This window comes from Streptomyces capparidis, from assembly GCF_054782095.1.
Genome location: NZ_BAAGTD010000044.1, coordinates 1 through 56,438, shown reverse-complemented (window position 1 = coordinate 56,438; position 56,438 = coordinate 1). Strand labels below are relative to the sequence as shown.

The following is a 56,438-nucleotide window of genomic DNA, read 5'->3' as shown; positions in this document are numbered from 1 at the left end:
CGGTGGAGAACAGGTCGGAGGTGAAGACGGCCATCGGCAGGGAGCGGCCCAGGGCCCGGGTGTGCGCCGACCTCAGCGTCTCCTTCGCCCCTTCGAAGACGAGCACGGGCTGCCGGAACATCGGCAGGTAGTCCGTGCCGTCCGCGTCCGAGTAGGGCTCGCCGATCACCTCGGGACGCACCGTGCCGAGCCCGCTGACCAGGAACGCGGTGACGTTGAGGCGCTGCCAGGCGGGCAGGTCGTCGCGGAGGAGCACCGCGATCTTGGTGTCGAAGCGGACGGCGGTGCCGCCCTGTCCGGCGGCGTTGTCATGCTGCGTGTCCATGGCGAGCAGCCTCCCGCGCCGGGCGCGGCGCGGTCTTGTACGTTCTTTGCATGGTCGAGGTCCACGCCTGGCGCCCGCCCGTCAGCGGGGTCGCCGAGGTCTTCCACGCGCGCTTCACCGACCACGCCTACCCGATGCACGTGCACGGCACCTGGACGCTGATGATCGTGGACGACGGCATGGTCCGCTACGACCTGGACCGGCACGAGCACGGCGCGCCCAGCGACGTCGTCACCCTGCTCCCGCCGCACGTGCCGCACAACGGGACGGCCGCCACCGCGCGCGGCTTCCGCAAACGCGTCGTCTACCTGGAGGGGACGCAGTTGGCGCCGGACCTGATCGGCACGGCGGTGGACCGGCCCGACCTGCACGACCCGCCGCTGCGCCGCCGCGTGCACCAGTTGCACACGGCGCTGACGCTGCGCGGCGAGGAGCTGGAGGCGGAGAGCAGGCTGGCGCTGATCAAGGAGCGGCTGGAGCGGCATCTGCGCCGGGCCGCCGCCGCGGCGCCGCTGCCGCGGGACCCGGGGCTCGCCGGCCGACTGCGGGACCTGCTGGACGCCCGGGTCCGGACGGGCGTCACGCTCGCCGAGGCGGCACAACTGCTGCACGCGCACCCCTCGCACCTGGTGCGGGCCTTCGGCCGCGAGTTCGGCATGCCGCCGCACCGGTACCTGACCACGCGCCGGGTCGATCTGGCGCGCAGGCTGCTGCTCGAGGGCCTGCCCGCGCCTGAGGTGGCCGCCGCCGCCGGGTTCTGCGACCAGTCCCACCTCACCCGCCACTTCCGGCGGGTCGTCGGGGTCGGCCCCGGGCGGTACGCGCGGCAGGGGCGCCCGCGGCCGGTTCACCCCGGTGCGTGACCGCCGTCCGCGGCGGCGGGACCGGCGCCGGGACCGGCACCCGCGTCCGCCGCGGCCCCGCGGGCGATGTCCAGCAGCGCCCGCACCGCGGCGCTCGGCCCGCGGTCGGACGGGGTCACCGCGCAGACGGTGAAGGTGGGCGGATCCCCGGCGAACGGGATCGCCCTGAGCGCCGGGTCGGGCCGCACGAAGCTCGCGGGCATGATCGTCACGCCGAGCCCGGCCCGGACGAAGCCGGACAGCGACTCGATGCCGGTGATCTCCACGGCGACCCGGCGGGCGACGCCGAGCGCGGCGAAGGCGCGGTCGGTGAGGTCGCGGGTCGCGTAGCCGCCGGGGAAGTCCACGAACGCCTCGCCGGCGAGGTCCGCCAGGCGCAGCCGGCCGCGGTCCGCCAGGGGGTGGCCGGCCGGGACCAGGGCCACCATCGGCGTGGAGGTCAGGTTGCGGGCGGTCAGCCCGGCCGGGGGCGGGCCCGCGAAGGAGGCGAAGGCGATGTCCAGCTCGCCCTCCAGCAGCCAGGCGGCCAGACCCCGCGAACCGGCGGGGGACACCCTCACCCGCATGGTGATGCCGGGGTGGCGGCGGTGGAAGGTGCCCAGCACGGAGGCGAGGTCGATCCGGCCCAGGGAGAGCATGGTGCCGATGCCGATCGACCCGCGCAGACCGGAGGTGACCTCGTCCACCGCGTCCCGCGCCGCCTGCACCGCGTCCAGCGCGTTGCGGGCCTGCGGCAGCAGCGCCAGGCCGGCCGGGGTGAGCCGCACCGGCCGGGAGGACCGCTCCAGCAGGGTCGCGCCGAGGTCGCGCTCCAGGGCCCTGATGCCGGCGGACACCGCGGACTGGACCATGTGCAGCCGCCGTGCGGCCCGGGTGAAGTTCCGCTCCTCCGCGACGGTGACGAAATACCGCAAATGCCGCAGTTCCACCCGTCAACCATCGCACGAGGCGATCGAGGCGATCAATTCTCGTCGTTGGACGCGATGGCCCGTGTCGCCCAGGCTCGGGAGCATGGCCCGCTGGACCGCACCCGCCCGCGGGGGCGCCGGCCGCCCCTCGGCCGCGGCCCCCACCCGCCTCCCCGCCCCCGGTCCCCGCCGCCCGCGCACCCCGGGCCGCGGCAGCGCGCCGCCCGGTGCGGGCTTCTGGGTGATCACCTTCGCCTTCACCACGGCGATGGCCTTCTCCACCGTCCCCACGCCGCTGTACCCGCTGTACGCCCAGCGGAACGGCTTCGGCTCCCTCACCGTCACCGTGGTGTTCGCCGTCTACGCGGTGGGCGTGCTGACCAGCCTGTTCCTGGCCGGGCACCTGTCGGACCAGCTCGGCCGCCGCAAGGTCCTCGTCACCGCGCTGCTGGTCGAGTCGGCGGCGGCCGCGGTGTTCGTGGCCTGGCAGGCCCTGCCCGCGCTGATCGCCGCCCGGCTCCTCACCGGCCTCGGCGTCGGCATGGTCACCGCGACGGCGACCGCGCACATCGGGGAGCTGAACGCCGCGGCCCGCCCCGGCGCCGGGCGGCGGCGCGCCGATCTGACCAGCACGGCCGCGAACATCGGCGGCCTCTCCTTCGGGCCGCTCGTCGCCGGCGCGCTGGCGCAGTGGGCGCCCGCGCCGCTGCGCACCCCGTACCTGGTGTTCGCCGTCCTGCTGCTGCTCGCCGCCGCGGCCGCCGTGCCGGTCCCGGAGACCGTCGCCCCCGGGCGCAGGCCCTACCGGCCCCAGCGGGTGTCGGTCCCGTCCGCCGTCCGCGGGCAGTACTTCGCCGTGAGCACGGCCGCGGCCGTGGTGTTCGCCGTCTTCGGCATGTTCACCTCGCTGGCGCCGTCGTTCGTCGCCGTCACCATGCACCACCCGTCCCGGGCCCTGGCCGGCCTGGTCGCGTTCTCGGTGTTCGCCGCCGCCGCCACCGCGCAACTGACGCTGGCCGCCCTGCGGCCGTCCGCGCAACTGCGCCTCGGCCTGGCCGTGACGGTGGCGGGCCTGCCGCTGCTGGTCGCGGCCGTCTGGACACCCAGCCTGCCGCTGTTCCTCGCCGGCGCCGTCGTCGCGGGGGCCGGCGGCGGGGTGCTGTTCAAGGGGGCGGTCTCCACGGTCGTCGGCCTGGCCCCGCCCGCCACCCGCGGCGAGGCGCTCGCGGGCTTCTTCCTGGGCGCCTACCTCGGCCTGACGGTCCCCGTCCTCGCCCTGGGCGTCGCCACCCGGTACCTGTCCAGCCGGGCGGCCCTGACGTGGTTCATCGCCGCCCTGGCCCTGGCCATCGCCGTCACCGCCCCCGGCATCGTCCGGCGGCGGCACGTCCCGCCGGGCCGCTTACCCCCGCCCGCCCCGCCGTCGGGCGGCGGCCGGGAACGATCGCCCGGCCGCCGCCGCTGTGGCACGCTGGCCCCATGGTCGCGCTTCCCCCTGTCGGTGTACTGATCCTGGCCGCGGAGAAGGACCTGCCGGGGCTTGCCGCCTGCGTGCGAGGGGTGCTCGCCCACTGCCGGAACCCGGTGGCGCTGGTGCAGGTGGTGGCCCAGCGCGTCCCGGAGACGCCGTTCCCCGTGCGGGACGAGCGGATCGTCTGGGCGGACGAACGCGTGTGCTTCCCCGGCACCGCGGACATCACCGCCCACCTGCGCGCCCGCGGCAGGCAGCCGTCGAACGCCTCGTGGTACTTCCAGCAGTTGGTCAAGCTGCACTGCTTCGACGTACTGCCGCCGGACGCCCCGCGGCACACCCTGGTCGTGGACGCCGACTTCGTCTTCCTGCGCGACACCGTGTTCGTGGACGCCGACGGGCGGTCCCTGCTGCCGTACGGGTACCCGCTGTCGTGGCGCCTGGGCACCCGCGCGCACCGGCGGCCCGCGCGGCACTCGGCCGTGGAGGCCGCCCGGCGCCTGGTGCCCGGCTGGCGGCCGGTCGGCGCCTACAGCGGCATGCAGCACCACATGGTGTTCGACCGCACGGTGCTGGCGGGGCTCGCGGAACGGGTCCGCGAGGCGCACGGCGCCCCGCTGTGGCGGGCGTTCCTGGACACCGCCGCGCCCGCCAAGTGGACCGGCGCGTCGGAGTACGTGCTCTACGGGCACTTCGCCGCCCGGTTCTTCCCCGACCGGGTCCGCCGGCGCCACGTCGGGGCGGTGGACGTCATCCAGGGGGACGGCCCGGGCGGGTTCGAGCTGGCCGAGGTGACGGCCGCGGCGCGGGGCTCGGCGCTCGAGGCCGTGGGCTGCCACCGCTTCCTGCACTACGCGGAGCGGCTGGCCACCATGGACTACGTCCCCGGGCACCTGCGCACCGCCCTGTCCGCCCGGCCCGGCCCGCTCCGGCTGCACCTGGACCGCGGCCTGCTGACGATCACACCGGCGACGCGCCCGCTGGCGCTGGGCTGACGGCCGGGCCCGCCGCACCGGACCGGGCCCGGCCCGGCCCCGGTCCGTCACCAGCCCATGTCCCCGGCCACTTCCTCCTGGGCGGCGGCGATCTCCTCGGACGTGGAGGCCGCCAGGTCCGTGTCGACGTCCCACTCCAGCCGGCACAGCAGATCGGCCAGGGCCTGCTTCTGCGCGGGGTGCGTCACCGGGACGGAGTCCAGGTCCGTGGTCGTCAGCCAGTCGAACAGGACGACGGCGGCGGCGTGCCCCAGACGCAGGGTCACCGACGAGCGCTCGGCCTCGCCCAATGGGTTTCCCCTCCCCCCTGACGCCTGCCCGGACCGGCCGTCACCGGCCCCCGGCCGACTTCGCCGGCGGACGGGTCCGCGCGGGCGCGATCGGCCTCCAGTGAACCCCGCCGCCCCTCCGTCCGACCACCCCTCAGACCCGGGAACGAGCCGCTGGCATGTTCCCGGGCCCCGCGGGCAGGAGCACAGGTGTGGAGCCTCCAACGACACCTGCGCCGGCCGACCGGGTGCGGCACTGCCTGCGCGCGGCCGGTTTCCACCTGGTCGGCGACGCGGGCGAGGTCCTCCCCGGCCTGCGGGTGACCGACGTGGGCGGCGGGGTGGCGGCCGTGCGGTGGACCCCCTCGGACGACTTCGCGGCCCTGGCCGGCAGGCAGTGGGCGGACCACGCCCCGGGCGGCGGCCCCGCCACCGGTGAGACCATGCACCACTTGGTGCGCACCGCCGTGGTGGGCGTGCTCGCCGAGCAGGGCCACACCGTCGTCGACGACGCGGGCCTGGACATACTGGTCGTGGCCGGGCGGCCCGCCGACCGGGCGCGGCAGCCCCGCTTCTCCTGAGACCCGGCGCGCGGCCCCTCAGTCGGCTATCAGACGGTGGGTCCGCTGCCAGCTCCGCGCACCCGGGTCGCGCTCCCGCTGGCGGCGGACCACATAGGTGCCGGCGGCGATGCCGGTGCCGCCGTGCTCCGGGTGGATGAGGTGGACCGTGGCCGTGGCCGCCAGCACACCGAGCGCCAGGCCCTGCGGGTCGCGGGCCACCGCGGTCCAGCGGCAGGTGCCGGGGCCGGCGACGAGGGTGTGCGGGTTGCCCCCGGCGGCGCTGCGGAGCAGCTCGACACCGGACGGCGGCACGTCCCGCCAGTGGGCGTGGTCGGGGACCATGACGTTCGGGACCATCCCGTGCGGGATGACGATGAGGTCCCCTTGGGCCTGGAGGCCGTCGACGACGGGGATGGTCACCTCGCGTTCCAGGTGGCCGAGGACGTCAAGGCCGGTGCGGGAGGTGAGGTCGGCCAGGGTGAGGGGCGTGGGTGCGCGCATGGTGGTCACCTTCGGGGTCGTGGTGCGGGAACGGACGGGGAGAGCGGGCGCGCCGGTCGGGTGCGCCGGAGTCAGGTGCGTCGGGGTCAGGTGCGCCGGGCCAGGCGGGCGTACTGGGCGCCGGAGAGCCCGTACGACCAGCCCGCCGCGGCGACCGGGTCGTTCACGGTGTCGGGCACGCTCAGCCCGTAGCGGCGGTGCCGCCCGTCGGGCTCGGCGGAGCCGTTGACGACGAGCAGGACCCGCGCGGGAGCGCCCCACACCTGGCGGGGCAGGTGGTACAGCCGCAGGTCGGCGCCCGGGTTGCCCGGGTCGGGGGCCTCCGCGACGAGCTGGAGGCCGGCCTGCTCGATGTAGGCGTCCCAGCCGATGCGTTCGATGGCGGACCGGCGGACCTCGATGTTCGTCTCGGCGTGGATGCGCTCGACGGTCGGGTCGCCGATCACCCAGGCGGGGACGTGGGTGCCGTGCAGGACGTGCATCTCGGTGCCGTCACCGAAGCGGACGGCGGGGCGGTCGGGGTGGTGGAGGCGCACCTCGCCGTGCCGGGCGCCAGGCTGCGGCTCGGTGTGCAGCGCGGTGGGGCGCTCGGCCATGACGCAGACGCGCTCGTGCGGCCACCACCAGCCCGCGGACCGGGCCAGCTCCGCCCACAGGGCCAGCCCGCGGGCGTCGTCGCGGCCGTACCTGGCCGTGCCGGCGCGGGCGTTGATGTCGTACCAGCCGACCCAGTGGGCGTCGTGCTGCCCGTACCAGGTCAGACCGGGGGAGTCGGCGGGTTCGTCGGTGGCCGACAGCGCCGTGCGGAGCGGGGCCCGGACGGCGTCGCCCAGGGAGGCGGTGAGCGGGTCGCGGACGGCGGCCTCGAGGACGGTGGGAAGCGGGACGCCGATGCCGAGGGCGTCGTCCGGGGACAGGGTCCTGGCCTCGAACATGCCCGGGGCGCGCCAGGAGAACAGCGGCAACGGGCGCCCGATCCCGGCGTCCAGGCGGGACCGCAGGTCGGAGGCGTGCGAGGCGAGCCGGGCGGCGAGAGGCCAATCGGCGCCGCGCACGGGGGACGAGGCGGCCCTCAGCCGCGCGGGCCGGAGCGCAGGGACGGGGACCAGCTCGCGCAGCACGGCGGGCGCGGCGGCCGGCGAGGGCACCCAGACGAACTCGGGCGGCTCGGCCCCGAGCAGCGCGTACAGCGCGGTGACGGCGGCCTCGGCCCTGGGCCGGTCGGCGGGGGCGGTGGACAGACCGTGCGCCAGCCAGTCGTCGCGCAGTGCGCAGGCCAGGGCGAGACGGTCCTCGGGGGACGGCCCCTGACGGGGCGTCGGCGCGGCGCTCACCGGACGGTGGCGGTGGCCGCCTTTCCACAGGAAGTCATGGGCAGGATGGTGACAGGGGTCCAGGAGGACCGCAACGGGTTTCCGGTGCGGGCGGGACCACCCTCCCCCCGCTCTCCCGCCGCGAGAACTCCCCTGCTCCGGGCACCGGGTGGGCAGTAGCATCCCCGGAATGCGAGACATCGAGGAGCTGGTGCCGGAGGCCGGGCGGGCCGACACCGACGGCCTGCGGGCGCACGACCCGGACGAACTCGCGCGCTGCGCCGCCGACCCCGCGCAGCCGTGGTGGCGCCGCACCGCCTGCGCGGCGGCGCTGGCCGGGCGGGTACCGGAGCGGCGGGCCGCGGAGCTGGTCGCCCGGGTGCGGGACCCCGCGGACTCGGCCTCGGTGCGCATCGCCCTGCTGGACCTCCTCGCGGACCGGGCTGAGCTCCTGCCCTGGCTGCGGCACCAGGACCGGCGGGAGGACCGCGCGTTCGGCCTGCCGGAGGCGGTCCTCAAGGCGCGCGGCACGGCGGGCGACCTGACCGCGGCACCCGAGCTGGCGACGCTCGCCGCCGACCCCTGGCGGCACCGGCGGAAGACGGGCGAGGCCGGCCTCGACGCGCTGGTCGACCGGCACGGCACCGAGGCGGTCCTGGCCCGCCTCGGCGACGCCCGGCCCGAGGACCGCGCCTTCCGCGTCCGCCTGCGGCACCGCGCCGGCCAGGACGTCACCGACGCGCTCGCCGACCCCGACCGGGCGGTCGCGCACCTCGCCCAGTCCCTCCTCACCGACCCGGACCGCATCCGCCGCTACCTGCGCCGCGCCCCCACCACCGAGGCGAAGCTCTGGGCCGCGTACGCGCTGCACCGCCTCACCGAGGACACCGCCGAGACCCGGGCCGTCCACGACGCGCTGGGCCGCCCCCGGGTCGAGGTCGCCGGGCTGGACGACGAGCTGCGCGGCGCGATCCTGCACGAGTACGCGCCCAACTGCCAGCCGCGCAGCGACCCGCGGTGGCGCGTCGAGGCCCTGTGCACCGACCCGCCCACCCGCCCCGACCAGGACGCGCAACTGCGCCGCGCGACAGCCGCCCTCACCGCGGCGGGCCTCGACCCACGGCCCCCGGTCTCCTGCCGCGAGGACCACCAGCAGGGCCACGGCACCTACCACGTGATCAGATACGGCGACAGCACACTGCTCATCAGCACCCTCGGCCCCTTCGCCACCGCACACGACACCGCCCCCACCGCCCGCCGGGCCCTGGAATCGGCCGGCTTCCGCTGGATCGACGACACCACCGGCGCCATCCGGGTCACCGGCCTGTGCGTGTACCACTTCGGCAGCCGCGAGCCCCTCACCGTCGACACGCTGCTGTTCTACTGGCAGGACTAGTCTCGAGGCGGTGGAGTCGGGCAACAGGTGGCCGATGCCACGGCTTCAGCGACAACCCCACGCTCCGAGAGGGAACGACATGCCCGAACTGCGCCAGGCGCGCGTCACCGACCACGGCACGATGGTCGGGCATGTGCAGCGGTGGTGGGGGGACTCGCGTACCCCCGCGCAGGCCCGCGAGCTTTCACTGCTGCTCCCCAAGCTGTTCTTGCAGTTCTTCTCCAGTACGAGCCTCGTCCTGGAGGACGAAGCCGGCATCAGGGCGTTCCTCGTCGGTTTTCACGCCGCCGACAACGACGAAGAGGCGTACATCCACTTCGTCGGGGTGGATCCGGAACTTCGTGGGCAGGGGACGGCTCGCCGTCTGTACACGGCCTTCTTCCAGCGTGCCGCCGAGGCGGGCCGCACAGAAGTGCGTGCGATCACGTCGCCGGGAAACGCCGGGTCCATCGCCTTTCACCGCGCCATGGGATTCACCCTCGAAATGGGCGACCGAGTGGTCGACGGTCTGCCCGTGCACAGCGACTACGACGGCCCTGGGCAGCACCGGGTGTGCTTCCACAAGAAGCTCGCCCCCTGACTCGCATCGACCACCGGCCACCTCACCGCCACCGTCCGCGCCTGCTCCTAGGGGCACGAACCGCGCACCGGCCCGAACCGGCGTGACTCGAGCCCTCGCGGTGCTGTGCCGATCTCGCCGGGGACCTGTGGGCACCGGATCCGGTGGCTAGGGTGTCGGCGTGTCTATGACCATGGATCGTGACGACGTCGCCGCGCGACTGGAACCCTTCCGCCCCGAGCTGACGGCCTTCTGCTACCGCATGCTCGGCTCGGCGTTCGAGGCCGAGGACGCCGTCCAGGAGACCCTCATCCGGGCGTGGTCGAAGTTCGACCGCTTCGAGGGCCGCTCCAAGCTGCGGACCTGGCTGTACCGGATCGCCGCCAACGTCTGCCTCGACATGGCCCCGGCCGCCCAGCGCCGGGCGCGACCGATGGACCTGTCCTCGCCCGGCTCGGCCACCGCGCCGAACCTCGCCCAGCTCGAGGAGAACGTCTGGGTGGGGCCGGTCCCCGACGAGCGGGTGCTCTCCGGGGATCCCGCCGAGGTCGCGGTGGGCCGGGAGACGATCCGGCTGGCCTTCGTCTCGGCGTTGCAGAAGCTCCCGGCCCGCCAGCGCGCGGTGCTGATCCTGCGCGAGGTGCTGGCCTGGTCGGCGGCCGAGACCGCCGAACTGCTCGAATCCTCCGTGGCCTCGGTGAACAGCGCCCTGCAACGGGCGCGGGCCACCCTCGCCGCGGGCGGCGGCGTGCCGGACACCGACACCTACAAGCCGCTGGACGAGACCCAGCGGGCCCTGCTGGCCAGGTATGTCGAGGCGTTCGAGGCGTTCGACATCGACGGGCTGAAGAGACTGCTGCACGAGGACGCGGTCCTGAACATGCCGCCCTACCAGATGTGGGTGCGGGGAGTGGTGGAGCTGGGGGAGTGGTGGCTCGGCGCGGGGTGCGGCTGCCGGGGATCGCGGCTGCTGCCCGTGCGGGCGAACGGCACACCCGCGTTCGCCCAGTACCGTCCGGCCGAGGACGGCGACGGCTGGACCCCGTGGGGCATCACACTGCTGGAGATCAGGGACGGCCGGATCAGCACCATGACCAACCACATGGACACCGAGCGGCTGTTCCCGCTGTGGGGGCTGCCGATGCGGCTCACCGCCGACACCGGGGCGAGCTGACGGCGGGCGGGAGGCCGCGGTGCGGGCCCGCGGCCGCGGGGCGGCGGGTGCCTTCGTATGATCACGTCATGACTGCCGAGGCACCGCTCACCAGGGACGCGTTCCGCCGTCTCGAGCCGATCAGCAGGCCCAGGGTGCTGCCCCGGCTGCCGGACCGCCTCTGGAGCGACGAGGACTGGGAGCGGATCCGGCTCGGCTGCCGGGCCGGGAGCATGGACGAGAAGTGGAACGTCTTCGCCGAGGGCGACGTCGTCTTCACGCATCGCAGTTGGACCGGGCACGGAATCCACGAGGCGACGTTCGCGCCCCTGCCCGGCGGGGGCAGGCGCATCGCGTCCGCCGTGGTGGAGGGCGACAGCGGGCGCTACCGCAGCAAGGGCGACGAGTACGACTGCCTGATGCTGGAGCTCGTCCTCAGCGCGATCGTCCTCGGTGAGCCCGCCGCCGAACTCCGGGCCCGCCTCGTGGAGCTGACGGCCCGGGCCGCGGGCCGCAGCGATCTCCCGGCGGGGGCCGTGCAGCACAGCGCCCTGGGACTGCGCCCCCGCTCGTAGGCCGCCGGGCGCGGGCCCTCTCGACGGGGGCGCGGCAGGCCGGCCCCGGCCGCCGCTACCGCGGCCGGGACAGCGGCAGGGCGGCGAGGTCGTCAGCCGGGAGCAGGGGGATGCCGTCGGGGCGGTCCAGGGCCCGTCCGAGGGCCTCGGACGCGGGGTCGCCGCCGTCCGCGTGCTCGTCGTAGTACTCGCCGAGGAAGGCCCGCAGCGGCGCCGGGTCGACCGTGTCGGGGCGGGGGCCCGCGGCGTCCGGGGTGAGGGTGAGGACGGTCAGCAGCATGCCGTAGACCCGCTGGGAGTCGGGGCGCAGCGGCGGCTGGAAGTAGGGGATGTCCAGCACCCGGGCCCCGCGTCTGGCGTAGAAGCGCAGGCGGGCGGCGGGGTCGCCGTAGGCGTCGCTCGCGGTGTGCGCCCACGGGTGCTCGACCTCCGCGAGCGTCAGCCGGGGCCGCAGCCGGGCCTGCCAGGGGCCGGTGACCCGGTCCAGCAGCCGTCCGCCGGTCCCGGCCGCCCGCCCGCCGGACCGCACCGCCAGATACGCCAGCAGCAGGGTGCGCGCCCCGGGCGACCACTGGCCGACGGCGGCTCCCGCGGGCGCGCCCGACTCGTCGAGCGCGGCGGCGACCAGCACCGTGCCATCGGCGACACCGCCGGTCAGCCAGTCCCGGGTCTCCAGCTCGTCCGGGGGGAACGACACGGCGAGGATGTCCGCGTGGACGGCGTCGAGCAGCGGATCGCCGGCCGCCAGGTCCGCGATGCGCATGAGCACCTCCGTGTCGCCGTGCCGGGCCGAGTGGTGCCACGAGCCTACGCCCGGCGCCGTCGGTCAGCCGCCGCCCGGCCCGCCCCGCGGGGGGTCGTCGCCCGAGCGCCAGATGAACACCCCGACCACCACGGCCAGCACCACGATCCCGGCCACCAGCTCCAAGGCGTGGACGCCCTCGATGCCGTAGCCGCCCTGGACGATCTGGCCGAGCCCGGACACCCCGATGGCGGCGATCACCGCCAGGATGGTGTCCAGCTTGGCCCGCTGACGGCGCTGCGTCCGCGCCTCCTCGGCGCGTTCCTGCTCCAGACGCTGGTGGGCGAGCTTCTCGATGCTCATCGCGAGCCGCTCGTCCAGCACCTGCTCCACCGTCGCCTCCAGCTCCGCCACCCGCTGCCCGAAGTCGGACCACTCCAGCAGCAGGCACATCATCGACGCGGCCACCGGCGACGACACCAGCGAGGGCGAGCGGATCAGACCGACGGTGGACCGGGTCTCCAGGGCGAAGTCGTGCAGCCGGATCTTCTCCCGCTCCAGGTCGTCGGCGAGGCCGCGCAGCTCGCCCGTCGTCATCCGCCCGGTCTCCCCGATGTCGGGCAGGCGCTCCTGGAGCCGCTGCGCGCTGCGGTAGTGCCCGGCGAGCTCGCTGGACCACCCGGCGAAGAGCCCCTCGAGGGAGGCGGCGAACTCGGCGACGGACATCTTGGTGCCGACGGTCCACAGCGGCGCGCCCAGGCCCGCGACCAGCGTGGTGTTGCTGGTGCACACCACCCACTCGTCCGCCAGCAGCCGCACCTGCCGGGCCAGCCCGTGGTCGGGCGAGTAGCGGATCCAGTCGGCCATGGACACCACCATGAACGCGACCGGGTTGGTGAGCACCGCCCCGCCGACGACCCCGGCCAGCTCGCCCGCGGAGCGCAGCTCCCGCACCTCGCTCCGCCCGCCGCGACGGCGCACCACCGACGCCGCGTTCACCGAGACGACCAGCCGGAACATGCCCGGCCTGGTGATGACGTGGACGCCCTCGTCGGGTCCGCCGAGCCGCTCGCACACGTCCTCGGCGAGCCGGACGGCGAGGTCGGGCAGGCGGGGCCAGGAGTCGGGGGCGGCGCCGGGCGCGGCCATGGCCTCGAACGCCAGTTGCTCCGAGCCGGACTCCGGGGCCGCGCGCAGCGTCAGCGCGTACACCTCGGCGGGCGACGCCCCCGCCAGGTCGGCCTCGAATCTGACGTAGTGGTTCCCCAGCAGCGAGAGGCGGAGCTGCGCCCGCAGCGAGTGGAGCCGCCTGCCGCCGTGCCGCACCGCCACATCGGGCAGGCCGACGAACGTGCCGTCGTAGCGGCGGCCGAGCGAGTCCGAGCCGTCCCACACGTCGTCGAGGTCGAGGGTGCCGTGCACCTCGACGGGCCGCACCCCGCCGAGCAGCCAGCCCTCCGCCTCCCGGGCGGCGGCCGACACCACCTCCGGGCCGGTCCTGCCGCGGACCGCGAACGGGTACACGTACGCGATCCGGCCGCGGTCCACCCGCAGCCAGCCGTCGCCCGCCGCGTCGGCCAGGGCGCACAGGCTGAACCGGTGCGCCTGGAGGCAACTGCGCGCGCGGGGCCGGTCGGCGAGGCGCGCGTCGCCCTCGGCCGCGGCGAGCGCGGCGATCGCCGGGTGGAGGTCGCCGCCGTCGGCGAGGAAGCCGGCGAGGGCCCGGGCGGCGACCGCGACCGCGCCCTCGAAGACCTGGTCGGCCCGCGCCAGCGCGATGACGTGGGCGGCGAACTCCGGCATCGACCCGGCCAGCAGAGCCGCGAGCCGCGCCGCCTCCCCGGCCCGGTCCGCGGCCCGGTGCGCCGCCTCGGCGAGCGCGTCGGGGACGGCGCAGGTCATCGCGTTCTCCGCGCGTATCCGCGCGTCCAGGGACTCCAGCAGCGCCAGCGCGGAGCGCACGGCGACACCCTCGTCGCCGTCGGGCGGCGGGTGGGCCGCGAAGTGGTCGCCCGCCCCGGCGATGGCGTCCCACAGCAGGCTGAAGTGGTAGGAGATCTCCCAGGTCTCGGCGATCTCGTGGTGCAGGTAGAGCAGCAGGTGGGCGGCGGCGCCCGGGGTGCGCAGCGCCCGCGGGACCTGGCGGGCCAGCTCCGCCGCCGCCTGCTCCCGCCTGCTGCCGCGCCTGCGCATCGACGGCGCCGGGGCCTGCTCGTCCCCGGCGTTCCACCGCGGCAGCCGCCACAGCGCCTCCGGCTCGACCCCGCACTCGGCGAGCCAGTCCCGTAACGGCCGCACGTCCCCGTCGCTCAACGCCCCAAGCAGATCCCCCACCACCCCCCCAACGTAACCGCCCCCGCCCTCCCGACCGCCCCTTTCCCCCCAACCGCTCACTTCCCCCCAAAACCAACCACCCCAGCCCATCGATGGCACGGGTCCGCTCACCGAGGCGGACCGGCTCGGTGCGGTACGGCTCGGCCGCGGGGCGGGCACGGCCCAGTGGAGAGGGACTCGAACGCGGCGGCGGAGTATAGGCCATCTCTTCCGGCGCACGATCGAAGTCGCGGGCCGTCTCTCCGCCCATGTGCGTAATGTGGAGAACCTGAGGAGGGACCGCCCCTGGATGGAGCGGTCCCGTGTGCCGGACCTGCCGGACCGGGGCTTACCGGGTCAGCCACATGGCCACCTCCAGCGCACACTGGAGCGCCGTGAGCACGACGGCCCAGAAAGCCCAGTCCGGCGGTTCGCATTCGGGCATTGCCTCACCTCCCTCCACGCGTGAGGGGGAGGTGTGGCCCGAGGCGGACCTGCCCAAAGTCTCGAAGATGCCGACGCGCGTGAGCCAGTTCCCTCGTCACCTAAAGCGGCGTGACATCTTCCTGGCGAATGGTGAGCCCTTCATGCCCCTCGGCCGGACATTCCGCGCATTGTGCGGGTCGGGGACGGGCGGGGGAGCGGGTCGCTGCCCGGCGCCGTGGGTGCCCCGGTGGGCGGTGGTGGTGAGTTGCGCGCCGTCCCCCGCGCCGCCCCGGGGGGCTCACGCCTTTTCGGGGTGTCCCAGGTGGGTGGCGAAGAAGGTTTCTATGCGGTGCCAGGCGTCGGCGGCCGCTTCCGGGTGGGGGCCCATTCCGTTGATGCGCATCAGGGGGCGCAGCGGGCGGGGGCCGGTTTCGGTTTCGTTCAGGAAGCAGTGGCCCGCCTGGGGGTACTCCTTCACGTCGTGGACGACGCCGAGGCGCTCCAGGGCCGCGTCCAGTTTCGCGGCGGTGCCCTTCAGGAGGCGGTCCCGCCCGCCGTAGCTGGCGACGACCGGGCAGGCGCCCGCGAGCGCCGCGTCCAGGTCCTTGGGCAGCACCCCGTAGTTGGCGCAGGCCGCGTCGAAGCTGCCGCGTCCGGCGGCCACCAGGGCGAAGGCGCCGCCCATGCAGAAGCCGATGACGCCCACCGCGCCGGTGCAGTCGTCCCGGTCGACCAGGTACGACCTGGCCGCCGCGATGTCCCGGTACGCGCGGCCCCGGCCGGACAGCGCCGCCCGCATGGTCGGGACCAGGCAGCGGCGGGCGCCCCCTTCCGTGAACAGGTCCGGCATCACGGCCAGGTATCCGGCTTCGGCGAGTCGCTCCGTCTGCCGCAGCATCACGTCCTCGACGCCGAACGCCTCGTGCACGACGACCACCCCCGGCCAGGGCCCCTGCCCCTCGGGCCTGGCCAGGTGCCCGGTGAGCCGCCGGGACCCTCCGGAGGGGGCGCTGATGCTGCTCAGGTCGACGGTTGCGGGAGCGGGCACGTGTTCCTCCGGCGTGGTCGGGTTCTCGGACGACCGTGCACCGCCGGTGCCCGGCAGCGCTGGGTCCCTCCGAGGGTACGGAGGCCCTGGCGGGTCTTCCGGTCGAGCAGGACTCGAAGCGGGCCGGCGCGGGCCGGCGCCCCGCCGACGCGGCGGACCCCGGCGTCCCGGCGGTGGTCGGTGGAGTCGGCCTCGGTCCACGCGACGTGACCGCGGTGCTCGTCCACGGTGAACGCCGTTCCCCGGTCGTCGGCCGCGCCGGTGGCGGGTACCGGCGCGAGCCGGGGCGGCACCCAGGCGGTGCCGTCACCGTGCCCGCACGCGTCATGACGGGTTCTCCGATCATGACGGCGGGGTGCCCGGGAGGTGTTGACGATCCGCGCCAGGGTGTTGCCGATCAGTGCCGCCCGGGTTCCGGCCAGTCCTCGTGGCGCGTCGCGCGGGGTTCCGGGTCGCGTCGGGGGGTGCGGAGGTGGATGCGCTCGCCCTGTCGGCCGAAGAGGCTGAGGAGTTCGACGCTGCCGCGTCCGGCGGCGCCGAACCAGTGCGGGATCTGGCAGTCGAACTCGGCGGCCTCACCGGCTCCCATGGTGAAGTCCTGGTTGCCCAGTCGCACCCGGAGCTGTCCGCGCAGCACGTAGAGCCACTCGTAGCCGGTGTGGGTGCGCAGGTGCGGCTCCTCGTCGTGCGCCGGGATGATCATCTTGTATGCGCGTGGTTCCCCCTGTTGCCGTGACAGCGGGATCAGCACTCGGCCGTCCTTCCTGGTGGGGTGCTGCGGCACCCGGGGGTCGACGATCCGGGGCGCGGCGACGATCTCGTCCAGGGGGACGCCGAGCGCCGCGGTGATCGGCAGCAGGAGTTCGAGGCTCGGCTTGCGCTGGGCCGACTCCAGCCGGGACAGCGTGCTGGTCGAGATGCCGGTGGCGCGCGCCAGATCGGCCAGGCTGAGGTCCTTCTTCTCGCGGGCGCGCCGCAGCCGGGGGGCGATCTGCTCGATCACGGCATCGACGCTGGGTTGCTGGTCCATGGGCGCAGTCAACCGAATGTGTCCCGGAAACGGCAATGGAGTTTGTTGAAACCGCCCGGTCGTCGTGATCCTCCCGGTGGAGGTGATCCGGATGGACACATACCCGCGGACAGCGAGCGGATCGGCGGCGGGGCCGCGGTGGGACGCGGTCGTCGTCGGCGGTGGGGCCGCCGGCCTCTCGGCCGGAGTGGTGCTCGCGAGGGCGCGGTACGCGACCCTCGTCATCGACGGCGGCGAGCCCCGGAACGGGCCCGCCGAGCACATGCACGGGTACCTGACCCGAGACGGCATGGCGCCGAGGGACTTCCTGGCCATGGGGCGGGAGGAGCCGGCCCGCTACGGAGGGACGCCCCTGCCGGGTTCGGTGGCCGCCGCGCGCCGCGCGCCGGACGGCACGTTCGAGCTGCGGCTCGGCGACGGCCGTGCCCTGCGCGCCAGGTCGGTGCTGGTCGCCACCGGGCTGACCGACGAACTGCCCGACATCCCGGGGCTGTCCGCGCTGTGGGCGTCCCGGGTGCACCACTGCCCCCACTGCCACGGCTACGAGGTGCGGGGGCGCGCCATCGCCGTGATCGGCGGCGCGATGGGGGCGGTCTCGCGGCACCTGGCCGCGCTGCTGCGCGGCCACAGCCCGTCGGTGACGTTCTGCGTCAACGGCACCGAGGTCGGCGCCGCCGACCGGCGGCGCCTCACCGCGTACGGCGTGCGACTGGTGGACGCGCGGGTCACCCGGGTGGCCGAGGGCGACGGCACCGCGGGCGGGGAGCAGGTCGCGATCGAGCTCGACAACGGCGAGACCCTCGCGTGCGAGGCCGTCTTCGTGGCGCCCCGCCCCGTGCCCCACGACGCGGTCCTCACCGCGCTGGGCGCGGGCCGGGACCCGGTGGGCGGACTCGTCGCCGTCGACGGGCAGGGCGCCACGGACGTCCCCGGGGTCTGGGCGGCCGGGAACGCGGTCGATCCGCGCGCCCAGGTCGTCGCCGCCGCGGGCGCGGGCGCGACCGCCGCCATCGGCATGGCCGGCCGGCTGCTCGAACAGGAGCTGTGCGCGGCGGTTTCGGACCGGCGACCCGGCGTCGGGGGTGGGAGCTGATGGCCGGCGCCACCGTCACGACGTCCCGCGGCGGTGCCGCCGGCCGGCTGCCCGCCGGGGTGTACCTGCTCGGGTTCAGCCTGTTCGCGATGGGCACCGCGGAGTTCCTGCTGGCCGGTGTGCTGCCGGAGGTGGCCGCGGACCTGGACGTCTCGCTCTCCTCCGCCGGGTTCCTGATCACCGCGTTCGCGTTGGGCGTCGTGGTCGGCGGGCCGCCGTGCGCCGTGCTCAGCCTGCGCTGGCCCCGCCGCACCACGCTGGTGGTGACCCAGGGCGTCTTCGCCGCCGGGATCGTCGCGGGACTGCTGGGCGACTACCAGGTGCTGTTGCTGACCAGGGTGGTCTCCGGTGTCGCCTACGCGGGCTTCTTCGCCGTCGCGTCGGTGACCGCGATCGGCCTGGTGACGCCGGACCGCAACGCCCGCGCCTCCGGAGTCGTGGTCAGCGGGCTCAGCGTGGCCATGGTCGCCGGCGGCCCCGCGGGCACGCTGCTCAGCCACTTCACCCAGTGGCGCGTCGGCTTCTGGGCCGTGGTGGCCCTGACCGCCGCCGGGATCGCCGGCTGCCTCCTGGGACTGCCCGCGGCCGACCCGGGCGGCGACCGGCTCCCCGGGCCGAGTGTGTCCCGGGAGCTCGCCACCATGCGCGATCCGCTGCTGTGGGGCCTGTTCGCGGTCACGATCCTGACCACCGCGGCCTACATGATCACGTTCAACTACCTGGCCGCCATGCTCGCCGACATCACCGGCGTCCCCGAGGTCTGGATCCCGGCGGTGCTCGCGCTGTTCGGGGTGGGCGCCTTCGTCGGTCTTTCCGTCGGCGGCCGCGTCTCCGACCGGCGCCCGCACCTCGCGCTGCTCACCGGCGCGGCGGCGATCGTGGTCCTGTCGGTCCTGATGGTCGCCGCGATCGAACGGGTCTGGGCGGTGGTGCCCACGGTCTTCCTGATCGGCGTCGCCGCGTTCGTGCTCAACCCCGCCGTCTACGGACGCGTCTTCGCCATCGCGGCCGACGCGCCGACCCTCGCCGGCGCCACCACCGTGTCGGCGTTCCAACTGGGCATCAGCGTCACCCCGGTCCTGGCGGCCGCCCCACTCACCCGAGGGGCCGCGCTCACCTCGGTCTGCCTGATCGGGGCCGCGCTCGCCGCCGCGGCCGTGCCGCTCATCCTCCTCGACCGGGGGCGGGCCCGCCCGGGCGCCCCGTCTTGCCGGACCGGCAAGAAAACTCGCCGCCTCCCCGCCGCCCCCGCATGATCGGACACCGGTCCCGGCGCGCGGCCGGCCGACAGCAGCGGGAGGAACGGTGTCTCAGCAGACCGCGGACGCAACCCACAGGCTGGTCCCCTCACCGGCGGGCCGCACCCACCTGGTGGAGCAGGGCACCGGGCCGCTGGTGCTGCTCGTGCACGGCTTCCCGGAGACCTGGTACTCCTGGCGCCACCAGTTGCCGGCCCTGGCGGCGGCCGGGTACCGCGCGGTCGCCGTGGACGTCCGCGGCCACGGCCGCTCCTCCGCGCCGGGCGACGTCGAGGCGTACCGGATGGTGGAGCTGGTCGCGGACAGCGCCGCGGTGGTGGACGCCCTGGGCGAGACCTCCGCGGTGATCGTCGGCCACGACTGGGGCGCGGCCATCGCCGCCAACTCCGCCCTGCTCCGGCCGGACGTCTTCCGCGCGGTGGGCCTGCTCGGCGTGCCGTACGCCCCGCGCGGCGGCCCCCGGCCCAGCGAGATCTTCGCGGGGCTCGGCGGCGACGAGGAGTTCTACGTCTCCTACTTCCAGCGGCCCGGCCGCGCGGAGGCCGAGATCGAGCCGGACGTGCGCGGCTGGCTCGCGGGGTGCTACGCCGCGCTGTCCGGCGACACCATGCCCGGCCCCGGCGCGCCGAGCCCGCACTTCGTCCCCCGCGGCGGCACCCTGCGCGACCGCTTCCCCGCCGGGCGACTGCCCGCCTGGCTCACGGAGCGCGACCTGGACGTGTACGCCGCGGAGTGCGAGCGGACCGGCATGGGCGGAGCGCTCAACCGCTACCGGAACATGGACCGCGACTGGGCGGACCTCGCCGACCTCGACGGCGCCCCCCTCACCCAGCCGTCCCTGTTCCTCGGCGGCGGCCTGGACCCCTCCCTCACCTGGATGGCCGACGCGATCGACGCCTTCCCCCGCACCCTGCCCGGCCTGATGTGCTGCCGCGTCCTCGATGGCTGCGGCCACTGGATCCAGCAGGAGCGCCCCGCGGAGGTCAACCGCCTCCTGACGGACTGGCTCGCCCGCCTGCCCGGCTGAGGGCCGGGGCGGACACTCCGTCAGGGCACGTCCGGGCGCACCAGGGCCTTCTCGAACGGCTCGCCGCTGCGCCGTGCGTACGCCATGCGCTCGCGGACCTCGCGCAGCGTGCGCGGCCGGTACCCCGGCCCGCAGCAGCAGCCCTTGTGGAAGCGCACACCCGCGTGCAGCAGCACCGACAACGTCCGCCAGGCGGCGGTGTCCCGCCGCCGCGGCGGGGCGAAGGCCGACCCCACGTGGACCAGCGGCTCCGCGCAGCGCGGGCACCGCCGCTCCCTGCTCGTGTCGTACGGCTGCTTGTACGACGCCCGGCAGGGCAGGCAGACGTAGGAGGTCTTCGCGTGGGCCATGCCATCAAGCGTAGACAGGCGCCCCGCCGCGGCGCGACGGGATTCCTTTCGCGCCAGGGACTGCCGTCGGACCCCGGTCGTCGCGGGGCAGCCGGGGGCCGGGGGCCGCGCCGGCGACCGGCGCCCTCGCGGGAGTCCCCGCCGACGCGGACGCCCTCGGCGCCCGGCTCGGCCCGCACCCGCCGGAACTGTTCGGCAAGGAGTTCTTCGCCTACCTGGCCGAGGACGCCCCCGAATCCGCCGAGCTGTTCGACAAGGCGATGACGCGGTCCAGCTCGTTCACCTCCGCCATGGTCGCCGACGCGCTCGACCTGTCCGGCGTCCGACGCACCTCGACGGCGTGCTGTACAACCTGCTCCCGCACCCGCCCCCGGCGCCGCCGACCGAAGCACACATGAGGGCCCCACCATGGTGTCCCGCGCCTGTCTGGTCACGGGGAGCGACGCCTACCCCGGGGCCGCCGCGGCCGAGGACGAGCTGGACGACATCACCCGCCTGGTGCCCCGCTCGCCCCTCCGCGCCGCCCGAACCGCCTGCTCGACTTCCCCGCCGACCCCACCACCGCCGACGGCTGCCGCGCCTCCTTCGCCACCTGCGCCCCGGCCGCGTTCCCCGCCGCGCCCGGCGGGGGAGCGGCTCCCGCGGCAGCGCGTCGGCGCGGCCCGGGTGACCTGCCGTTTCGCACACAGTCACGGCAGCAACAGGTGCACCGGAGGAGCCGCGCGACGGAGTCGAAAGCCCTCATGCGGGGGTCGGTTTTCGGCCATCCGGCGCCCCGGGCCGGGTGAGCGCAGCTTCCCGGGTGGCATGGCTCTGTGTGTCGCCGCTCCGGCCCGCGACAGCGGTCACCCGCACCAGTGATCCCACCACCGGCAACCCGAATCACCCGGCCCTTCCGGCACGCCGGCACCGACGGGGGACGGACGCGGTCAGCCCTGCGACCCTTCCTGACGGCCGCATTGTCACAACCGGTCTTTCTCCGCCTCGAATTGGGATGTTCTCACGTTCCCGAGAACCGTCTTCTCCTCACCGCTCCATGAGGAATGACGCCGATGCGGAATTATCATCACATCACCTTTTGTAATAGTCGGATGCCTCTGTTCATCGGGCTTGTTTGTGTATTGTTCTCCGAATTTCTGTGACGGAGAGTGGAATCAGTCACTCCGGTTCTCGGAAAAGGGGAAAGCGAATGGTTCACAAGCCGATCGCGAAGTTCCATGGAAGGGTGGACGCCAACCGCGTCCAGGAGGACGGGATCCACTACGAGATCCTGACGCGAGCCGTGGGCAAGCTCGCCGGAAAGCCGGTCCACTCCACCTTCACCCACACCAACCAGCTTCTGCCCGACGGCTCGGAGGTCGCCACCCTGCGCGGTGTCGTCCGGGCGAAGAAGGGGTGCGACTACCTCACCACCCTGGGCGTCGGGGCATTTCGCTGCAACCCCGTCAAGCACTGTGAAGTCCAGTGCTGGCGCGGCTCGTTCGCGCTGGTGAGCAACTCCCCGGCGTTCGCCGAACTCAACGGCCGGGCCGTCGTGTTCGAGATCAGGCTCGAACCCAGGGGTGAGGTCACGCACCGCTGGTGGCTCCTGGAGGACACGTACGACGACTGCGACGACGACTGCGACGACGACTGACCGCCGTCGCGCCCGCGCAGGGAAATTCGCGGCTCGGGGGAAACTCCCCCGAGCCGCGATTCCGCGCGCCGGCCGGGGAAGTGTTCCCCGTTTCGGTACGGCATTCCGGGCAATGGCCACGGAAATGCGGCCCTGATTTCCCCCGGCGCTTTGTGTCCTGCGCTCAGCCGGCGCGCAGCACCCGGGCCGCCATTCCCGGGCGCAGCAGGCTGGTCGGCGGCCGGTCCATCCCGATCACCCGCATCAGGGCCGCCGACACGTCCGGATCGGCGGACGCCGCCCGGGCCACGCGCCGCAGCCACATCCCGCCCAGCCGCACCCCGGGCGGCCCCGATTTCCCCGTGAGCGGGACATCGCCCGTCGAGGCGAACCACCACGCCGGAGCGACGGCCCGCCCGGCGTCCCGGAAGAAGGCGCGCCACAGCCCCGTGCCGCCCGGCCCGCCCCGGCGCAGGCAGTGGTCGAGCACCCGCGCCTGCACCGCGGCGTTGGTCATCCCCGTGCCGTAGACGGGGTTGAGGCTGCACAGGGCGTCCCCGAGGACGAGGAGGCCCTCGGGGAACCGGCGCAGACGGTCGTAGCGGCGGCGGACGCTGGCCGGGAACCGCATCACCTGCACCGGTCCCACCTCCTCGACCCTGGCCAGGGCCTTGGCGACGTCCTCCGGGACCAGCTCCTCCACGGCGGCGGTGAAGCCGTCCGGGTCCGCCGGGGGCCGGTGGGCGCCGTAGCCGTACACGGTCAGGGACCACTGGTCGTTCTCCCGGGCCACCAGCGCCAGGCCCCGCGGCCGGCTCGGCTCGGGCCCGACGGTGACCAGGCGGTCGGTGCCCAGCACATCGGGGGGCAGGCGGCAGATCCGGGTGGCGTAGGTGACGTCGACGCGGAAGCGCTGCTCCGCGGGCTCGGGCAGCCCGAACCCGCGCAGCCACGCCATGGCGCGGCCGGAGCGCCCGGTGGCGTCCACCACCAGGTCGGCGTCGAGCTCCTCCCGCGAGCCCGTCCCGGCCCTGGTGACGGCCACGCCCGACACCCGCTCGCCCGAGCCGAGCAGCCCGGCGGCCTCCCAGCCCCGGCGCACGGTCACGTTCGGCAGGGCGCGCACCCGTTCGGCGATACGATTCTCCAGCAGGGGACGGCTGGCCAGCACGGTCTCCCTGCCGATGGGCGTCTGCCGCAGGAGATGGCCGTACAGGTACACCCGGTGCTGGGTGAGCACGGTGGCGCGCACCGCCCCGTCACCGGCGCACTCCCCAACGACCCCGGGGAAGAACGAGTCGAACAGGTCCGCCGCCTGAAGCAGCAGGCCGTGCGGGTGGTGGCCCTGGGGTATGCCCCGGCGGGGCCCCCGAGTGCCGTCGGTGTCCCGCTCCACCACCGTCACGCGGCGGAAGTGGTCCGCGAGCACCCGGGCGGTGAACAGCCCGCCCATCCCCGCGCCCAGCACCACGGCGTGCTCCCCGGGTCTGTCCATGCGATCCCCTTCCACGTCGGGAACGGCAGGCCGCGCCGACGCCCCCCGCGTTCCGAACCGCACGTCCCGACCGCACGGCGGACACACAGGGCACACCGGCACCACCAGCCACCGGGCGCTCGCCACGGTAAGCGGAATGTGAAGTTCGGGCCTGGGGTTCTCCTCGGGCATGGCTGGAGCATCACTCAACCCCCAGCTCAGACTTGACAACCCGTCAAGCCCTGGCCTCATGTGGTTCCCGCGCAAGCGGCGGCGGGCACTTCCGGGCCACCGGGCGGCCGGAACCACGAACGCCGCACCACCCCCGCCGCGCCCCCGCCGCACCCCCGCGCGTGGGCGCGCCGACGGCCCGGCCCACGGCGGCTACCCCCTGTGGGCCTCCCCCTCGTGGACGGGCGTCCGGTCACCGAGGTAGCCGACCCGCTGCCTTCCGCCGCGCGCCGGGTCAGGTCCCGGGGGGACACCGCCCGGCGCCCCCGCCGTTCAGACCGCGCGCTCCATGCACACCAGGCCGTCCCGCTCGTCCCACGACTCGGTGACGGTGAAGCCGAACCGCTCGTACAGGGCGATCGCGCCCGTACGCCACCGCCACACCGACAGCCGCACCGTGCCGGCGCCGCTGTCCGCGGCCCGGGCGAGCGCCGCGCCGACCAGGCCGGAGGCGACGCCCCGGCCGCGGAACGCCGGAGCCGTCCAGAGCCGCTTCAGCTCGCACCGTCCGCCGGCGGGAGCCGTCACCACCACGCAGCCCACGGCGGTGTCCCCGCTCACCGCCAGCAGCACGGTGTCGCCGGCGAACGCGGCCCGTGGGTCCGCGACCTCCGCCCGGTAGCGGTCCGGCAGCGCCCCCGCGTCCGCGACGGCCTCGCCCTTCTCCGCCTGCGTCGCCAGGTGGTAGGCCGCCAGCAGCGCGCCCGGCCCGCCCCGGCCGCAAGACCCCGGCCAGCGGACGACGGCAACCCCATGTGGATCGTTCACCGCGCCAGTGTCCCTACGCCGACTCCCTGAACACCAGCTCCGTGGGCAGGATCACCGCCGAGGGCTCCGCCCCGCCCACCCGGTCGAGCAGGACCCGCACCATCTCCTCCGCGAGCCGCTCCCACGGCTGCCGCACCGTCGTCAACTGCGGGCGGGCGCTGCGCGCCGCGAGGGAGTCGTCGAACCCGCCCACGGCCACGTCAGCGGGCACCCGGCGGCCCGCCCGCTCCAGCGCGGCCAGCGCGCCCTGCGCCATCAGGTCGGACGCCACGAACACCGCGTCCAGATCCGGGGCCGCCTCCAGCAGCCGGGTCATCGCGGCGTCGCCCCCGGCCCGGCTGTAGTCGCCCTCGGCCACCAGCCGGTCGTCGGCGGGCAGCCCCAGCTCAGCGAGCACCTCCCGGTACCCCGCGAGCCGCTCCACCCCGCCCGGGGTGTCCAGCGGCCCCGCCACCGTGGCGATCCTGCGCCGCCCGCCCTCGTGCAGGTACCGCACCATCCGGCGGGCCCCGTCCCGGTCGTCGGCCGCCACATAGGCCGGCTTCGCGGCGTGCCCCAGCGGCTTCCCGCAGGCCACCAGGGGCACCGCCGCGCGCTCCAGCAGCTCCACCACCGGGTTCCCCGAGTGGCTCGACACCAGCAGTACTCCGTCCACGTGGCCGGCCGTGATGTACCGGGCGGCCCTGCGGCGCTCCGCGTCCGTCGCGGCGACCATCAGCAGCAGGGCGATGTCGTGCCTGGCCAGCGCCTGGGTGCAGCCGCTCAGCAGCACGCTGAAGTTGGGGTCCTCGAACAGTTTCTCCTGCGGCTCGGTCAGCAGGAACGCCACCGAGTCGCTGCGGCCGGTGATCAGGCTGCGGGCGTGCCGGTTGACCACGTACCCGGTGCGCCGGATCGCACCGTTCACCGCCGCGAGCGCCGCGGGGCTGACGTTGCGCCCCCCGTTGAGCACCCGCGAAACCGTGCCTCGCGAGACCCCGGCCTCCCGCGCCACATCGTGGATGGTGGGCCGGCGCCGGGGACCCTTGAGCTGCTTCATGCTGATCCTCCCGCCTGAGGACTCTACGGCTCCGGGGAGCAGGCCGATGCGCCAGTGGGGTCCGGGGGTGGGACTCACGACCTCCGGGGAAGGCGCGCTCCGCTCCTCCGGAGGGTCCGAGGCAGTGGCCCTCGCTGGGACACGGGAGTGATGTGACCTCCGGTCTCCGGTGGGTGCCTGACCCCGTCCCCCGGCGGGGTTCGGGGCGCGGCCCCCGGCGGGGCCGGGGGCGGAGCCCGCAGCGGGGGTCCAGGAGGCGGGGCCCCTGGCCTCCGGAGGACATCCCCCCGCTCGTTCGGCCCCCGCGCGGCCGGAGCGTGCCCTGGGCGGTCCGCGCGTCCTGCCCGAAGCGGATGGGATGCCGCCAGCGCGCGGCGCGCGTTCGGCCACGTCCTTGTGCACGTGCACAAACAGGCAGCGCCCAATGCTTGTCAATAAACAGCAGATTGCGCTTTCCTGAGCCCGTCAGAGGGCGGAGCCGAATCGCAGTGCTGTGCTCGTTCCCAACACCTGGCGCCCCGCTCGCCCCGCACCCGCACCCGCGCCCGCGCCCCCGCCCCGGCTGAGCCCGCACCGTCCGTCCGCCCCATCCCCCCACCCCGGAAGGACGCCACGATGCCCACACCGCGCAGACTCGCCCTGCGCACCACCCTGACGGCCGCCCTGCTCACCCTGGCCGCCGCCACCCTGGCCCCCGCCCCCCACGCCGCGGCCGCCGCCACCCTCGCCAACGCCGGGTTCGAGTCCGGCGCCCAGGCCGTCCCCGCCTCCTGGTCGGAGTCGGGCGACGTGAACGCCTCGTTCACCGAGTCCGGCGGACGCAGCGGCAGCCACCGCCTCACCCACTGGGCGAGCGGCGCCTACCGCACCGAGACCCACCAGACCCTCGACGGCCTCTCCGGCGGCTGGTACACCCTCACCGCCTGGGTCCGCTCCAGCGGCGGCCAGAAGTCCGCCCACATCGCCCTGCGCGACTGCGGCGCCGCCGAGCAGCGCACCGACCTGCCCGTCACTCCCTCCGACGGGGCGTGGCTGCGCCTGGTCACCTCCGTGCAGGTCACCGGAGGACGCTGCACCGTGGTGTTCTCCTCCGACGCCAACGCCGGCAACTGGGCCAACTTCGACGACGTCCGCTTCACCCCGGGCCGCACCGCCGTGGCCGCCAAGGGCGTGGACGTCTCGACGCTGAAGAAGAGCGAGGACCGCGGCGGCGTCCACCGCACCGCCGACGGCACCCAGGCCGACGCCCTCCAGATCCTCACCTCCCACGGCGCCAACTACGGCCGCCTCAAGGTGTGGGTGAACCCGGCCGACGGCTACAACAACAAGACCCAGGTCCTGGCCATGGCCAAGCGGATCAAGGACCGGGGCATGAAGCTGCTGGTCGACTTCCACTACTCCGACACCTGGGCCGACCCCGGCAAGCAGTACAAGCCCGCCGCCTGGGCCTCCCACGGCTACAGCCAACTGCGGACCGACGTCCACAACCACACCCACGACGTGCTGAGCGCCCTGAAGAACCAGGGCACCACCGCCGACATGGTGCAGATCGGCAACGAGATCAACGGCGGCATGCTCTGGCCGGAGGGCTCCACCGACAACTGGTCCCAGCTCGCCGGGCTGCTCACCTCGGGCGCCAACGCCGCCAAGGCGGTCTCGCCGTCCACCAAGGTCGCCCTGCACCTCGCCGAGGGCGGGGACAACGCCGCCACCCGCTGGTGGTTCGACCAGGCCGTGCAGCGCAACGTCCCGTTCGACGTGATCGGCCTGTCCTTCTACGGCTTCTGGCACGGCACCCTCAGCGAACTCCAGGCCAACCTGGACGACGTCGCGGCCCGCTACGGCAAGGATGTCTTCGTCGCCGAGACCGCCTACGTGCACCGCCTGGACAGCGAGGACGGGACGGAGAACATCATCAACCTGAACTCCGAGCTCATCCCCGGCTACCCCGCCACCCCCGCGGGCCAGGCGGCGTGGCTGCGCGACGTGATGAGCGTCGTCGAAGCCGTCCCGAACGGCCGCGGCCTGGGCGTCTTCTACTGGGAGCCGACCTGGACCGCGGTGCGGGGCAACGGCTGGGACCCGGCCGACCCCTCCTCCGGCAACGGCTGGGAGAACCAGGCCCTGTTCGGCTACGACGACCGCGCCCTGCCCGCCCTGCGCTGGCTGGGCCACCGCTGAACCACCCGCCGCACGCGCGCCGGCCGCCTCGGCCGCCGGCGCGCGTGCGCGGCCGGCCGGTCACACCGTCAGCTCCACACGGTGGCCCGCGCGGCGAAGACCTCCGGGTCGCTGTGCACCGGGATCACGCACACCAGATGGCCCCCGGGGGCCCGCAGCACGCGGCACTCCAGCCACCGCGACACCTGCGTCGCGCCGAGGGCCAGCAGGCGCGCCGTCTCCGCCTCGACGTCGTCGGTCTCGATGTCCAGGTGGTAGCGCGGCGCGTCGTCCACCGCCTGCACTGCCGTGACCAGCTCCGGCAGCGCCCCGTGCAGCACGGTGAACTGCTCCTCCGCCGGATCGGTGGCGGGGGAGGCCCCCAGCGCCGCGGCCCAGAACCCGGCCGCCTGCTCGGCCTCCGCCTCGGGGGTGTCGATCAGGACGGCGTAGACGCGGCTTCGATGCATGCGCCCACGGTAGCGGGGGCGGTCAGGGCTTGCGGGCGGTCAGCAGGGCGTAGCCGATCTGGGGCATGGTGGTGACGGCCTCGAAGGTCCGCAGGCTCCGGGCGAACGCCTCCTCGGTCATCCCGATGTCGTGGGCGCGCACGGAGCGGAAGCCGTCGAGCATCTTCTCCAGGGTGCGGTGGGTCTGCGCGGTGACGTCGGTGACGTCCAGCAGCTCGAGGCCCGCGGCGGCCACCAGGTCGGGGTAGGTGTCGATCCGTTCCAGGGAGCGGGCGGTGAGCACGGCGCAGAACGCCTCGACGGTGGCCAGGGCGGCCGGGTCGTGCACGGCTTCGCGCAGCACGATGTCGGCGACGGCCAGGCGGCCCCCGGGCCGCAGCACCCGCGCGGTCTCCTTCAGCACCCGGCCGCGGTCGGGCATGTGCAGCATGGACTCCAGCGCCCACGCCCGGTCGAAGGACGCGTCGGGGTAGGGCAGGTCCATCGCGTCGGCGTACACGAAGCGCACCCGCCCGGCGAGCCCCTCGGCCTGCGCCCTGGCGTTGGACAGGTCCAGTTGGCGCCGGCTGACGGTGATCCCGGTGACGTCGGCGCCGGTGGCGCGGGCCAGGCGCACGGCGGGCTTGCCGGTGCCGCACCCGATGTCGAGCACCGTGTGGCCGGCCTCCGCGTCCAGCCGTCGGATCATCTGCTCGGTCATCCGCTCGGTGGCCTCGGCCACCGGCCCGTCGGCGGAGGGGTCCGGCCAGTAGCCGTAGTGGAGGTTGTCGTCGTAGATGGCGCACGTCAGGTCGGTGTACCGCTCGTACAGTTCTGCGACCTGGCCGGTGAGGGGGTGGGACATCGCGTGCTCCGAGGCGTCGAGGCGGAACCGGCCGACCCGGCCGGAGTGGGCCCGCGGTGAGGCGCCGGGAATGGCGGGGAGTCACCGCTGCAACGGGTGGCTTCCCCGTCCACGGGAGGCGAGGTCGGGTGGAGCGGGTAATTCCCCCAACCGGGGGACGCGCGGCCGGGTCCGCCGGGGCCACTGGCACGGGCGTGCGAGCAGGCGGCAATGGGGGTGATTCGCGTAGTCCCTTCCTTGTCTCCCGTTCGTCCCGGGAAGGGACAAAGCCTGCCCGAACCGCCGGTCGGGCATGGGCGTCGTCCCACAGGGAGAGAACGATGAACGAAGCACCGCCGCCACCGCTGCACATGCGCCGCGCGGGATTCGGCCCGGATCCCGCGCTGACCCAGGTGCGGGACCAAGAGGGGGTCTGCCGGGTCGCCGCCTCCCCGGACCTCGCGTTCTGGCTGGTGACGCGCTACCGGGACGTGCGGCGGGTGCTCGACGACCCCCAGCGGTTCAGCAACTCCCACGGGCAACTGCTCCACCTGGACGAGACCTCGCTGAGCGAGGAGCAGCGGGCCGTGATGCGCGCCGGCAACCTGCTGGCCTTCGACCCCCCGGACCACACCCGCCTGCGGCGCATGCTGGCCCCGGCGTTCTCCTCGGGCCGGATGCGGCGGCTGCGACCGCGGATCCAGGCGATCGTGGACGACCGCCTGGACGCGCTGGAGCGCGAGGGGCCGCCCGCCGACCTGGTGGCGGACTTCGCGGTCCCCATCCCGTCACTGGTGATCGGCGAACTGCTGGGCGTGCCGCCCGACGACCGCGACGAACTCCAGCAGCGCACCGCCCGCACCATGGACGCCGGGCTGCCCGCCGAGGAGCACCTGGCCCTTCAGGGGGAGACCCGCCGGTACATGGCCCGCCTGGTGGCCCGGGCGCGGGAGCACCCGGGGGACGACCTGCTCGGCGCGCTGGTGCGCAGGCACGGCGACGACCTGACCGACGAGGAGCTGACCGGGATGGCCTGCCTGCTGCTGACGGCGGGACACGAGACCACGGCCAACATGCTCGGTGTCGCCGTCCTGGCCCTGTTGCGCCATCCCGACCAACTCCGGATGCTGCGCGACCGGCCGGAACAGGCGGATGCCGCGGTCGAGGAGCTGCTGCGCTGGCTGAGCGTCGCCCACAACCCGGCCCCCAGGATGACCACCGGCGCGACCGAGATCGCGGGCCGGGCCGTCGGCCCCGGCGAGCTGGTGCTGTGCTCGCTGTCCGCCGCCAACCGCGACTCCGCCCTCACCGCCGACCCCGAACGGCTCGACCTCAGCCGCGGCGACCCCGCCCACCTGGCGTTCGGGCACGGCCCCCACCACTGCCTGGGCGCCCCCCTGGCCAGGATGGAGCTGCACACCGCCCTCCCCGCCCTGTTCGACCGCTTCCCCCGGCTGCACACCACCGAGCCCGGCCCCGCCTTCCGCGCCGGGCAGCTCGTCCACGGCCTGACCCGTCTGCCGGTGGGGTGGTGACGACGGCCCGCCCCCGCGGGCCCGCCCTCACCCGCCCGGGGAGAACCTGACCGGCAGGGACTGGAGCCGGCGCTGGCACGGTCCGATCTCCCAGCGCAGCGCGTCCTCGGTCGTCGCGAGCTCCAGGCCGGGGCAGCGGGTGAGGAGTGTGGTGAGCGCGATGGTGAGTTCGGCCCGGGCGAGCGGCGCGCCCAGGCAGCGGTGGATGCCGTGGCCGAAGGCGAGGTGGCCCTGGGCGTCGCGGTCCAGGTCGAGCACGTCGGGTTCGGGGAAGCGGGCCGGGTCGCGGTTGGCGGTCCACAGCGAGACCAGTACGGACTCGCCCGCGGGGATGGTGGCACCGTGCACCGTGACGGGAGCGGTGGTGTGGCGGAAGGCGGCGGCGCTGACCGGTGCGTCGTAGCGCAGCAGTTCGTCCAGGGCCGCTTCGATCCGGGTGGGGTCCTCCCGGAGACAGGAGAGGGCGCCTGGGTGCCGCAGCAGGGCGAGGACGGAGTTGCTGATGGCGTTGGTGGTCGTCTCGTGGCCGGCCACGAGCAGCAGCACCGCCAGCGACACCAGTCCCTGGTCGTCCAGTTGGTCCCCGCCGTCGGAGACGCCGATCAGGTCGGTGAGCAGGCCGGCGTCCGGTGCGTTCCGCTTGGCGTCGATCAGGCCGGCCATGTAGCGGGTGATCTCGTGGGAGGCGGTGGTGAGCCGTTCGGGCTCACCGGCCGCGACCAGGTCGTCCGACCACTGGCGCACGCGGGGCCGGTCGGCCTCCGGCACCCCGAGCAGTTCGCAGATCACGGCCACCGGCAGTGGCACGGCCAGCGCTTCGACGAGGTCCGCCCGGCCGTGCGGCCGGAAGGCCCCCACGAGGCGGTCGGTGACGTCCTGGATGTAGGGCCGCAGCCGTTCGACGGTCCTGGCGGTGAACGCCTTGGCCGCCAGGCGGCGCAGTCGGGTGTGCCGGGGCGGGTTGCTGTGCAGCATGTTCCGCGCGTAGGCCGGGTGCAGGCCGCTCAGCGACGGCTGGAGGGCGATGTGGTGTGCCAGCTCGGTCGACATGCCGGGGTCGGCCAGGGCCCCGCGCGCGGCGTCGTACCCGGTGACCAGGTAGCCGGACCGTCCGCTGTCGATGGGGACTTCCAGGACGGGGCACGAACTCAGCATCGAGTACATGGAGTTGAGGTCCTCGAGAGACGCGGTCTTCGCTGTGGGGCTGGCCATGTTCGTCCTCGGATGGGTGCGGCGCTGGGAGTGCCTGAGTTATGCCCGACGGGGAAACCATTCACCCATATGTAGTCCATTCGGGTGAGGGTGGGCGATTGTCCACCAAATGGACAGTCGAGTGATCGCTCCTTCGGGGCCGGTGCCTCACGACCTGGCTCCTCCTTTCGGGGGAAGAACCCCTGTCGCCTCCGGTGCCCGGCCGCAGCGGAGGAAGGAATGCCTCGACGACCACGGGTCCGCCGGTCGGCGTCCGCCGTTCTCCGCCGTTCTCCGCATGGGAGGCCGTTATGCCCCACACGCCCGCCAGTCCGGTCGGGGAGTTCTACGACCAGGTCACGGATGTGACGCGCACCGTCTACGACGAGAACCTGCACTACGGCTACTGGCCCGACCCGGCCGCCGCCGACGGTTCACTGGCCGAGGCCACAGAACGGATGACCGGCGAACTCCTCACCCGCCTCGACGCCCGCCCCGGCCACCACGTCCTGGACATCGGCTGCGGCACCGGCAGGCCCGCCCTGCGCCTGGCCCGCGAAACCGGCGCCCAGGTCACCGGCATCACCGTCAGCCGGCACCAGGTGACCATCGCGACCACCGCGGCCCGCGACGAGGGCCTCCACCGGCAGGTCCGCTTCGAGCACGCCGACGCCGCCCACCTGCCCTACGACGACGCCTCCTTCGACCGCGCCCTGGCCCTGGAATCCATGTTCCACATGCCCGACCGCGCCCGGGTCCTCAAGGAGGCCGCCCGCGTCCTGCGCCCCGGCGGGCGCCTCGCCGTCGCCGACATCATCCTGCGGGAACCGGTGCGCGACCCGGCCCACCGCGCCGTGGTCGAGCGCTTCTGCGCACTGATGCGCACCACGTCCGTCGAGCGGATCGACGCCTACCCGGCGCTGGTGGAGGCGGCCGGTCTCGAACTGCTGGAGATCACCGATGTGACCGCCCACACCAGCCGCACGGCCCAGGAGATCCTGGGCAGCCTGCGAGCCCTGCGCGCACAGGACGTGGGTCAGGACGAGGAGGAGTTCAACGCGCACCTGGAGACCATGGAGGGCGTGGCCGCTCTGCCGCACTTCGGCTACGTGTTTCTGACGGCCCGCAAGCCCTGACGGCCCGCAAGCCCTGACGGCGGGGCCACGGCAGCGGCCCCGCCCGCTCTGCTCCTGTGCCATCTACCCCCATTTCGGGTGAAAACGGGACGAGAACCGTGGCGCCCCCGGAACCTGTCCAGTAGGACTGTCTCGACCGCGCGATGCCCCGCGGCCGTCGCCCCGCCCGGGGAAGCGAGCGCCCGCTCGAGGGTCCCCGGCGGACGGCGCGGCGCACCGCCGCGGACCGCCGGCGACACCCGCCGCCCCTACGCCCCCTTGGAGGCCCGAGGATGCAACCGGCAGGAGACGGCCACGCGCCGGCAGCCACCGCGACGGCGGAAGCGGACCCGCCCGGCACCGCGGACGTGCCGATGGTGTCCGGGGGCGTCCCCGGGCTCGGGCACCTGCCCGCCTTCGTGTCCGACCCGACCACGGTGCTGCGGAGCGGCTACACCGAGCACGGGCGGTCGTTCCGGCTGAACCTGGCGGGCCGGCCCGCGGTCGTGGTGCTGGAGCCGCAGCACTGGAAGCAGATGCTGACCCAGCCGGAGGCGACCTTGTCGATCGCCGCCTCCTACCCCTTCCTGCGGGCCATGTTCAGCGAGGACTTCTACCTCCTCACCCACGAGGCCGAGTACCAGCGGCAGCGCGAGCTGTACCTGCCGGCCTTCCGCGGCAAGCAGTTGCAGCAGTACGTCGGCGTCATGGAGCGCAAGACCCAAGAGCTCATCGGCGAACTGGGCGACCGGGGCGAGGCCGAGCTGGTGCACCTCACCGCGGCGCTCAACCTCAAGGTCAGCGCCCACTCGTTCCTCGGCGAGGAGTTCGGCGCCCGCTTCGGCGAGCTGCTCGAGGACTTCCAGGCGTTCTCCGGCAACGTGAGCTTCCTGCTGCCCACCTGGCTGCGCCCGGCCCAGACCTCGCGCAGCCGCGCCGCGCGCCGCAAGCTCAACCGCGTGGTCCACGAGTGCCTGGTCGAGCGGCGGGCCCGGCCACGCCCCGAGCCGGACTTCATGCAGTCGCTGAGCACCAGCCGGTACGCCGACGGGTCCCCGGTGCCCGACGAGGTGCTGGTCCAGCAGGCCCTGGGCCTGGTGTGGGCCGGCCAGGAGACCACCAGCGGCCAGCTCGCCTGGGCCCTGGTGGACGTGATGACCCACCCCGAGCACCAGGCCGCGATCCTGGCGGAGCAGGCCGAGCAGCTCGCCGACGCGGAAGGGCTCACCGTGGAGCGCCTGGACCGGCTGAAGGTGCTGCGCAGCGTGCTGTACGAGTCGGAGCGGCTGCGCCCGCTCGCCTTCCTCCTGGCCCGCAAGGCGATGCGCCCCCTGAACCTGGGCCCCCACGCGATCGCGCGCGGCACGATGGTGATGACCTCGCCCTACCTCGTCCACCGGATGGCCGAGGACTTCCCCGACCCGCACGCCTTCCGCCCGGAGCGCTTCCGGGAGAACCCCCAGTCCGAGAACCGGCTCCTCGGCTTCGGCGCGGGCCTGCACCGCTGCCTGGGCCAGCGCTTCGCCCGCCTGGAGACCCAGGTCGTCGTCACGATGCTGCTGCGCCACTACACCCTGGAGCTGCTCGACGCCCCGACGCCGACCGGCGGCCTGTTCCCCCGCGGGCTCAAGGGCCCGTGCCGCTTCCGCTACCGCCGCCGCACCGCGGAGGCGTGAGGGGTCCGGGCGGGCGGCGCGCCGCCCGCCCGGACCCCTCACGCCCGAACCCGTCGCGCGGCCCTCACCGGCCGGCCGGACCCCGTCCGCCGCCGGCGCCGCGCAGGTAGCGGCCGAGCGCGCTGAGCGGGAAGAGCAGCCGGTACATGTGGTAGTTGAGCGGCAGGTCGCGCGGGAACCCGGTGCCGGTGAACTGCGGCTCGTCCCAGGTGCCGCTGTCGAGCTGGGTGGCGGCCAGCCAGCGCACCCCGGCGGTGACGGCGTCGCTCTCGCGCTCCCCGGCGGCCAGCAGCCCGATCAGCGCCCAGGCGGTCTGCGAGGCGGTGGACTCGCCGCGGCCGCGCCACGCCGGATCGCTGTAGGACTCCCACGACTCGCCCCAGCCGCCGTCCGGGTTCTGGTGCTCGGTCAGCCAGGCCACCGCCCGGCGGATCGCCGGGTGGTCGGGGGGGAACCCGGCGTCGATCAGCGCCGGGAGGACCGCGCCGGTGCCGTAGACGTGGTTCACGCCCCAGCGGCCGTACCAGGAGCCGTCGCTCTCCTGCTCGCGCAGGATCCACTCGATGCCGCGCTGGGCCGCCGGGTGCGCCGCCTGGCCGACGGCGGCCATCATCTCCACGATGTGCGCGGTCACGTCCGCCGACGGCGGGTCGGTGACCTCGCCGAAGTCGCAGAACGGCAGTCGCGCGGGCAGCCGGCTGGTGTTGTCCGCGTCATAGGCCCCCCAGGCCCCGTTGCGCGACTGCATGCCGAGCACCCAGGCCACCGCCCGCCGCACCGCGCCCTCCACCCGCTCCGGCCGCGGATGCCTCACCCGCAGCAGCGCGAGCACCACCTCGGCGGTGTCGTCGGTGTCCGGGTAGTTGTGGTTGTTGAACCCGAAGGCCCATCCGCCGGGTGCCAGGCGGGGACGGCGCACGGACCAGTCGCCGTGCGTGGTCACCTCCTTGTCCAGCAGCCAGTCGGCGGCCTTCAGCACAGCCGGGTCGTCGGGCGCCACCCCGGCGTCGAGCAGGGCGGTCACCGCGAGGCACGTGTCCCACACCGGGGACTGGCACGACTCGATCCAGCGGCGGCCGTCGTCGGTGCGCACGGTGAACGCCTCGGCCGCCGCCAGGGCCGCGCGCAGCACGGGGTGGTCCAGGTCGTAGCCGAGCAGGCGCAGGGCGATGATCGAGTACACCAGCGGCGGCTGGATCCCGTTGAAGCAGCCGTCGTTCTCCTGCCGCTCGATGATCCACCCGGCGGCGGTCCGCATCGCCGCGCGGCGCAGCCTGCGCGGCGCGACCCGGCGCCAGCGGCGCAGCACGGCGTCCAGGCCGTGGAAGGCGCCGTCCCAGGAGGCCGCCGCGGGCCGCGGGCGGGCGGGGTTCGGGCACTGGGGATCGACGTGCAGCTCGTCGATGGGGAAGGGCGCGGCGACCACGGGGCGGTGCGCGAACACGATGGTCAGCGGCACGATCGCCTGCCGGGCCCAGCAACTGAACGAGTACAGGTTCAGCGGCGCCCAGCGGGGCAGGAAGATCATTTCCGGTGGCAGCTCGGGCAGGTCCTCCCAGCGCCACCAGCCGAACAGGGAGAGCCAGATCCGGGTGAACACCCGCGCCCGCGCCACACCACCGTGCTCGCGGACCCAGGAGGAGGCCGCGGCCATGTGCGGCGCGTCCGGCGCGTCACCGGCCAGCCGCAGGGCGATGTACCCCTCGACCGTGGCGGAGATGTTCCCGGGTCCGCCCACATGGGTGGGCCACGCCCCGTCCGGGCGCTGCTTGGCGCGCACCCACTCGGCCGTCGCCGCGGTCTCCTCCGGGGTGCGGATGCCGAGGTACTCCCGCAGCAGCAGGTCCTCGGCCTCCATCGTGACGTTGGTCTCGAAGTCGCCCTTCCACCAGCCCTCGGGGCTCTGGCGGGCCAGCAGCGCGGCGGTGGCCCGCTCCACCGCGCGGGCCGCCAGCGCCTCCGTCTCCGTGCCCGAGCGGGAGGCGCCGGCCGCGGCGCTCTCCCCGGCTTCCGGAGCCGCTGCCGGGCTCCGCGAGACCGCCACCCGCGGGGCGGCGCCGTCCTGCCGCGGCGGGTTGTCGGCTTCGGCGGCCGCCTCACGCCCTCCGGGGAGGGCGGCATCCTTCTCCATGACCACTGACGACTCCCGACGGAAAGGCACACGCCACGAGGCGCTCGATCACGCTCGGGTCGCATGACGCTACTGTCCGCCTTCTTCCCTATGCCCGGAAGAACCGAGCCCCCGTCACCCGGACGGGCATGGGTTCTCCACCCGCACTCAGCAGTGGGCGCACGGCCGTACGAATGAGAGACCCGCCGGCCCGCCATTCCGGGGCGGCGGAAGGGGCAGGAGGGTCGGGAGGGGCGGCGTGGGCGGGGGAGAAGGCTCGCCGGCGCCGGGAGCGCGCGCCCCGGCGGGGCGCGGCCGTGCTCAGGGCCGGCGGCCCGCGGGGTCGCCGCCCGGGTCGTCGGCGAGCGCGATGGAGGCGGTGGATCGCTTGCCGACCGGCTCCCGGCGGACCTCGTACCCCTGGCAGAGGGCCATGACGATCTCCAGCCCGTGCTGGCCGACCCTGCCGGGGTCGGCGGCCCGGGCCACCGGCAGCACCGGTTCGCTGTCCCACACGGTGATCTCGACGGCGCCGCCGCGGACCTGGAGGTCCAGGACGCACGGCCCCGGCGCGTGCTTGACGGCGTTGGTCACCAGCTCGCTGACCACCAGTTGCACCGTGTCCCGCGCCCGCGCGGACACCGGCAGGCCGTGCACCGCCTGCACCCGGGTGAGGAAGTCCACGGCGAACTCGCGCGCCCGCCCTATGCAGCCCGTGTCGCCCTCGTACGCGACGGACGCCGCCACCGGCCCCTCGACCGGTGCCTGCCGCCCGACCTCACCCCCGGCTGCGCTCACGGCGCCCCCTTCCACTCCCCGCACCCTATGTGTGCCCCCGCCGCGGCGGGGGCACGCGGCGCCCGCCCGCCGGAGCGCGCGGCCGCCGCCGCGGACCCTACGTGGCCCGGTCCACGGCGTGCTGGGCGAGGGTGCGCAGGGTGGCGCGGACGTCCGGGGGGAAGCGGGCCCCGTCCAGGGCGCGCAGCGCTTCGGCGTGCCGGCGGCGGATCATGTCCTCGACCTCGGCGCGGGCGCCGGTGCCGGTGAGGACGGCGCGGAGGCGGTCGGCGTCGGCGCCGGTGAGGCGCGGGTCGCCCAGCAGCCCCTCCAGGACCGCGCGCCGTTCCCGGTCGGCGCGGCGCAGGGCCAGCGCGGTCAGCGCCGTGTGCTTGCCCTCGCGCAGGTCGTCCAGCGGGGACTTGCCGGTGGAGCGCGGGTCGCCGAAGACGCCGAGGAGGTCGTCGCGCAACTGGAACGCCTCGCCCAGCGGCAGGGCGTAGGCCGTCAGCGCGCGCCCCACGCCGTCCCCGGCCCCGGCGAGGGCGGCGCCGATCAGCAGCGGGTAGCGGACGGTGTAGCCGGCGGTCTTGCCGCGGGCGATGCGCAGCGCCGCCTCGACGTCGGGCGTGGGCCGGCCGGCCGAGGTGAGGTCGAGGTACTGGCCGTGCATCACCTCCTGCCGCATCGCGTCGATCAGCGGCAGCACCCGCTCGCTCTGACCGGGGCTCAGGCCCGCCGTGTGCAGCAGCTCGTCCGACCAGACCAGCGCCAGGTCGCCCAGCAGGACGGCCAGGGCGACGCCGAGGCGCCGCGCCGACGCCCGCGGCCGGCCGGCGGCGCAGGAGGCGGCCAGGAGGCGGTGCAGCGAGGGCCTGCCGCGGCGCGCGGGGGAGCGGTCCATGACGTCGTCGTGGATGAGCGCGAAGGCGTGGAACATCTCCAGCGCCGCGGCGACGGTGACCACCTCGCGCGGTGTCCCGCGGCCGCCCGCGGCGTGCCAGCCGGCCGCGCACAGGGAGGGGCGCAGCCGCTTGCCGCCGCCCAGCACGAAGTCGCGCAGCACCGCGGCGGCCTCGGCCGGGGCCGCCCCGCCGGCCCGGCCCGGGCCCGCCTTGCCCTCCAGGAACCCCAGCAGGCAAGCCTCGACCTGCCCGCGCAGCGCGGGCAGGTCGAGCCCCGCGGGCCGCGCGGGGCGGCCCGGTCCGGCGCCTGCCGGTTCCTGGGGCTGCTCGGTCATGTTCGCACCGCCGCGTGAAGCGACATATACGGCATATACGGCAGACCCACCATATCTCCCGCACCTGCCGAGGACGTGCTTCCGCGTGGCGGGGGAGGGTCGCGGGCGGCCCGGGGCGGTCAGCGGACCGGATCGCCCCCGGCCTCCCGCGCGGCGGGCACCGTCTCCGCTGCCGGTGCCCTGCCCCCGGCGATGCGCAGCGCCTCCACCAGGTCGCGGTACAGGGCGTCCGTCGCCAGCAGCGCACCGTGCCGGCCCCGGGCGCGGACGCGGCCGCCCTCCATCACCACGATGGTGTCCGCGTCGATCACGGTGGACAGCCGGTGCGCGACCGTGACCACGGCCCCGGTGGCGGCGCGGGAGCGGATGCAGTCGTGGACGGCGGCCTCGGTCAGCCCGTCGAGCTGCGCGGTCGCCTCGTCCAGGAGCAGCACGTCGGGGGTGCGCAGCAGGGCCCGGGCCAGGGCGATGCGCTGGCGTTCGCCGCCGGAGACGGTGGTGGACGACAGGGGCGTGTCCAGGCCCTCCTCCAGGGCGTCGACCTTCTCGGCCAGCCGGACGTCGCGCAGCACCCGGCGCAGCTCCTCGTCCGTCGCGTCGGGGCGGGAGAGCAGCAGGTTGTCGCGGATGGAGCCGGGCACGATCGGGGTGTCCTGCTCCACGTACGCCAGCTTCGCCCGGATCTCGCCGTGCGAGTGGTCGCGGTACGGGCGCCCGTCCAGCAGCAGTTCGCCCTCGGTCGGCTCCAGGAACCGCAGGATCAGCGAGAAGAGGGTCGTCTTGCCCGCCCCCGACGGGCCGACGATCGCGGTGTGCCCGCGCCGCGGCACGGCCAGGTCGACGCCGCGGACCGCCGGTTCCGCGTCGGGTCCGTAGGCCGCGCCCACGCCCCTCAGCTCCAGCACGGGCACGGTGCCGCGGCGGTCCGGGTCCGGCGCGGGACGGGGCGGGCGCGCCGGGTCCGCCGGGCCGGCGGGGTCCTCGATCCGCAGGTCGTCGGTCTGGCGTATGCGCTCGGCGGCGGCGATGCCCGCCTGGAGGGCGGTGACGTTCTGGCTCAGTTCGGTGATCGGGTCCATCAGGCCGAACGCGAACAGCAGGAACGCGATCAGGCTGGAGACCTCCAGGCGCCCCTCCTCGACCCGCCACGCCCCCACGCCGAGGATCACGATGATCGCCAGTTGGATGCCGGACCAGGCGATCGTCCAGGCCAGCGCCTCGCGGCGCACCGCCCGGATCCCGTGCTCGGCCGAGGACCTGGCGTCGGCCACGATCCGCTCGGCGGTGCGCTCCTCGGCGCGGCTCACCTTCACCGTCCGGATGGCCCGCAGCGTGCCCTCCAGCGCACCGCCGAGGCGCCCGATGTGCTCCTGCGCCTGCTGCTGGGCCTTGGCGATGCCCGGCATCAGCACCGCGAACAGCACACCGATCACCGCCACCGCGGCCACGGTGGTGCCGAGCAGCGTCAGGTCGAGCACGGCCATCAGGACGAGGGTGCCCACCAGCATCACCGTCCCGTTGATCAGGCCGACCAGGGCGCCGGTGGCGGCTTCGCGGAGCAGCACCGTGTCGGAGGTGACGCGGGTGACGAGCTCGCCGGTCGGGCGGCGGGTGACGGCGGGCACGGTGGCGCGCAGGAAGCGCCGCACCATGGACTCGCGGGCCTCCAGCACCACGCGCTCGCCCAGCGCGCCCAGCAGGGTCCACTGCCGGTAGGAGACGGCGCTGCCCACGACGAGCAGCGCCAGCAGCACCCCCACGGGGCGGGCGAGGGAGGACGAGTCCCCCAGGGCGTCGATCACCTCCTTGGTGACCATGGGCGTGGCAAGCCCCAGCGCCGAGCCGACCAGGGCCAGCAGCAGCGCCCGCACCAGCGCGGCCTTGTGCGGCCGGGCGAACGACCACAGGATCCCCAGCCGCGGCAGGGCGGCCTCTCGAGCAGCACTCTCTGGAACGTCCATGCCATGAATGGAACATCACTGTTCCGCAATGGTCAAACGCATTTCAGACCGGGAGGGAGCGCTACCGTATCCGTATGAGCGAAGACCGCAGCGCGGTGGCCGAGAGCGGGACGCGGGCGCGCACCCGGCGCGCCATCCTGGACGCCGCCGCCTCCGTGCTGTCCACGGACCCCGCCGCCTCGCTCGGCGACGTGGCGGCGGCCGCGGGCGTGGGCCGCACCACCGTCCACCGCTACTTCCCCGAGCGGTCCGACCTGCTGGCGGCCGTGGGCGCGGACATCCTCGACCAGATCGCGGCGGCCACCGAGCGCGCCCGGCTGGAGGACGGCCCCGCCCCCAAGGCCCTGGAGCGGCTCTGCCAGGAGTACTTCGAGCTCGGCGACCGCCTCACGCTGCTGTTCGACGTGCCGCAGTTGATCAACGGCCCCGAGTGGGAGCAGGAGACCCCCGCCGACCGGGCGCTGCACCGCGCCATCGAGCGCGGCCAGGCGGAGGGCGCCCTCGACGCCGGGGCGGACGCCGAGTGGATCCAGAACGTGATGTGGGCCCTGCTCTACTCGGCCTGGCACCGGACCCGCTCCACCGGCACCCCCAAGCACGCGGCGCTGACCCTGTGCCTGCACACGCTCAGGAAGGCCATCGCCCCCTGACGGCGCCCCGCCCCCGCCCCCCCCGGGCGGGGGCGGCTGACACGGCCCGGAAGGTGCTTCCCCCTCGTCAAGCACCTTCCGGACCCCGGCGGCACCGGCTCCAGGTTCGACGCCCGTGGTGTTGTTCAGCAGCCCCCGCGCGTCACTGTGAAAAATCCCGCCTCCCCCGCCCCAGGAAAAATAGAATCTTCATACAAAATTGTTTTCCAGATTTCCTCGGACCCCGAATGGAACTCCCCGATCCGCTTGCTGGCCGATATTCCGCATGCCTACCGTGGACGCGCACGACCCGGGGGCGCGGCAGCCGACAACGGCGAGGAACAGGGGCGGGAATGGGGCGTGGTGAAGGCCCGTTGGACCCGGCGGCCGGACCGGTGCCGCGCTTCGCGCTCGAATTACGCGAACTGCGCAGGAAAGCCGGCGGACCCACCTACCGGACGATGGCCGAGAAGGCCGGGTATTCGGTCACCGCGCTGTCCCAGGCCGCCGCCGGGCAGCACTTCCCGACGCTGCCGCTCACCCTCGCCTACGTGCGCGCCTGCGGCGCGGACCCGCAGGAGTGGGAGCAGCGCTGGCTGCGGACGTTCGAGGAGATCGCCCGCTCGCGACCCGACGACGCCGCGGACGCGCCGTACCGGGGCCTGGCCCGCTTCGAACCCCGGGACGCGGCCCTGTTCTTCGGCCGCGACCGGCTCGCCGACCGGATCGCCCGCCTCGCCCGGCGGCACCGCTTCACCGCCGTCTTCGGCTCCTCCGGCAGCGGCAAGTCCTCCCTGCTGCGCGCCGGGCTCATCCCTCGGCTGCGGCAGCCGGAGGACGGCGCGCCGCGCCCGGCCGCGGTCCGCATCCTCACCCCGGGCGAGCACCCGCTGCGCAGCCACGGCCCGCGGCTGGCCGCCCCGCCCGGCGCCGACGGCGACACCTGGCTGATCGTCGACCAGTTCGAGGAGCTCCACACCCTGTGCCGCGACCCGGCCGAGCGGGCCGCCTTCGTCGACCGGCTGCTGGCCGCCAGGGACCCCGGCAGCGGGCTGCGGGTGGTGATCGCCGTGCGGGCGGACTTCCTGCACCGCTGCACCGAGCACGCGGGGCTCACCGCCGCCCTCCAGGACGCCACCGTGCTCGCCGGGCCGATGGGCCGGGAGGAGCTGCGGGAGGCGATCGTCAAACCCGCCCAGGCGGCCGGGTACGTCGTGGAGCGCTCCCTGACCTCCCGTCTGCTGGACGAGGTGGAGGGCGAGCCGGGCACGCTGCCGCTGCTGTCCCACGCGCTGCTGGAGACCTGGCGCCACCGCAGGGGCCGCACCCTCAACGAGGCCGCCTACGAGGCCGCGGGCGGTCTGCGCGGCGCGATCGCCCGCACCGCCGAGGGCGTCCACGCCCGCTTCACCGCCCCCCAGGCCGACCTCGCCCGGCGGATCCTGCTGCGCCTGGTCGCCCCCGGTGACGGCGCCGCCGACACCCGCCGCCCCGCCGCCCGGGGCGAACTCGACCTGGGCGACCCGCGGGACGCCGCCAGGGTCGTGGAGAGCCTGGCGCGGGCCCGGCTGCTCGTCCTGGACGAGGGCACCGTGGACCTGGCCCACGAGGCGCTCATCACCGCCTGGCCCAGGCTGCGCGGCTGGATCGACGCGGAACGGGACCGGATGCGCACCCACCGCCGGCTCACCGACGACGCCCGCGCCTGGCAGGACCTGGGCCGCGACCCCGGGGCCCTGTACCGCGGCAGCCGGCTGGCCGCCGCCGTGGAGGCCTTCCCGGCCCCCGACCGGGACCGCGACCTCACCCCGCCGGAGCGGGAGTTCCTCGCCGCGTCGACACGTCAGCGGCACCGCGCGGTCCGGCTGCGCCGCACCGTGACCGCCGTGCTGGCCGCCCTGGTCCTGGTGGCGTCCGGCACCGCCGTCGTGGCGTTCCAGCAGCGCGCCTCCGCCCGCGCCGAACGCAACGCGGTCCTGCACGGCCAGGTGACGTCCCGGGCGGACAGCCTGCGGAGCACCCAGACGTCCCTGGCGGCCCAGCTCGACCTCGCCGCCCACCGCATGCGGCCGACCCCGGACCTGTACACGCGCCTGGTCGGCGACGCGGGGACCGCCCTGTCCACCCCGCTGGCCGGGCACCGGGACATCGTCGCCTCGGTGGCGTACAGCCCGGACGGCCGCACCCTGGCCTCCGGCGGCCACGACGGCACCGTGCGGCTGTGGAACACCGGGGGCCCTGGGCGCCCCCGCGGCGTCGGCGCGCCCCTGGCCGACCACTCCGGGCCGGTCGCCTCGGTGGCCTTCGCCCCGGACGGCCGCACCCTGGCCACCGGCGGCCACGACCACACCGTGCGGCTGTGGGACGTCCGGGACCCGGCCCGGCCCCGCCGCCTCGGCGCGCCGCTGGCCGACCACTCCGGGCCGGTCGTCTCCGTGGCGTTCGGCCCGGACGGCCGCACCCTGGCCACCGGCGGCGACGACGGCGTGGTGCGGCTGTGGGACGTCGACGCCCCGGCCCGGCCCCACCGCCTCGGCCCGCCCCTGGCCGACCACTCCGGCGGCGTCCGGTCGGTGGCGTTCAGCCGGGACGGGCGCACGCTCGCCACCAGCGGCTTCGACAGGACGGTGCGGCTGTGGGACGTCGGCGACCCCGGGCGCCCGCGCCGGCTCGGCGAGCCGCTGCGGGACCACACCGAGCCGGTCTGGTCGGTGGCGTTCAGCCCCGACGGGCGCACGCTCGCCACCGCAGGCTTCGACAGGACGGTGCGGCTGTGGGACGTCGGCGACCCCGGGCGCCCGCGCCGGCTCGGCGAGCCGCTGCGGGACCACACCGAGCCGGTCTGGTCGGTGGCCTTCAGCCCCGACGGCCGCACCCTGGCCAGCGCCGGCCGCGACGACACGGTGCGGCTGTGGAACCTCACCAACCCCGCCTACCCCAAGCCGCTGGGCCCGCCCCTGACCGACCACACCGACGGCGTCTGGACGGTGGCGTTCCACCCGGACGGGCGCACGCTGGCCACCGGCGGCTACGACCGGTCCGTGCGGGTGTGGCACCTGCCCGGCACGCTGCTGACCGGCTACACCAACCCCGTCACCGCGGTCGCGTTCGCCCCCGGCGACGTGCTGGCCACCGCCAGTACCGACGACCGCGCGGTGCGGCTGTGGCGCGCGCGGAACCCGGCCCGTCCGGTCCTGCTGGCCAAACTGGTCGGGCACGACGCGTCCGTCACCGCGGTGGCGTTCAGCAGCGACGGCCGCACCCTGGCCACCGGCAGCGCCGACCGCACGGCCAAGCTGTGGAACGTGCGCGACCCCGCCCGCCCCGTTCCCCTGGGCCCGCCGCTGGCCGGCCACCGCGACGGCGTCACCGCGGTCGCCTTCGGCCGGGGCGGCCGTCTGCTGGCCACCGGAGGCAAGGACGGCACCGCGCGGCTGTGGGACATCGCCGATCCCGCCCGCCCCGCACCGCTCGGCGTCCCCCGCGCCCGGCACCGCGACCAGGTCCTCTCGGTGGCCTTCCACCGGGACGGCCGCCTGCTGGCCACGGGCGGCGAGGACAACACGGCGCGGCTGTGGGACATCGCCGATCCCGCCCGCCCCGCCCCGCTCGGCGCCCCGCTCGCCGACCACCGCCACTTCGTCAACGCGGTCGCCTTCGCCCCCGACGGAAGGACCCTCGCCATCGGCGACGCCGACCGCAAGGTGCGGCTGTGGGACATCACCCGCCCCGCCCGCCCGACACCGCTCGGCCCGCCCCTGACCGGCCACAAGGGAGCCGTCACCGCGGTGGCGTTCAGCCCGGACGGCCGCACCCTGGCCACCGCAGGCTCCGACCACACGGCACGCCTGTGGAACCTCACCGACCGCGCCCGCCCCGCCGCCCTCGGGCAGCCCCTGACCGGTCACGGCGACACCGTCACCTCCGTGGCGTTCAGCCGCGACGGGCGCACCCTGGCCACCAGCAGCTACGACGTCAGCGTCCGCCTGTGGCACCTGGACGCCGACCGGGCCGCCCGGCGGATCTGCGCCGCCGGCAACCTGCTGACGCCCCGCCAGTGGCGACGGCACCTGCCGCACGTCCCCTTCCACCCGCCGTGCGGGTGACGCCCCGGCGCACCGGCCGGCGGTGATCCGGACGTCCACCACGAGGGCGGTTGACGGGATCGGTAGTGAGTGATTAGCTACTCACATGCCGACGGGGTCGCGCAACGGCCCGGGAGGCGGTCAAGGGGGCGGGCATCCGCCAGGTGTGCGCCCATCGGTCGCTTCCGCCGCGGAAGCTCTGCTCCTGTGCTGCCGCGTGCCGACGTGCTTCGGCTGTCATCGCGTACTGGTGACGGGGACGGCCGACCGCATCTCCGTCCAACCCCAGCCCCAACCCCAGCCCTCAACCCCCGACCGGCACTCTGATCAGCTCTCTTGAGTGAGTGATTAACCACTCAAAATCCTGTCCCGAAGGGAATCACCCCATGCACGCCACCGAGATCGTCCTCCCCGCCGTCGGCGAGCCCGAGAGCCTGCGGGTGCGGGTGCGGGAGCTGTCCGAGCCCGGGCCCGGGCAGGCCCTGGTCCGGGTGGAGGCCAGCGGCGTCACCTTCGCCGAGCAGCAGATGCGCCGCGGCAAGTACTACGACATGCCCGCGTTCCCCTTCGTCCCCGGCTACGACCTGGTCGGCGTTGTCGAGGAGCTGGGCCCGCCGGTGCCCGGACAGCCCGCGGTGTCCGTGGGGCAGCGGGTGGCCGCGCTCACCAAGACCGGCGGGTGGGTGGACCACGTCCTGCTGGACGCCGGGGACCTGGTGCCCGTCCCGGACGGCGTGTCCGCCGCGGACGCCGAGACCATGGTCACCAACGGCGCCACCGCCTGGCGCATGCTGCACCGCACGGCGAAGGCCAAGGCGGGCGACACCATCGTGGTGCACGGGGCCAACGGAGGCGTCGGCAGCGTGCTGGTGCAACTGGCCCGCGCGGCAGGCATCACCGTCATCGGCACCGCCTCGGCCCGCAACCGGCAGGCCGTCACCGACATGGGCGCCATCGCCGTCGACTACCGCGACGACATCCTCGCCCGCGTCCGCGAACTGGCGCCGCGGGGCGTGGCGGCGGTCTTCGACCACGTCGGCGGCGAGGGCATCAAGGACTCCTGGCGGATGCTGGCACCCGGCGGCACCCTCGTGTCCTACGGCAGCGCGTCCACCCGCGACCGGGCCGGCAACGGGATGGTCACCGTCCTCGAACTCCTGGCCAGGCTCGCCCTGTGGAACGCCCTGCCCAACAAGCGCCACGCCCACTTCTTCAACCTGTGGGCGGGCAGGAAGCGGCACCCCGACACGTACCGCGCGTCCCTGCGCGAGGACCTCGGCCACGTCTTCGAGCTGCTCCGGTCGGGGGCGATCACGGCGAGGATCGACCGGGTCTACCCCCTCCACGAGGCCGCCGCCGCCCTGCGTCACGCCGAGTCCGGCACCGTCGTCGGCAAGGTCGTCCTCGCCCCGGCCGCCGGCACACGCGACTGACACCCCCGCCTCCGCGACGCCACCCCGCCCGCCCCACTTCCCCAGGAGACCGCCATGCCCGGAGCCGACCAGCTCACCGCCCCCGCCCGCACCCCCGCCCGCCACGGCCTGCCGGGACCGTCCCGTCCGGGCACCGTGCTCGACAACCGCGCCTCCTACACCGGCTTCGGCCTGGCCTGGCTGGCCGGGCACGGAGCCTTCGCCCTCGCCCACGGCGACGAGCCGCTGCTCGCGCTGCCCTCCGCCGTCCCGGCCGTCGTGCTGCTCACCGGACTGGTGGCGGCCGTGGCCGTCACGGCCGCCACCAACGCCAGGGACCAGAAGGGAGCCGACCGCGACGCGGCACTGGCGGGCAGGCTCCTGGGAGCCTCGTGGGCGATCGGGTTCGCCGCGCTGTTCCTGATGATCACCGCCCTGGGCGGGGTGCTGGACGAGCGGCACGTGCACACGGTGCTGTGGCCGACCGGCTCCGGGCTCGTCGTCGGTCTGCTCCTCCTCGCGGGCGGCGCCGTCCACCGCGACCTGTCGCAGTACGCGCTGGGCGCCTGGCTGGCCCTCACCTCGTCCGCGGCCCTCTTCCTCGACGTCCCGAACCTGTACTGGGTGCTGGCCATCGCCGGCGGCGGGGGCTACCTCGTCGCCGCGGCCCTGGAGCCCCGCCGCCGGGCGGCGGCACTCGCGGCCTGACCGGCCCCGCACCCCGACGTCACCACCACCGGCGAGGCGACCGCGGACACCGCGGCCGCCTCGCCGCCGTCTCCCGCGCGACCGTCCCCGCTGGACGACGGCACCCGCGTCCGGCCCGGCGCGCGCCGGAGCCGTGCACCGCTACCGCGGGGGCAGTTACCGCGGGGGCAGTTCGTCGGCGAGCAGATCCATCAGCAGGGAGTCGTGCCAGGTGCCGTCGGGGCCCCGCTCGTACTGCCGCATCACGCCCACCGGGCGGAAACCGGCCTTCTCGTAGGCGCGGATGGCGGCGGCGTTGTCGACGGCGGGGTCGATCGTCAACCGGTGGTGGCCGTGGTCGTCCACCAGGTGCCGGGCGAGGGTGCGCACCGCGTCGGTGCCCAGTCCCCGGCCGTGCACCTTCGGGTCGAGGTAGATGTCGATACCGGCGTGCCGGTAGTCCGGCTCGTCCTCCTCCCACCACTGGATGGCGCCGACGACCCGCCCCCCGTACTCGATGGCCAGCGAGCGGTGGTCCGCGTCCCGCAGGTCGTCGGTGACGGCCGCCACGAGATCGGCCCCGCCCTGCCAGCGCGCGTACACCTCGGGCTCGGCCCGGATCCTGGCGAGGGCGGGCACGTCCCGCTCGTCGGCGGGACGCAACACCACTTGGTCACCGTGCAACCGCTCGTGCTCCTTCACGCCCCCGACGCTAGCCCTCCCGGCGCCCGCCCTCCACCGCATTGCCCCGCCGGGGCCCCGGGATCCCGGGGCGCGCGTCACCGGACCGCGGAAACTCTCCGCCGGGCGACCACTTTCCGGTCCCGGTGGTGTCCATCCATCCGAGAGGGACCGCAGGAGACAAGGAGCGACATGCGAGGGATACCGCCGCCGGGGGAGACCGGTGCCTCCGCCCGGGCCCGGCGCTCGGCCGAGGAACTGCTGGCGCTGGCGCGGAACGGGGACGGCGAGGCGTTCCGCGGGCTCGTCGAACCCCACCGACGCGAACTCCAGGTGCACTGCTACCGCATCCTCGGCTCGGTGCAGGACGCCGAGGACCTGCTCCAGGAGACGCTGCTCGCGGCATGGCGGGGCATCGGCGGCTACCAGGAGCGCGCCTCGGTACGGACGTGGCTCTACCGCATCGCGACCAACCGCTGCCTCAACGCGCTGCGGGCCGGCGCCCGCCGCCCGCCCGAGTACGCGGCCTACCAGCCGGAGGTCCCGTTGCCCGAGCCGTCGCGCCGCCGAGCCGAACCGAGCTGGCTGGAGCCCTACCCGGACGGGCTGCTCGACGAGATCGCCGACCGCACCCCGGGACCGGAGGCGCGGTACGAGGTCAGGGAGTCGGTGTCGCTGGCGTTCCTGACGGCGCTCCAGGAACTGCCGCCCAGGCAGCGGGCCGTCCTGGTGCTGCGCGACGTCCTGGGCTTCCGGGCCGCCGAGGTGGCGAACATGCTCGACACCACGGAGAACGCGGTGACCAGCGCGCTGAAACGGGCACGCGGCGCGCTGGCGCGGGAGCTGCCCGGCCCCGACCGGGAGAGCGCCCCGCTGCCGGACTCGCCGCGGGAGCGCCGGATCGTGGACGACTTCACCCGCGCGTTCGAGGCCGGGGACGTCGACGCGGTCGTGGCGCTGCTGACCGACGACGCGTACCTGACCATGCCGCCGCTGCCGCTGGAGTACCAGGGCCTGGACGCCGTCCGGCACTTCCTGGCCACGGTCGCGCTCCGCGCCTGCCGCCGGCACGTGCTCGTGCCGACGCGGGCGAACGGCCAGCCCGCGTTCGGCTGCTACCTGCGCGACCCGCGGACGCCGATCCTGCACGCGCACGGAGTGCTCGTCCTGACCCTGAGCGGCGACCGGATCAGCGGCCTGACCCGGTTCCTGGACAACTCGCTGCTGGAGCGATTCGGATTCCCGCGATCACTGCGCCCGCGCCCGTGAACGGCCGTGCGCGGTCGTCCGCCCGCGGTGGCCCCGGGCGGAAGCGGACCAAAGGAGAAATGTTGAGTGCCGACGCGGGACGGATGACGTCCACACAAGCATGGGTATTGGGGCTCGCCTCACTGGCGTCGTTCATGATGGCCCTGGACAGCCTGATCGTGACCACGGCGCTGACCACGATCCGGCAGGATCTGACGGCGTCGGTCGAAGCCCTCGAGTGGACGGTCAACGCCTACAACCTCACGTTCGCGGTCCTGCTGCTGACCGGGGCGGCGCTGGGGGACCGGTTCGGCCGCCGCCGGGTGTTCGTCGCCGGGCTGACGGTGTTCACCGTCGCGTCGGTGGCCTGCGCGCTGTCGCCGAACATCGGCGCCCTGATCGCGGCGCGGGCGGTGCAGGGGGCCGGCGCGGCCATGGTGCTGCCGCTTTCGCTCACCCTGATCAGCGCGGTGTTCCCGCCGCGGCAGCGGGGCAGGGCGATGGGCCTGTACCTGGGCATCACCGGTCTGGCCACGTTCAGCGGCCCGTTCGTCGGCGGCGTCATCGCCGAGGGGCTGGCCTGGCAGTGGATCTTCTGGCTGAACCTGCCGGTCGGGGTGGTCGCGGTCCTGCTCACGGCGCGGCGGGTCGAGGAGAGCCTCGGCCCGAACAACCGGTTCGACCTGGGCGGGGTCGTCCTGGTGACCCTGGGCGCGTTCGGCATCGTCTGGGGCCTGGTCCGCGGCAACGCGGCGGGCTGGGGCAGCGCCGAGGTGCTGGGCGCGCTGGGGCTCGGAGTCGCGCTGGTGGTGGCGTTCGTGCGGTGGGAGCAGCGCGCGGAGGCGCCGATGCTGCCGATGCGGTTCTTCCGCCTCAGGGCGTTCGCCACCGCCAACCCGGCGAACTTCTGCGTGTTCGCCTCGCTGTACGGCACGCTGTTCTTCCTCGCGCAGTACTTCCAGACCGTCCTCGGGGAAGGGCCGCTCGGCGCCGGACTGCGGCTGATGCCGTGGACCGCGACGCTGATGGTGTGCGCGCCGATCGCCGGCGCGCTGGCCGACAGGTACGGCGAGCGGCCGTTCGTGGTCGGCGGGCTGCTGCTCCAGACCGTCGGCATGGGCTGGATCGCCCTTGTCTCCGACACGGGCACGAGCTATCCGCAACTGCTGCCCGCGCTGATCCTCAGCGGCGCCGGGCTGACCATGGCCATGCCCGCGGCGCAGAAGTCGGTGGTCGCGGCGGTGCGGCCGCAGGAGATCGGCCAGGCGTCCGGGGCGTTTATGATGCTGCGGATCTTCGGCGGGGTGTTCGGTGTCACGGTGGCGGTCGCCGTCTTCGCGAGGGTCGGCGGCTACGGATCGGCCGAGGAGTTCACCGAGGGCTTCACGGCGGCGATGGGCGTGGTCACCGCGCTCTCGTTCCTCGGCATGCTCGTCGCGCTCGGCATGCCGGGCCGGCGGCCGACCGCCGTGACCGCCGGTTCCGCGGCGCGGGGCGGGGCCGCGCCGCCGCGGCCGGCGGACGCCGCACCCGAGGGCGCGACCGCCCCCTGACCCGTGTTCCCGCAACCCCCCTTCCCACCTCACCTGGAGAACTCGATGACCACTGACCTGACGGAACTGAAGGATCGTGCCCAGCGGCTCCGCGAGCTGCACAGCGGAGAGATGCTCGTGCTGCCCAACGCCTGGGACGCGGGCAGCGCGGCGGTCGTCGCCGAAGCGGGGTTCCCCGCGGTCGCCACCGCGAGCGCCGCCGTCTCGGCGGTGCTCGGCCACCCCGACGGCGAGGGCGCGCCGTGGCAGGAGATGTTCGCCGCGGCCGGGCGGATCGCCCGCGCGGTGCCGGTCCCGGTCACGGTGGACGCCGAGGCGGGATACGGCATGCGGCCGCAGGAACTGGTGGAGCGGCTGCTGGACATCGGCGCGGTCGGCTGCAACCTGGAGGACACCGACCACCGGGCGGGCGGCCTGGCCGACGCCGAGGCGCACGCCCAGTGGCTCGCGGACGTCCGCTCCGCCGCCGACGACACCGGGGTCCCGATCGTCATCAACGCCCGCATCGACACCTTCCGGCCCACCGACGGGACACCCGAGGAGGAACGGGTCGCGGAGACGATACGGCGGGGCCGGCTGTACCGGGAGGCGGGCGCCGACTGCCTCTACCCGATCGGCGTGCGCGACAGGACCGTCCTCGCCACCCTGGTCGCCGAACTCCCGGGACCCCTCAACGGCAACGTCAGTGACCAACTCGACCTGGCCGCACTGCGCGACCTGGGCGTGGCGCGCGTGTCCTACGGCCCCAGCTTCTACCGCGCGGCCCTGGCCGACCTGAGGACCACCCTCCAGAACCTCCGCACAGCCTGACCCGGCGCCCGCGAGCGCCGCCCCACCTCCCGGGGCCGGCGGGCCCGCCGCCCGCCGACCCCGGGGGTCCCACCGGTTCCCCGACCCGCACCGCTCCCGGGTGACGCGGTGGGCGGGCAGGGCCGGGCGCAGGGGTGGCCCGCCGCCGGCCGGGCCCCCGGAACTCCGGGTCGGGTGGGAGGCCCCCACCCGGTCGCCGTCGCTGTCGCGGCGGCGGTCGTGCCGGTGAGGGCGGACGGCGGTGCGGACAACCATCGGTTGACAGGCTCGGCACCCGCCTGAGCGGCAGGCGCCGGGCGACGTGACCGCGCGCCGCCCAAGCGCCGCCCGGAACGGCCGTGCCGGCGAGCGCCCACCCCTGGTGAAAAGTTGTCCGACCGGACGACCCGGCGTTGCCCGGCAGCATCGAAGCGAGCTCCGGACCGGGGATCGAACAACCCGCATGCCGCCAACGCACAACCAGAAGTTGTCCAACTAGGATGGTCCGCCGTGGACCTCAACGCCGTACGCACCTTCGTGGCCGTAGCGGACACCGGGCAGTTCCAGCGCGCCGCCGCCGAGCTGTCGCTCACCCAGCAGGCCGTCTCCAAGCGCATCGCCGCCCTGGAGGGGGAGGTGGGGGTGCCGCTGTTCACCCGCACCGCGCGCGGAGCCGAACTCACCATCGACGGGCAGGCGTTCCTGCCCCACGCCCGCGCGCTGCTGAAGGCCGAGGAGCGGGCCGCGGCCTCCGTCCGGCCCGGCAGCCGCGCGCTGCGCGTGGACGTGATCGGCCGGCGGGCCGCGACGGCCGGCCTGCTGCGCGACTTCCACCGCGCCAACCCGGACATCCCACTCGACGTCGTGACCCTCTTCGACGCCGACCAGGCCGTCGCCGCCGTCCACGCCGGCACCATCGACGCCACCTTCCGCGCCGTCACCATGCCCGGCCGGCGGCTCCCCGACGGCATCGCCGCCGTCCCGGTCCTCGACGAGCCCCTCCAGTTGTGCGTCGGCCCCGCCCACCCGCTCGCCGCCGCCCGCTCGATCACCCCCGCCCAGCTCGCCGGGCACCGCGTGTGGATGCCCGGCAACGCTCCGGGCACCGAGTGGGGCGCCTACTACGACGCGTTCGCCGCCGCCTTCGGGCTCACCATCGACACCGTCGGCCCCGACTTCGGGGTCGAGGCCCTCCTCGACGCGATCGCGGACTCCCCGCGGCTGGCGACCTTCTTCGGCGAGCGGACCCCCCTGGTCTGGCCCGCGGGCCACGATCTGCGGCGCATCCCCCTGCGCGACCCCACCCCGGTCTACCCCCACTCGCTGCTGTGGCACACCGGCAACCCGCACCCCGGGCTCGCCGCGCTGCGCGACCACCTCACCGCCGCCCGGCCGCGCCGCCCCGGAGCCGGCACCTGGCGGCCGGCCTGGGCTCAGCCCTGAGCGGCGAGCGGCCGGGAGCTGTGCGAGACCGCGACGTAGGCCAGCCCGTCATAGGCGTCGGCCAGGGTGACGGGGCTGTGGTGGAGGCGGTACGTCCACCGGGGGACCAGCGCGCCGAACTCCCGCGTCATGTGGCGGCCGTGCAGCCACTGCCGGACCGCCCGCGGCCCGCCGTGCGCGCCGCGCAGGTCCACGAGGTGGTCGCCGGGGTTGGCGGCGGCCAGGTGGGCCTCCACCGCGGTGGCGCGGGCGGGCCCCACCCGGTTGGCGACGGCGGCTCCGGGGCGGGGCCGCGCCCACGGGCCCGGCCACACCCGGCGGGCCCGGAAGGAGCCCCGTCCGAACAGCAGGCCGAGCGCGTAGTAGGCGTCGCCGTACCGGGCACGCAGGTGCTGTCCCAGCGCCGGGACGGCGCCGCCCCCGTAGCGGGCGGCGGCGATGTGGCCGTTGTGCGCCCACAGGGCGACCTTGGCGGACGGATCGCCGAGGAGGTCGCCGACCGCGTCGGCCATGTACCGGTCGCGGACGGCGAACACGGTCCGCTCCGGGTCCCCGTGCCGCCTGGGGCGGGTGGCCAGGTCGGCGGCCCGGCACAGGATCCGGGCGTGGCGGATCGCGTCGGCCGCCTCGGGGGCAGTGCCGAGGACGAGGTCGAGCAGCGCCTCGGCGTCGCGGAGCAGGCGCTGCCCGGGGTCGGGGCGCGAGCCCGGGGACGCCGTGGCCAGCACGGCGAGCGAGGCCAGCAGCCCCTCCGCGCGACCGGGCACCACCGACCGCAGCAGGGGGCCGAGCACCGCCAGGGAGGGTCCGCACCACTGGGGGTCGATGCCCGCGAAGCGCACCTTCCGCGCCTCGGGGCGGCCCCGGTTCCAGGCCCGCATCCACTCGACCATCGCCAGCACCTCCTCGGTGCGCCAGGTCCAGAACCCCAGCCCCGCCAGGGCCTTGGCGCCGTCACCGGTCCCGTGGCGCACATACGCGTCGACGGCCGGCGCCGCCGACGCGCTCGCCTCCATGGCCAGGACCGAGAACCCCAGCTCCGTCACCAGGAACTCCAGCAGACGGTGCTTGAGCCGGAAGAACTCGCTGGTGCCGTGCGTGGCCTCGCCCATGCCCACGATCCGCACACCGTCCAGGACGCCCTTCAGCGGCTGGAGGTCGGCGGTGGACGCGCCCGCGGCCAGGCCCGCCAACGGCACGGCGTTCCCGGCCAGCCACTCCGTCACCTCGGGGGACACCGGCTCGCGATCCGCTGACGACATGTCCACCGAGGCTAGCGGAGCGGGTCGGGCCCGCGGCGGGCCGGGGGCCGCCCCCGTGCTCAGCCGCCCGGCCGGGCGGAGGCGTCGGCGGGGAAGATCCGGGCCAGGTGGTAGTCCAGCACCGCCCGCGCCTCCGTCAAGGAGCGGCGCCCGTGCAGCACGTCGAGGCCGAGCCCGGTGGCTCCGGACACCAGCAGGTCGGCCTCGTGCCGCCGGTCGAGGCGCGGCGCCGTGCTCCCGGCCGCCTCGCCCGCCGCGATGATGTCCGCGACCAGTTGCTCCAACGGCTGCTCCGCGGCCAGGAAGACCGCCGCGAGTGACGGGTCGGTCAGGCTGCGGGCGTAGTACGCCGCGAACACCCGCAGGGCGAAGGCCCGCTGCTCGTCCAGCGGCAGGAACTCGTCGAGCAGCGCCCGCAGCAGTCCGCGCGGTTCCGTCATGCCGTACGGGATGCGCGCCCTGGCCAGCCGCTCGTTCTCCTCGTGCAGCAGGCGCAGCGCCTCGACCAGGAGGGCGTGCTTGCCGTCGAAGTGGTACTGGACCACCCGCAGCGACACCCCGGCCTCCGCCGCGATCGCGCGCATGCTCGCCGCGTCCAGGCCCCGCCCGGCGGCGATGCGCCACACCGCCTCGGCGATCCTGCGCCGCTGCCGGGCCCCGGTGCCCGTCGGCCGCGCCACCGGCGGCACGGCCGGGGCACCCCGCGCGGGCAGGCGCTGCTTGCGCCGGCGGTACGCCCTGGCCTGGCAGCTCCGCGAGCAGTAGACGGGCGGGCGGCCCCGCCCCGAGCGGGCCGCGGGGGCGCCGCACATCGGGCACGCCCGCGCTTTTTCGTCACGCACACCTGTCACCGTAGCGCCGCGGAAAGTGTGACGTAAAGGCGATCTCAGGTGGAAATACGCGGAGCTCATGCCCTTTCATTGATACGTCCGTAACGTTTCCTCTCGGAGAGGCAGACCGTGAAGCACGACGTCCTCCAGGTTCTCGGCATGACCGTGATGGTGGTGTTCGGCCAGGGGCTCATCCGGATCCTCGTCGACCACGGCGACCGGGGGCTGCTCGGGTGGCTGCCCGGCGGCTTCACCCCGGCGCTGCTCGCCCACACCGCCCTGACCGCCCTCGGCGCCGCCCTCACGAGCCGGGCGCACACGCGGGCGAAGGCCCTGGGCCGCCGCTGAGGCCCGCACCGCCGAGCCGGTCGCCGACCGCGGGGGCTCCCCGTGGACCTATCCTGAGGCACGATCGCGGGATCGGCGGAGGGGGACGGGTGACGCTGTCGCAGGGCGACCCTCGCACGGTGGGGCGGTACCGGCTGGAGCAGCGGCTCGGCTCCGGCGGCATGGGCGTGGTGTACCTCGCCACGTCGCCGTCGGGGCGGCGGGTCGCGGTGAAGGTGATCCGGCCGGAGATCGCGGCCGGCGAGGAGTTCCGGGCCAGGTTCCGGCGCGAGGTGGCCGCCGCGCGGAAGGTCAGCGGCGCGTTCACCGCGCCGGTGGTGGACGCCGACCCCGACGCGGACCCGCCCTGGCTGGCCACCCTCCACGTCCCCGGGCCCTCCCTGCACCAGCGGGTCACCGAACGCGGCCCGCTGACCGCGGCGGAGGCGCGCGCGCTGGGCATCGGCCTCGTCGAGGCGCTGCGGGACATCCACCGGGTGGGCCTGGTGCACCGGGACCTCAAGCCCGCCAACGTGCTGCTCGCCGACGACGGCCCCCGCGTCATCGACTTCGGCATCTCCCGGGCGGCCGGCGCCGACCGGCTGACCCACACCGGGGTGCTCGTGGGCACCCCGCCGTTCATGGCGCCCGAGCAGTTCCTCGACCCGGCCCGCATCGGCCCGCCGACCGACGTCTTCGCGCTCGGCGCCGTCCTCGCCTTCGCCCTGGCGGGCCACGGCCCGTTCGACACCGAGTCCCCGTACGCCGTCGCCTACCACGTCGTCCACGAGGAGCCGCGGCTCACCGGCGTGGACGCCGCGCTGCGGCCGGTGATCGAGGCGTGCCTGAGCAAGGTCCCCGAGGACCGGCCGGACCTCGATGCCTTGCTGGCGACGCTGGAGGCGGAGGGGGCGGAAGGGGAGGGGGAGCAGGCTGCGGCCCCGGGACCCGCCGTGGAACCGGCCCCCGCCCCGTCCCCGCCGCGCCCCGCCGCCCGCCCGCCGCCTCCGGCCGCGCCCCCGCCCCCGGCCGAGGACGCGCCCCCGCCCCCCGAACCCCCCACCGGCGCGCGGCCGCCGCCCGCCGCCCCGTCCCCCGCCCCGACCCCGCCACCCGCGGAACCCCAGG

The 56,438-nt window shown here is 75.1% G+C and carries 49 protein-coding genes and 1 pseudogene (1 of these 50 running past the window's edge); 27 read left to right on the top strand and 23 right to left on the bottom strand.

The features are described 5' to 3' along the window. Positions 1–325 carry the 5' portion of a DUF2000 family protein gene (locus ACYVO2_RS28470; protein ID WP_461010896.1) on the bottom strand. The gene continues 131 nt to the left of window position 1, outside the view, so 325 of the gene's 456 nt are visible here — the first part of the coding sequence; the start codon lies at positions 323–325; its stop codon lies off the left edge, out of view. A 50-nt stretch (positions 326–375) separates the two neighbouring features. Between ACYVO2_RS28470 and ACYVO2_RS28465 the strand changes: the two genes are divergently transcribed. Next, positions 376–1,188 (top strand): helix-turn-helix domain-containing protein, encoded by an 813-nt coding sequence (locus ACYVO2_RS28465; protein WP_461010895.1) that lies wholly within the window; start codon positions 376–378, stop codon positions 1,186–1,188. Here the strand turns inward: ACYVO2_RS28465 and ACYVO2_RS28460 are convergent. Further along, on the bottom strand, positions 1,173–2,117 hold the full coding sequence (locus ACYVO2_RS28460; protein WP_461010894.1) for a LysR family transcriptional regulator: 945 nt from the start codon (positions 2,115–2,117) through the stop codon (positions 1,173–1,175). The genes ACYVO2_RS28465 and ACYVO2_RS28460 overlap by 16 nt on opposite strands. A gap of 82 nt (positions 2,118–2,199) precedes the next feature. On the opposite strand from ACYVO2_RS28460, the gene ACYVO2_RS28455 reads away from it, so the two are divergent. Together ACYVO2_RS28455 and ACYVO2_RS28450 are read left to right on the top strand one after the other, a co-directional pair. Then, a complete protein-coding gene (locus ACYVO2_RS28455; protein ID WP_461010893.1) occupies positions 2,200–3,606 on the top strand; it encodes an MFS transporter in 1,407 nt (468 codons plus the stop codon). Next, a complete protein-coding gene (locus ACYVO2_RS28450; RefSeq protein WP_461010892.1) occupies positions 3,576–4,562 on the top strand; it encodes a DUF6492 family protein in 987 nt (328 codons plus the stop codon). Before ACYVO2_RS28455 ends, ACYVO2_RS28450 begins: the two co-directional genes overlap by 31 nt. 47 nt (positions 4,563–4,609) lie before the next feature. Here the strand turns inward: ACYVO2_RS28450 and ACYVO2_RS28445 are convergent, their stop codons facing one another. Continuing rightward, positions 4,610–4,852 carry a hypothetical protein gene (locus ACYVO2_RS28445; RefSeq protein ID WP_461010891.1) on the bottom strand — a complete coding sequence of 81 codons (243 nt, stop codon included), beginning with the start codon at positions 4,850–4,852 and terminating at the stop codon, positions 4,610–4,612. A 191-nt stretch (positions 4,853–5,043) separates the two neighbouring features. Between ACYVO2_RS28445 and ACYVO2_RS28440 the strand changes: the two genes are divergently transcribed. Further along, a complete protein-coding gene (locus ACYVO2_RS28440) occupies positions 5,044–5,412 on the top strand; it encodes a hypothetical protein (RefSeq protein ID WP_461010890.1) in 369 nt (122 codons plus the stop codon). An 18-nt stretch (positions 5,413–5,430) separates the two neighbouring features. On the opposite strand, the gene ACYVO2_RS28435 is transcribed toward ACYVO2_RS28440, so the two are convergent. Both ACYVO2_RS28435 and ACYVO2_RS28430 read right to left on the bottom strand, forming a co-directional pair. Further along, complete coding sequence (locus ACYVO2_RS28435; protein WP_461010889.1) at positions 5,431–5,895, bottom strand: hypothetical protein; 465 nt, start codon at positions 5,893–5,895, stop codon at positions 5,431–5,433. A gap of 86 nt (positions 5,896–5,981) precedes the next feature. Beyond that, on the bottom strand, positions 5,982–7,229 hold the full coding sequence (locus tag ACYVO2_RS28430; RefSeq protein WP_461010888.1) for a DUF6745 domain-containing protein: 1,248 nt from the start codon (positions 7,227–7,229) through the stop codon (positions 5,982–5,984). Positions 7,230–7,398: 169 nt separating this feature from the next. On the opposite strand from ACYVO2_RS28430, the gene ACYVO2_RS28425 reads away from it, so the two are divergent. The 4 genes from ACYVO2_RS28425 (at position 7,399) to ACYVO2_RS28410 (ending at position 10,891) form a co-directional block, all read left to right on the top strand. Next, positions 7,399–8,604, top strand: a complete 1,206-nt coding sequence (locus ACYVO2_RS28425; protein ID WP_461010887.1) for a hypothetical protein — start codon at positions 7,399–7,401, stop codon at positions 8,602–8,604. 79 nt (positions 8,605–8,683) lie between these two features. Next, on the top strand, positions 8,684–9,184 hold the full coding sequence (locus tag ACYVO2_RS28420; RefSeq protein ID WP_461010886.1) for a GNAT family N-acetyltransferase: 501 nt from the start codon (positions 8,684–8,686) through the stop codon (positions 9,182–9,184). A 166-nt stretch (positions 9,185–9,350) separates the two neighbouring features. Next, positions 9,351–10,337 (top strand): sigma-70 family RNA polymerase sigma factor, encoded by a 987-nt coding sequence (locus ACYVO2_RS28415; protein ID WP_461010885.1) that lies wholly within the window; start codon positions 9,351–9,353, stop codon positions 10,335–10,337. A 137-nt stretch (positions 10,338–10,474) separates the two neighbouring features. Beyond that, positions 10,475–10,891, top strand: a complete 417-nt coding sequence (locus ACYVO2_RS28410; protein ID WP_461010913.1) for a hypothetical protein — start codon at positions 10,475–10,477, stop codon at positions 10,889–10,891. Between the two features lie 55 nt (positions 10,892–10,946). On the opposite strand, the gene ACYVO2_RS28405 is transcribed toward ACYVO2_RS28410, so the two are convergent. The 4 genes from ACYVO2_RS28405 to ACYVO2_RS28390 all read right to left on the bottom strand — a co-directional run bounded on the left by ACYVO2_RS28405 (position 10,947) and on the right by ACYVO2_RS28390 (position 16,450). Beyond that, on the bottom strand, positions 10,947–11,654 hold the full coding sequence (locus ACYVO2_RS28405) for a GNAT family N-acetyltransferase (protein WP_461010884.1): 708 nt from the start codon (positions 11,652–11,654) through the stop codon (positions 10,947–10,949). Positions 11,655–11,717: 63 nt separating this feature from the next. Then, on the bottom strand, positions 11,718–13,946 hold the full coding sequence (locus ACYVO2_RS28400) for a hypothetical protein (protein ID WP_461010883.1): 2,229 nt from the start codon (positions 13,944–13,946) through the stop codon (positions 11,718–11,720). 724 nt (positions 13,947–14,670) lie between these two features. Continuing rightward, on the bottom strand, positions 14,671–15,420 hold the full coding sequence (locus ACYVO2_RS28395; protein ID WP_461010882.1) for a dienelactone hydrolase family protein: 750 nt from the start codon (positions 15,418–15,420) through the stop codon (positions 14,671–14,673). 397 nt (positions 15,421–15,817) lie between these two features. Next, positions 15,818–16,450 (bottom strand): helix-turn-helix domain-containing protein, encoded by a 633-nt coding sequence (locus tag ACYVO2_RS28390; RefSeq protein ID WP_461010881.1) that lies wholly within the window; start codon positions 16,448–16,450, stop codon positions 15,818–15,820. 91 nt (positions 16,451–16,541) lie between these two features. Here ACYVO2_RS28390 and ACYVO2_RS28385 point away from each other — a divergent pair, with 91 nt between their 5' ends. The 3 genes from ACYVO2_RS28385 to ACYVO2_RS28375 are packed head-to-tail and all read left to right on the top strand — an operon-like array spanning position 16,542 to position 19,829. After that, the gene (locus tag ACYVO2_RS28385) at positions 16,542–17,543 is read left to right on the top strand and encodes an NAD(P)/FAD-dependent oxidoreductase (protein ID WP_461010880.1); all 1,002 of its coding nucleotides are present in this window, start codon (positions 16,542–16,544) and stop codon (positions 17,541–17,543) included. Further along, a complete protein-coding gene (locus tag ACYVO2_RS28380) occupies positions 17,543–18,799 on the top strand; it encodes an MFS transporter (protein WP_461010879.1) in 1,257 nt (418 codons plus the stop codon). Before ACYVO2_RS28385 ends, ACYVO2_RS28380 begins: the two co-directional genes overlap by 1 nt. A gap of 49 nt (positions 18,800–18,848) precedes the next feature. Next, positions 18,849–19,829, top strand: coding sequence for an alpha/beta fold hydrolase (locus ACYVO2_RS28375; protein ID WP_461010878.1), 981 nt, complete (start codon positions 18,849–18,851; stop codon positions 19,827–19,829). A 20-nt stretch (positions 19,830–19,849) separates the two neighbouring features. On the opposite strand, the gene ACYVO2_RS28370 is transcribed toward ACYVO2_RS28375, so the two are convergent. Next, complete coding sequence (locus ACYVO2_RS28370; protein ID WP_461010877.1) at positions 19,850–20,179, bottom strand: deoxyxylulose-5-phosphate synthase; 330 nt, start codon at positions 20,177–20,179, stop codon at positions 19,850–19,852. Between the two features lie 185 nt (positions 20,180–20,364). Between ACYVO2_RS28370 and ACYVO2_RS28365 the strand changes: the two are divergent. Together ACYVO2_RS28365 and ACYVO2_RS28360 are read left to right on the top strand one after the other, a co-directional pair. Then, a pseudogene (locus tag ACYVO2_RS28365) lies at positions 20,365–20,499 on the top strand (methyltransferase); the annotation flags it as partial. An 869-nt stretch (positions 20,500–21,368) separates the two neighbouring features. Then, positions 21,369–21,815 carry a hypothetical protein gene (locus tag ACYVO2_RS28360; protein ID WP_461010876.1) on the top strand — a complete coding sequence of 149 codons (447 nt, stop codon included), beginning with the start codon at positions 21,369–21,371 and terminating at the stop codon, positions 21,813–21,815. Positions 21,816–21,978: 163 nt separating this feature from the next. Here ACYVO2_RS28360 and ACYVO2_RS28355 read toward each other — a convergent pair whose 3' ends face one another. The 3 genes from ACYVO2_RS28355 to ACYVO2_RS28345 form a co-directional block, all read right to left on the bottom strand. After that, positions 21,979–23,289: an NAD(P)/FAD-dependent oxidoreductase gene (locus ACYVO2_RS28355; RefSeq protein ID WP_461010875.1), complete on the bottom strand. Its 1,311-nt coding sequence runs from the start codon at positions 23,287–23,289 to the stop codon at positions 21,979–21,981. 483 nt (positions 23,290–23,772) lie between these two features. After that, positions 23,773–24,267 carry a GNAT family N-acetyltransferase gene (locus ACYVO2_RS28350; RefSeq protein ID WP_461010874.1) on the bottom strand — a complete coding sequence of 165 codons (495 nt, stop codon included), beginning with the start codon at positions 24,265–24,267 and terminating at the stop codon, positions 23,773–23,775. Positions 24,268–24,280: 13 nt separating this feature from the next. Beyond that, positions 24,281–25,306: a LacI family DNA-binding transcriptional regulator gene (locus tag ACYVO2_RS28345; RefSeq protein ID WP_461010873.1), complete on the bottom strand. Its 1,026-nt coding sequence runs from the start codon at positions 25,304–25,306 to the stop codon at positions 24,281–24,283. Between the two features lie 615 nt (positions 25,307–25,921). Between ACYVO2_RS28345 and ACYVO2_RS28340 the strand changes: the two genes are divergently transcribed. Then, positions 25,922–27,487, top strand: coding sequence for a glycoside hydrolase family 53 protein (locus ACYVO2_RS28340; RefSeq protein ID WP_461010872.1), 1,566 nt, complete (start codon positions 25,922–25,924; stop codon positions 27,485–27,487). A 68-nt stretch (positions 27,488–27,555) separates the two neighbouring features. Here ACYVO2_RS28340 and ACYVO2_RS28335 read toward each other — a convergent pair whose 3' ends face one another. Both ACYVO2_RS28335 and ACYVO2_RS28330 read right to left on the bottom strand, forming a co-directional pair. Then, complete coding sequence (locus ACYVO2_RS28335) at positions 27,556–27,936, bottom strand: VOC family protein (RefSeq protein WP_461010871.1); 381 nt, start codon at positions 27,934–27,936, stop codon at positions 27,556–27,558. 22 nt (positions 27,937–27,958) lie between these two features. Beyond that, positions 27,959–28,780 (bottom strand): class I SAM-dependent methyltransferase, encoded by an 822-nt coding sequence (locus tag ACYVO2_RS28330; RefSeq protein WP_461010870.1) that lies wholly within the window; start codon positions 28,778–28,780, stop codon positions 27,959–27,961. A 320-nt stretch (positions 28,781–29,100) separates the two neighbouring features. On the opposite strand from ACYVO2_RS28330, the gene ACYVO2_RS28325 reads away from it, so the two are divergent. Next, a complete protein-coding gene (locus ACYVO2_RS28325) occupies positions 29,101–30,294 on the top strand; it encodes a cytochrome P450 (protein WP_461010869.1) in 1,194 nt (397 codons plus the stop codon). Between the two features lie 27 nt (positions 30,295–30,321). Here ACYVO2_RS28325 and ACYVO2_RS28320 read toward each other — a convergent pair whose 3' ends face one another. Then, entirely contained in the window at positions 30,322–31,506 is a 1,185-nt protein-coding gene (locus ACYVO2_RS28320) for a cytochrome P450 family protein (RefSeq protein WP_461010868.1), read from the bottom strand. Positions 31,507–31,796: 290 nt separating this feature from the next. Here ACYVO2_RS28320 and ACYVO2_RS28315 point away from each other — a divergent pair, with 290 nt between their 5' ends. Together ACYVO2_RS28315 and ACYVO2_RS28310 are read left to right on the top strand one after the other, a co-directional pair. After that, positions 31,797–32,621: an SAM-dependent methyltransferase gene (locus tag ACYVO2_RS28315; RefSeq protein ID WP_461010867.1), complete on the top strand. Its 825-nt coding sequence runs from the start codon at positions 31,797–31,799 to the stop codon at positions 32,619–32,621. 272 nt (positions 32,622–32,893) lie between these two features. Then, on the top strand, positions 32,894–34,276 hold the full coding sequence (locus tag ACYVO2_RS28310; protein ID WP_461010866.1) for a cytochrome P450: 1,383 nt from the start codon (positions 32,894–32,896) through the stop codon (positions 34,274–34,276). Positions 34,277–34,340: 64 nt separating this feature from the next. Here the strand turns inward: ACYVO2_RS28310 and shc are convergent, their stop codons facing one another. From shc to ACYVO2_RS28290, 4 genes are all read right to left on the bottom strand, one after another. Continuing rightward, positions 34,341–36,407: a squalene--hopene cyclase gene (shc, locus tag ACYVO2_RS28305; protein WP_461010865.1), complete on the bottom strand. Its 2,067-nt coding sequence runs from the start codon at positions 36,405–36,407 to the stop codon at positions 34,341–34,343. Positions 36,408–36,707: 300 nt separating this feature from the next. Further along, a complete protein-coding gene (locus ACYVO2_RS28300) occupies positions 36,708–37,184 on the bottom strand; it encodes an ATP-binding protein (protein ID WP_461010864.1) in 477 nt (158 codons plus the stop codon). 97 nt (positions 37,185–37,281) lie between these two features. Further along, a complete protein-coding gene (locus ACYVO2_RS28295; protein ID WP_461010863.1) occupies positions 37,282–38,403 on the bottom strand; it encodes a polyprenyl synthetase family protein in 1,122 nt (373 codons plus the stop codon). Positions 38,404–38,522: 119 nt separating this feature from the next. Then, positions 38,523–40,364 carry an ABC transporter ATP-binding protein gene (locus tag ACYVO2_RS28290; protein ID WP_461010862.1) on the bottom strand — a complete coding sequence of 614 codons (1,842 nt, stop codon included), beginning with the start codon at positions 40,362–40,364 and terminating at the stop codon, positions 38,523–38,525. Between the two features lie 74 nt (positions 40,365–40,438). Here ACYVO2_RS28290 and ACYVO2_RS28285 point away from each other — a divergent pair, with 74 nt between their 5' ends. The 4 genes from ACYVO2_RS28285 (at position 40,439) to ACYVO2_RS28270 (ending at position 47,198) form a co-directional block, all read left to right on the top strand. Continuing rightward, a complete protein-coding gene (locus tag ACYVO2_RS28285; protein ID WP_461010861.1) occupies positions 40,439–41,014 on the top strand; it encodes a TetR/AcrR family transcriptional regulator in 576 nt (191 codons plus the stop codon). Positions 41,015–41,346: 332 nt separating this feature from the next. After that, positions 41,347–45,099, top strand: a complete 3,753-nt coding sequence (locus tag ACYVO2_RS28280; protein ID WP_461010860.1) for an nSTAND1 domain-containing NTPase — start codon at positions 41,347–41,349, stop codon at positions 45,097–45,099. 365 nt (positions 45,100–45,464) lie between these two features. Further along, on the top strand, positions 45,465–46,511 hold the full coding sequence (locus ACYVO2_RS28275) for a medium chain dehydrogenase/reductase family protein (protein WP_461010859.1): 1,047 nt from the start codon (positions 45,465–45,467) through the stop codon (positions 46,509–46,511). Between the two features lie 54 nt (positions 46,512–46,565). Beyond that, the gene (locus tag ACYVO2_RS28270) at positions 46,566–47,198 is read left to right on the top strand and encodes an ABC transporter permease (protein ID WP_461010858.1); all 633 of its coding nucleotides are present in this window, start codon (positions 46,566–46,568) and stop codon (positions 47,196–47,198) included. Between the two features lie 156 nt (positions 47,199–47,354). Here the strand turns inward: ACYVO2_RS28270 and ACYVO2_RS28265 are convergent, their stop codons facing one another. Continuing rightward, positions 47,355–47,861: a GNAT family N-acetyltransferase gene (locus ACYVO2_RS28265; RefSeq protein ID WP_461010912.1), complete on the bottom strand. Its 507-nt coding sequence runs from the start codon at positions 47,859–47,861 to the stop codon at positions 47,355–47,357. A 189-nt stretch (positions 47,862–48,050) separates the two neighbouring features. Between ACYVO2_RS28265 and ACYVO2_RS28260 the strand changes: the two genes are divergently transcribed. The 4 genes from ACYVO2_RS28260 (at position 48,051) to ACYVO2_RS28245 (ending at position 52,891) form a co-directional block, all read left to right on the top strand. Continuing rightward, positions 48,051–49,127, top strand: a complete 1,077-nt coding sequence (locus ACYVO2_RS28260; protein ID WP_461010857.1) for a sigma-70 family RNA polymerase sigma factor — start codon at positions 48,051–48,053, stop codon at positions 49,125–49,127. 59 nt (positions 49,128–49,186) lie between these two features. Then, entirely contained in the window at positions 49,187–50,659 is a 1,473-nt protein-coding gene (locus ACYVO2_RS28255; protein ID WP_461010856.1) for an MFS transporter, read from the top strand. 45 nt (positions 50,660–50,704) lie between these two features. Beyond that, a complete protein-coding gene (locus ACYVO2_RS28250; protein WP_461010855.1) occupies positions 50,705–51,469 on the top strand; it encodes an isocitrate lyase/PEP mutase family protein in 765 nt (254 codons plus the stop codon). Between the two features lie 489 nt (positions 51,470–51,958). After that, on the top strand, positions 51,959–52,891 hold the full coding sequence (locus ACYVO2_RS28245) for a LysR family transcriptional regulator (RefSeq protein ID WP_461010854.1): 933 nt from the start codon (positions 51,959–51,961) through the stop codon (positions 52,889–52,891). On the opposite strand, the gene ACYVO2_RS28240 is transcribed toward ACYVO2_RS28245, so the two are convergent. Beyond that, positions 52,882–54,153, bottom strand: a complete 1,272-nt coding sequence (locus ACYVO2_RS28240) for an erythromycin esterase family protein (RefSeq protein WP_461010853.1) — start codon at positions 54,151–54,153, stop codon at positions 52,882–52,884. The genes ACYVO2_RS28245 and ACYVO2_RS28240 overlap by 10 nt on opposite strands. Before the next feature lie 59 nt (positions 54,154–54,212). Next, the gene (locus tag ACYVO2_RS28235; RefSeq protein WP_461010852.1) at positions 54,213–54,995 is read right to left on the bottom strand and encodes a TetR/AcrR family transcriptional regulator; all 783 of its coding nucleotides are present in this window, start codon (positions 54,993–54,995) and stop codon (positions 54,213–54,215) included. Positions 54,996–55,112: 117 nt separating this feature from the next. On the opposite strand from ACYVO2_RS28235, the gene ACYVO2_RS28230 reads away from it, so the two are divergent. Then, positions 55,113–55,331, top strand: coding sequence for a hypothetical protein (locus tag ACYVO2_RS28230; RefSeq protein ID WP_461010851.1), 219 nt, complete (start codon positions 55,113–55,115; stop codon positions 55,329–55,331). Positions 55,332–55,420: 89 nt separating this feature from the next. Beyond that, on the top strand, positions 55,421–56,438 hold a 1,018-nt coding region (locus ACYVO2_RS28225; RefSeq protein ID WP_461010850.1), incomplete at its 3' end, for a serine/threonine-protein kinase.

Bases quoted from the DNA above. Each gene is read 5' to 3' on its own strand.
- ACYVO2_RS28465 (WP_461010895.1), top strand. From the start codon at position 376: ATGGTCGAGGTCCACGCCTGGCGCCCGCCCGTCAGCGGGGTCGCCGAG.
- ACYVO2_RS28455 (WP_461010893.1), top strand. From the start codon at position 2,200: ATGGCCCGCTGGACCGCACCCGCCCGCGGGGGCGCCGGCCGCCCCTCG.
- ACYVO2_RS28450 (WP_461010892.1), top strand. From the start codon at position 3,576: ATGGTCGCGCTTCCCCCTGTCGGTGTACTGATCCTGGCCGCGGAGAAG.
- ACYVO2_RS28435 (WP_461010889.1), bottom strand. From the start codon at position 5,895: ATGCGCGCACCCACGCCCCTCACCCTGGCCGACCTCACCTCCCGCACC.
- ACYVO2_RS28425 (WP_461010887.1), top strand. From the start codon at position 7,399: ATGCGAGACATCGAGGAGCTGGTGCCGGAGGCCGGGCGGGCCGACACC.
- ACYVO2_RS28420 (WP_461010886.1), top strand. From the start codon at position 8,684: ATGCCCGAACTGCGCCAGGCGCGCGTCACCGACCACGGCACGATGGTC.
- ACYVO2_RS28415 (WP_461010885.1), top strand. From the start codon at position 9,351: ATGACCATGGATCGTGACGACGTCGCCGCGCGACTGGAACCCTTCCGC.
- ACYVO2_RS28405 (WP_461010884.1), bottom strand. From the start codon at position 11,654: ATGCGCATCGCGGACCTGGCGGCCGGCGATCCGCTGCTCGACGCCGTC.
- ACYVO2_RS28390 (WP_461010881.1), bottom strand. From the start codon at position 16,450: ATGGACCAGCAACCCAGCGTCGATGCCGTGATCGAGCAGATCGCCCCC.
- ACYVO2_RS28385 (WP_461010880.1), top strand. From the start codon at position 16,542: ATGGACACATACCCGCGGACAGCGAGCGGATCGGCGGCGGGGCCGCGG.
- ACYVO2_RS28380 (WP_461010879.1), top strand. From the start codon at position 17,543: ATGGCCGGCGCCACCGTCACGACGTCCCGCGGCGGTGCCGCCGGCCGG.
- ACYVO2_RS28370 (WP_461010877.1), bottom strand. From the start codon at position 20,179: ATGGCCCACGCGAAGACCTCCTACGTCTGCCTGCCCTGCCGGGCGTCG.
- ACYVO2_RS28360 (WP_461010876.1), top strand. From the start codon at position 21,369: ATGGTTCACAAGCCGATCGCGAAGTTCCATGGAAGGGTGGACGCCAAC.
- ACYVO2_RS28355 (WP_461010875.1), bottom strand. From the start codon at position 23,289: ATGGACAGACCCGGGGAGCACGCCGTGGTGCTGGGCGCGGGGATGGGC.
- ACYVO2_RS28345 (WP_461010873.1), bottom strand. From the start codon at position 25,306: ATGAAGCAGCTCAAGGGTCCCCGGCGCCGGCCCACCATCCACGATGTG.
- ACYVO2_RS28340 (WP_461010872.1), top strand. From the start codon at position 25,922: ATGCCCACACCGCGCAGACTCGCCCTGCGCACCACCCTGACGGCCGCC.
- ACYVO2_RS28335 (WP_461010871.1), bottom strand. From the start codon at position 27,936: ATGCATCGAAGCCGCGTCTACGCCGTCCTGATCGACACCCCCGAGGCG.
- ACYVO2_RS28330 (WP_461010870.1), bottom strand. From the start codon at position 28,780: ATGTCCCACCCCCTCACCGGCCAGGTCGCAGAACTGTACGAGCGGTAC.
- ACYVO2_RS28325 (WP_461010869.1), top strand. From the start codon at position 29,101: ATGAACGAAGCACCGCCGCCACCGCTGCACATGCGCCGCGCGGGATTC.
- ACYVO2_RS28320 (WP_461010868.1), bottom strand. From the start codon at position 31,506: ATGGCCAGCCCCACAGCGAAGACCGCGTCTCTCGAGGACCTCAACTCC.
- ACYVO2_RS28315 (WP_461010867.1), top strand. From the start codon at position 31,797: ATGCCCCACACGCCCGCCAGTCCGGTCGGGGAGTTCTACGACCAGGTC.
- ACYVO2_RS28310 (WP_461010866.1), top strand. From the start codon at position 32,894: ATGCAACCGGCAGGAGACGGCCACGCGCCGGCAGCCACCGCGACGGCG.
- shc (WP_461010865.1), bottom strand. From the start codon at position 36,407: ATGGAGAAGGATGCCGCCCTCCCCGGAGGGCGTGAGGCGGCCGCCGAA.
- ACYVO2_RS28295 (WP_461010863.1), bottom strand. From the start codon at position 38,403: ATGACCGAGCAGCCCCAGGAACCGGCAGGCGCCGGACCGGGCCGCCCC.
- ACYVO2_RS28290 (WP_461010862.1), bottom strand. From the start codon at position 40,364: ATGGACGTTCCAGAGAGTGCTGCTCGAGAGGCCGCCCTGCCGCGGCTG.
- ACYVO2_RS28285 (WP_461010861.1), top strand. From the start codon at position 40,439: ATGAGCGAAGACCGCAGCGCGGTGGCCGAGAGCGGGACGCGGGCGCGC.
- ACYVO2_RS28280 (WP_461010860.1), top strand. From the start codon at position 41,347: ATGGGGCGTGGTGAAGGCCCGTTGGACCCGGCGGCCGGACCGGTGCCG.
- ACYVO2_RS28275 (WP_461010859.1), top strand. From the start codon at position 45,465: ATGCACGCCACCGAGATCGTCCTCCCCGCCGTCGGCGAGCCCGAGAGC.
- ACYVO2_RS28270 (WP_461010858.1), top strand. From the start codon at position 46,566: ATGCCCGGAGCCGACCAGCTCACCGCCCCCGCCCGCACCCCCGCCCGC.
- ACYVO2_RS28260 (WP_461010857.1), top strand. From the start codon at position 48,051: ATGCGAGGGATACCGCCGCCGGGGGAGACCGGTGCCTCCGCCCGGGCC.
- ACYVO2_RS28255 (WP_461010856.1), top strand. From the start codon at position 49,187: ATGTTGAGTGCCGACGCGGGACGGATGACGTCCACACAAGCATGGGTA.
- ACYVO2_RS28250 (WP_461010855.1), top strand. From the start codon at position 50,705: ATGACCACTGACCTGACGGAACTGAAGGATCGTGCCCAGCGGCTCCGC.
- ACYVO2_RS28240 (WP_461010853.1), bottom strand. From the start codon at position 54,153: ATGTCGTCAGCGGATCGCGAGCCGGTGTCCCCCGAGGTGACGGAGTGG.